The sequence below is a fragment of the Providencia alcalifaciens genome, from assembly GCF_915403165.1.
Classification (GTDB): Bacteria; Pseudomonadota; Gammaproteobacteria; order Enterobacterales; family Enterobacteriaceae; genus Providencia; species Providencia alcalifaciens_C.
Map to the genome: position 1 here is coordinate 230,687 of NZ_OU659204.1, position 57,671 is coordinate 288,357.

A 57,671-nucleotide genomic window follows, 5' to 3' on the forward strand; every position below is an offset into this window, starting at 1 on the left:
ATCTCGCTCTAAATTGAGCTGCTCATCAAGGGTGTTAATCGCAGCGCTATGAATGGCTTTTTTAATCAGCCCCAACCCATAAGTCGGTTGAGTCGCAAGGTGCTTCGCAAGGTTGTTGACGGTGGTGGCGAGTTGGTCATTTTCTGTGACTTGCCAAATCATGCCCCACTGTAATGCTTGCTCCGCACTGATTTTATCCCCAAGCATCGCCATACCCATGGCACGGGCACGACCGACTAATTGTGGTAAAAACCAGCTTCCACCAGAGTCAGGCACCAGCCCAAGGCGGCAAAATGATTGAATAAAACTGGCGCTTTTAGCCGCGATAACAATATCCCCCGCAAGGGCTATCGCCGCTCCCGCGCCTGCGGCAACACCGTTTACGGCACAAATAATCGGTTTGGGTAAGGCGACTAAACGGCGGATCAGCGGGTTGTAGTAAGTTTCAACAGAAAAGCCCAGATCAGGGGCTTCAGATCCGACAGCGACATTACGATCGTTAAGATCTTGCCCCGCACAGAATCCACGACCTGCACCGGTGATCACTAAGCAGCGGACGGTTTCGTCTTGTTCGGCGATTTTAAGGGCTGCGCTCAGCTGGCGATGCATTTCATCGTTAAAGCTATTTAGGCGGTCAGGGCGGTTTAAGGTAATCGTGAGCACCCCATTTTCCAGTGTTGTAAGGATCATCTCTTCGGTGATCTCGGTGTCATTTATCATGATTAGCGTCCTGTAAATTGGGGGGATCGTTTTTCGAAAAAGGCGGCGATCCCCTCTTGGCGATCGTCAGTACCCGCAAGGCTGACAAAATACTGGCGTTCCAGTTTTAAGCCTTCGGTTAGGTGTGTTTCTTGGGCGCTCACTAGCGCAGCTTTGGCGGCACTCACGGCTAAAGGCGCATGCCCTGCAATACGCTGGGCGATAGCTTGAGCCCGTTCAAGAGTAAGTGCGTCTACGCACACTTCGCTGACTAATCCGGCTTGTTTGGCTTGCTCAGCGCTGATGGTTTCTCCGGTAAGTACCATCTGCATTGCAAGGGATTTACCCACGGCACGAATAAGACGCTGGGTGCCACCTGCGCCGGGGATCAGCCCAAGGGTAATTTCCGGTAGACCAAAGCGAGCGGATTCCCCCGCAATAATGATGTCGCTGGCAAGCAGCAATTCGAACCCCGCGCCTAATGCGTAGCCATTGGCGGCACAAATAATCGGCTTGCTGATTTGCGCAAAGCGACGCCAAACTTGTGGACGTTTATCCGTGATAGCGTTGGCAATGGTTTGCTGCTGAAGCTCTTTAAGATCAGCTCCTGCGGCAAAGAAACGTGGGTTGCCCGTGATAACGATAGCGCCGATATTGTCGTCAGTTTGCGCATGTTCGAGATGCTTAACCAGTAATTCAAGGCACGGCGTACTCAGTGCGTTGCGCACATCGGGGCGATTAAGCGTCAGTGTCAGAACGCGGTGATGTTGTTGAGATAAAATCCAATTATTTTCCATTGCTCATCCCTACACATCAAAGTCCAATACCACGCCATCCCCTTTTGGCCATGCTTGGCAACTGAGGATATAACCGGCGGCAATTTGGTCAGGTTCAAGACTGTAGTTCACGCCCATTTCAACTTCCCCCGAGCGCAACTTACATTTGCAGGTGGCGCAAACACCGCCTTTACAGGCATAAGGTAGGTCAGCACCTTGGCGCAGTGCGGCATCAAGGATGCTGTCATCTTGCCCATCCATATTGATATTTAGGGTGCGCCCATCTAACTGAAGGGTAACTTGGCGGCTTTCGCTGGTGGCAATGGTCGGTTTGAATTTCGCGCCCGAGGTATTAAAGCGCTCGGTGTGTACGCGCTCTTGGGCCATGCCGTGATGAATTAAGGTTTCTTGAACCTCATCCATCATGGATTCTGGACCGCAAATGAAAGCGCGGTCGAATTGGCTAAAATTGAGCAGGGATTTTCCTAATGCGCTAAGTTGCTTGGCATCAATACGCCCACTGAGCAATGCGCTTTCTTGCGGCTCTTGGCTAAACAGATACAGCACTTGAAAACGGGTGGCAAAGCGGTTTTTTAAGTCAGCAATGGCTTCTTTGAACATCACTGAGCGGCTATTGCGATTACCGTAAATCAGCACAAAGCGGCTATTTGGCTCGGTTTGCAACGTGGCTTTAATGATGGATAACAGCGGGGTAATGCCGGAGCCTGCGGCCACAGCTAAATAGTGCCCTTGCTGCTGGCTATCGGGCTGGTAGCCAAATTGCCCTTGGGGGATCATCACTTCTAGGTTATCCCCAACATTCAGTTGTTGGTTGATAAAATTAGAAAATCGCCCTTCGTAGATAGCCTTGACGCCAATTTTTAGGCCGTTTTCATCGGGGGCGCTACAAATGGAGTAGCAGCGACGAAGACTTTCGCCATTAATTGCGGCTTTCAGGGTCAAATGTTGACCCGGACGGTAACGATACTGCGCTTGCAGCGATTCAGGAATATGAAAGGTGACCGCCACGGCATCAGGTGTGTCACGGTCAATCGCGGCAATACTTAAACGGTGAAAGACAGTCATGAGTGTGCCCTTAAATACATTTAAAGTAATCAAACGGTTCTAAGCATTCATTACAGCGATACAGCGCTTTGCAGGCGGTAGATCCAAACTCGCTAATTTTTTCCGTCTGTTCGCTGTCACAACGCGGGCAACAAATTGCCCCAGTATGTTCAGGATGCTCACAGGCGGTGCCTTGCGGGGGCGCAATGCCAAATTCACGTAAGCGCCTTTTGGCATCTTGGTTCATCCAGTCCGTAGTCCATGCGGGGGTTAATACCACTTCCACATCCACAGGCGAAAAACCGGCGCTATCGAGAACTGTTTTGATTTCATTGATTAAAAACTCAGTGGCGGGGCAGCCTGAATAGGTTGGGGTAAACCCAATTTGCCAGCCTTGTTCGGTCGGCTTCACATGGCGCACCATACCGAGATCAGTAATAGACAGAGCCGGCAATTCAGGGTCAGGGATCTGCTGAAGCTGCTGCCAGATCTGATGAATATCGGGGGATTGAAGTTGCATTCTCTGTTCCATCACTATCACCACTGGCTGTTGGGGTAAGCGCGTTGCACAAATTGCAGCTGCGTGAGAATTAAACCGAGGTGCTCAGTGTGGCTGCCTTGTTTGCCGCCTAATCGATAAGCCGCTTGCTCAGGTAGGCTGAGAGTGGCTTCTTCAAAGGTTTCGTTCACGGTTTGCAGCCAAACATCGCGCAGCGTACGCGGGTCAACGGCAATGCCTGCCTCGCTTAACGTAATTTCAATTTCATCGGCATGGAACAATTCACCGGTAAAGCGCCATAAGCGGTTAATAGATTGCTGAAGTTTTTGCTGGCTCAGTGGGTTGCCATCCCCTAAGCGGATCATCCAACCACGGCTGAAACGCAGGTGGTATAAGGCTTCTTTGAGGGATTTTTCGGCAATGGCGGCGAGCTGAGGATCACGGCTTTGAGTCAGTGCACTGTACAGCGGTACATGGTAGGCATCGATAAAAAACTGGCGTACGAGGGTATCGTTGAAGCCATCATTTGGTTGCTCAACAAGCAGCAAATTGCTGAATTCACGCTCATCACGCAGGTAAGCCAGCTTGTCTTCGTTGTAACCCGCGCCTTTGAGTTGTGCGGCGTAGCTGAGGAAATTGCGCGCTTGTCCCAGTAAGTCTAAGCCGATGTTGGACAGCGCAAGGTCAATTTCGATTTCAGGGGCGTGACCACACCACTCACACAGGCGCTGTGCCAGGATTAGTGGGGTGTCTCCGAGGCGTAAAACATAATGTTGGAGCTGCTGTTTTTCGGTCATTTTAAGCCCCTTACATGTTTTTGATGCCATCAGGGATGGTGTAAAAGGTCGGGTGGCGGTAAACCTTGCTATCCGCAGGGTCAAAAAATTGATCTTTTTCATCCGGTTGAGACGCGACCAAATGGGCGGCTTTGACGACCCAAATAGAGCAACCCTCGCTACGGCGAGTGTAGGCATCGCGAGCATTTTCCAGCGCCATTTGGTCATCGGCGGCGTGCAAACTTCCCACATGGCGATGCGCTAAACCTTGTTTACTGCGAACAAACACTTCATACAGTGGCCAATCTTGATTATTCATCGTCTTTTCCTTCTTGATGGCTAAGCCGCGGATTTAATGGCTTTTTGTTTTTGACTGTGAGCCATTGCACCTTCGCGCACCCAAGCTCCTTCTTCCCAACCTTTACGTTTCGCATCAAGGCGTTCTTGGTTGCAGATCCCTTGCCCTTTAATCACTTGGTAGAACTCTTCCCAGTCAATCTCTCCAAAGCGGTAGTGACCTAGCGCATCATCCCAGTACAGGTCAGGGTCGGGGATGGTCATGCCGAGGGCTTCCACCTGCGGCACGGTGTTATCCACAAATTTCTGGCGCAGCTCGTCATTACTGAAGCGCTTGATTTTCCACGCCATGCTTTGAGCGCTATGGGGGGAGTCAGAATCATTCGGGCCAAACATCATTAATACTGGCCACCAAAAGCGGTTGATAGAGTCTTGCAGCATGGCTTTTTGTTCGTTAGTGCCTTCAGCCAGTACCATGACGGCTTCATAGCCTTGGCGTTGGTGAAAACTCTCCTCTTTGCAGATTTTCACCATCGCACGGGCGTAAGGCCCATAAGAGGCGCGGCACAGCGCCACTTGGTTGACAATCGCAGCGCCATCAACCAGCCAGCCAATCACGCCCACATCTGCCCAATTGAGCGTCGGATAGTTGAAAATGGAGGAGTATTTCATCTTTTCGTCGAGCATCTTTTGGTAGATGTCTTGGCGAGTGCACCCCAAGGTTTCTGCGGCGCTGTAGAGGTATAAACCGTGTCCTGCTTCATCTTGAATTTTTGCCAGCAGAACAGCTTTACGGCGTAGGGTTGGGGCGCGAGTGAGCCAGTTGGCTTCCGGCAGCATTCCAATCACTTCTGAATGGGCGTGTTGCCCAATCTGGCGAATGAGATTTTGTCTGTAGGCATCGGGCATCCAATCTTTGGGCTCGATGGCGATGTCGGCTTCGATTTTGGCATCGAAGTGGATTTGATTTTGCTCGCTCATTGTTATTTCCCATTAAAGTGATTCATAAAAATTAAGTTAATGTAAAAACATGGAACACATTTATTTAACATTAATGCTAGGAATAGTTAACAATAAGATCAATGCTGTTTGTAGGGTTTTTGCGATTCACTTCACAAGTAATTAAATTATTATGATAAAAATCAATATGATAAAAACATCATTTTTTGTATGGTTCTTGCCTTAAATACTCAAATCAACCCTGTTTGTGTTTTGTTTGTTAAATTTTGATTGGCATCTATGATTGTTTATGTGATACATATTTAACATCTAAAGCTGGTTTATTGTCGTTTTTCTGGAGATGGAACATGCAATATTTAACAAGTTACATTATGGGGAAGTGGGCAACGGGAGCAGGGGAAGGTCGTCCGATTTTTCATGCGCTAACCAATGAAGCACTCTATGCCGTGACCTCTGAAGGACTGCCGTTAGCGCAAAGCTTGCAGTATGGGCGTGATGTAGGTGGTAATGCGCTAGGGAAATTAACGTTTCAACAGCGTGGAGAGATGCTCAAAGCGGTTGCGAGATATTTGCTTGCCCATAAAGAGGCGTTATATGCCATTTCTGCCCAGACAGGCGGCACTAAATCAGACAGTTGGGTAGATATCGAAGGGGGAATCGGCACCCTATTTTCCTATGCGGGGCTGGCAAGCCGTGAGCTGCCGGATGATACCGTGTGGTCAGAAGACGAGATGATCCCGCTATCAAAACAGGGGCAGTTTGTGGCCCGCCATATTTTAACGTCTCGCCGTGGCGTGGCTTTGCATATCAATGCGTTCAACTTTCCGTGCTGGGGCATGCTAGAAAAACTAGCGCCAACGTGGCTTGCGGGGATGCCTGCCATCATCAAACCCGCCACCGCATCTGCGCAACTGACTCACGCAATGGTGAAGTTGATGATGGAGAGCGGGTTAGTTCCCGAAGGGGCGATTCAATTAATTTGTGGCGGTGTTGGGGATATGTTCGACCACTTAGATTTCGAAGATGTGGTGACCTTTACAGGCTCAGCAGGAACCGGACAAAAACTCAAATCTCACCCGCGTATCAATCAAAAATCCGTGCCTTTTACCATGGAAGCAGACTCATTGAACTGCGCCATTTTAGGTTCAGACGTTCAGCCTGAACAACCTGAATTTGCGCTGTTTATCAAAGAAGTGGTTAATGAAATGACGACGAAGGCAGGGCAAAAATGTACTGCAATCCGCCGGATTATCGTCCCTAAAACTCAGTTGGAAAATGTGAAAAATGCCCTACTAAAACGCATCTCGAATGTCATGGTGGGCGACCCAGCCGCGGAAGGGGTTCGAATGGGCGCATTGATTAACCTTGAACAGCGCCAAGACGTGCAGGACAAAGTGAATTATCTGCTCGCCAATGGCTGTGAACGTCTGTGCGGTGGTAGTTTTACCAATATGCAGGTGGTGGGTGGCGATAGCGAAAAAGGGGCATTTTTCCCGCCGACATTGCTGTACTGTGCCGAGCCATTTGAGCATCAAGCGGTACATGAAACCGAAGCGTTTGGTCCCGTGGCGACATTAATGAGCTATGACGGGCTAGAGCAAGCGGTGCAATTGGCGGCGCTGGGGGGCGGAAGTTTAGTTGGCTCGCTGGTGACCGCCGATAGCCAAGTGGCGCAGACGGTGATCCGCGCAACAGCTCGGGCGCATGGGCGGATGTTTATTCTGGATGAAGCGGCATCGAAAGAGTCCACAGGGCACGGTTCACCTTTGCCAATGTTGGTACATGGTGGACCGGGGCGTGCTGGGGGCGGTGAAGAGCTGGGCGGCTTGCGAGCCGTAAAACATTATATGCAGCGCACGGCACTTCAAGGCAGCCCATCCATGTTGACTGCGATTAGTAAACAGTGGATGCGCGGCGCTGAGGCTATTGCCGATGTGGTGCACCCGTTCCGTAAATATTTCGAAGAGTTAGTGATTGGCGATACGTTACTGACCGCGAGGCGCACGGTGACTGAAGCAGATATTGTGAATTTTGCCTGTCTCAGCGGGGATAATTTCTATGTGCATGTGGATAAACTCGGCGCTGAGCAATCCATGTTTGGTGAGCGCATCGCCCACGGTTATTTTGTGGTATCGGCAGCAGCAGGGCTGTTTGTGGATGCGGGAGTCGGGCCTGTTATTGCTAACTATGGGATGGAAAACTTAAGGTTTATCGAGCCAGTAAAAATTGGCGATACCATCCAAGTGCGCTTAACGTGCAAGAAAAAAATCAAAAAAGCCCAGAAAAAAGCCGAAGATAAGCCAAATGGGGTTATCGAGTGGGATGTCCAAGTGTTTAATCAGCACAATGATATCGTGGCGCTGTACAGTATTTTAACGCTGGTGGAGCGTCGCCACGGGGATTTTTGATGTAGTGTTAGAGGGCGAGAGGGAAAATGCCCTCTCAGTTTTCGCTGGCTGGAAGCAATAGAAATTCATTGCTATAGTTGTATGACTGAGTAATACAATTCGATGGTAGGTGAGTTTATGGCGAGAGTAACAAGTGTGACATTGGGGGAGCACTTCAACCGTTTTATTGGCGATATGATCCAGTCTGGCCGTTATGGCAATACATCAGAAGTGATAAGGGACGCATTGCGCATGATGGAAGAGAGAGAACAACGGCTTGAATATGTGAGAAAAATGGTATTGGATGGACTGAATTCACCTGAGAGTGAAAGCAGTATGGATGACATTTTTGCCAGAGCGGAAAAGGATTTAAATGTATAAAATTTCTCGCGTTATTCATCAATCTGTGGATGTCGATGAATTGGATTTCACTGAGTAAATTTTAACAGGATAAGAGAAGGCAAAAATGCCCTCTCCATTAAAACTATTTTTGAATAAATTGAGCTTGGTTAAGCTGGCTGAGTGCGGTATTTACACTAAAAATTTGCCCGCTCACTTCAGGTACACCAAAGGATTTGAGTCGCGCACTGTGCATTTCGAGATACGCTTGTGCATCGGCTTGGTTAGCAAATAAATAAATGCCGCCCGCCCGTTGGGTTTGTTGGTTTTCAGTCCAAATCTTCCAAATAAACCCCGGTTCTTGGTTAATGGATTGTGCTAATCCTTCCATTGCCGCCGCCATCTCTTCACCCCATGGGCCTTGGTATGGGAAATCAACCTGTAAAATCACCTGCATTATTGCCTCCTATTGTTGTTTAACTATCATACCCAGTAAATAGTTTTAAACCGTGATCAATTTGGGGGAATGTAATAGAAAAACCGGCCTTGATGGGCCGGTTTTTCTATGAATAAAGTAATCAGCGATTACCAGTGATATGAATAGCTCAAACCTACATTGGCAGCATCATGCTGGTAGTCAGTTTGTTGCCAACCGACGTTTGCGCGTACCGTTGAGTTTTTGGTGACATTAACATTAATGCCAGCGGACACAAACGGACGGACAGTTCGCTCATCACCCGCGTCATAAGCATAGGCACCGATATACGGAATATAGCCAACAAACGCATCTCGCTCACTGTGCAGTTTTACGTTTGCTCCAATATTTCCGTCTAACTGAATGGTATTATTCAGCTGGTGAACTGTATTCACACCCACTTGCAGGTCTGTACGGGTATTGCCCATTTTCTCATAAGTTCCTGCAAATTCGGCATGGCGTGTTTCGGTGTAGCCGTCACGGGTTACTTTATGATGCGTTAATACCACTTCTGGGCTCACTAAAGTGCTCGGAGTAACATCAAAACCGTATCGTGCACTCAGGTTCGCTTGGTAACCTTTAATACGAGAGTCACCTTGCCCCGCTTCAGTGTTTACTAACTGGTCACGGGTAATAGTTAAACCTTGCTGTAAGAATGCACCGGATAATTCTGCATTAAACCCTGTATTATTGCGGTTTTGCTGATACCGGATAAACATTCCTACGCCCGGTTGATTGCTACCGCGGGTATCGTAGTTATCTATTAGGTCAGTGCTCGTCGCAAAGTTCATCGCTCCCCCAACAATCCAGTTTTCAGCTGGCAAGCGTAATGCTCCGAATAACCCCGCCGCAGTGCGGTGATTACTGCTGACAGAATCATACTGAGTGAATACACCGACGCAGTAGTCGCTCTCACCCAACTGGCAGCGGCTTTGGCTTAAGCTGTTTAAACTACTTTGATACAGGTCTAACACTTTAAAACCACGGCGACCGGTATCGCTCATCGCTTTACTTGAGTTAGTTGCATCAACAATAGTGATGGAGGACGGATCTTTGATTTTCCAAACGGTGGCGTGTTCTCTTCCGCTGTCAGTCATAGATGAACCCACTACGACGGTACCATCTGCAGAGACGCCATGAGCGTAAGAAGAGCCGCTATTATTACTGGTGAGGGTGCCTAACCCCGTCATGGCATTATCGTCTTCACGCCAGATAAAGGCATTGTGCATGCCGCTGTCGGTGCTAGCGCTACCGACCACGACCTTACCATCCGCTGATACCCCTTTGGCATAAGAGTCACCGCTGTTATTGCTTGCTAGGGTACCTAGTCCGGTCATTCCTTCACCATCACGCCAGATAAACGCATTTTGCTCACCATGGTTTGTGTTGGCTTGGCCGACGATAACTTTACCGTCTGCGGACACAGCATGGGCGGATGAAAATCCTTGGTTATTATCTTCTAGGGTACCTAATGAGGTCATTCCTTTATCTTCGCGCCAAATAAAGGCATTTTGCTTACCGTTGTCAGTGTCAGAAACGCCAACTACGACTGTACCGTCTGCAGATACCGCCTTAGCAGATGAATAGCCTTGGTCACCCGTTACCAGTGTGCCCAGTCCAGTCATACCCGTATTTTCACGCCAGATAAAAGCATTAACTTGACGATTATCATTGATAGAGGCATTACCAACCACAGTTGTGCCATCGGCTGATACGCCAATGGCCGATGATGTGCCGCTGTTGTTCGCCATCAGGGTACCTAATCCGATCATTCCTTGCCCTTCACGCCAAATAAAAGCTTGCTGGTGACTGAAGTCAGAGGTGGCATGACCAACGACCACTTTACCATCCGCTGACACACTATGGGCAGATGAAAATCCCTCATCATCTGCTGCCAGTGTGCCTAATGAGACCATGCCTTTACCATCACGCCAGATAAAAGCATGCTGATTTCCGTTTTCATTATTAGCTTGCCCAACGATGGTTTTACCATCTGTGGATATTCCATAGGTGACGGATGTATAGATACTACCCGTTTGCAGCCCACCGAGATCCACGATATCGATGATGGGTGCTTGTGTTGCATTAGCGTAACCACTCAGAGCCAAGCTTAAGGCTAGGGCGATATGGCTTTTTCTTAACGTACTCACTATTTCCTCCAAAATAGAACAACAAAAAATAGCGTTCCGCTGTGCTTATCATGGTGGCACAACGGAGAAATTGTTTTTGTATTGAGGAGGATTAGCCACATCTCGTCAGCATTTCCGTCCAGACAGTCGCTGACGGGGATTCAGAATAGCTATCACGGAATATGGATCATCAACCCCAAAACAACGTAATAAGCGTTTTGGTGGTATTTTATCGATATTTTTAAGGGAAAAAAAGATTATTGCGTTAAAAATACAACTTATATCACATTGATAATATTGAATATTATTGCTTTAATTATAGTAACTCTGAGTTATTTTTCGGAATGAGCGATATAAGCCTTTTATTATCAGAAAGGTTTATATCGGTGATGAAATCTGCAGGTGAGGAGTTATTGACGTAGGTGAAGGAAGCCAAAGATAAGTATCTGATTATATTTAAATTAACATCATTATCGTATGGTCATACTATTCCGCTTTCCTGCCTCAAATACCTCCAGCGTCATCAGCCGTGCCTGCTTATGGTCGATGATGGGAGTTGGATAGTTCAGAGAGACTTGGTGAGATTCAGCCCATGTATGCGGTTCGTGAATAAATTTCTCGGGAACATCGCGAAGTTCGGGAAGCCACTCGCGGATAAACGTCCCCTGTGGGTCGAATTTTTTCCCCTGAGTGGTTGGGTTAAAAATACGGAACCACGGCGAAGCATCTACGCCCGTTGAAGCCGACCATTGCCAGCCGCCATTATTCGCCGCCAAAGTGCCATCGATTAACTGGTTCATAAAGTAGTGTTCCCCTCTGCGCCAATCGACCAGCAAATCTTTGACTAAAAAACTCGCTACAATCATCCGTAGCCGGTTATGCATCCAGCCCGTTTGATTGAGTTGGCGCATGGCAGCATCCACTATCGGGTAGCCCGTTTGCCCATTTTCCCATGCGGTTAAGGCTGTTTCATCAGGGTTCCATTGAATATGCTGCGTCCATTCAATAAACGGTTGGTGACGACAAAGGCGTGGAAAAGCGACCAATAGATGACTGTAAAATTCTCGCCAAATTAATTCATTCAGCCAGCTAAAACCGCCACTTTCTTGTGAGTCAAAAACTTGCGGGTTCTCTGCCAATAAGCGATTCACACATTGGCGAGGCGAAAGCACCCCAAGGGCTAAATAGGGGGATAATTGGCTAGTACCATCAATGGCGGGGATATCTCGGACGCGTTGGTAATCTTGTACGCGCTCGCTGCAAAACTGCCGTAACTTCGCTAATGCAACTTGTTCTCCGGCAATAAATTGCGGTGAAATTTCAACGGATTGGTGAGCAAAAAGTGGATGTGTATTTTCAACGGCTAATGCGGTTCCCCGTGGTTTGGGGGCAGGAAATGAGCGAAAATCACTCATCATCAATTGGCTCAAAAAGGCGCGGCGAAACGGGGTATAGACTTGGTACATATCCCCTTTTTGCGTCGTCACTGAACCTGGCGGAAGTAATAGCGCATCATCATAGGTGAAAATATTCAGATGTTGCACCTGCTGGCGTAACTGTTCATCCCGCAAGCGCTCATTTAACTCGTACTGGTGATTGAAATATAACCCTGTGGCATTTTGCTGTTGGGCAAAATCCAGCAACCATTTAACGGAATCCGCAAAGGTCGCCGTGGTATGGCAAATGAGGGGAATGCCCCGTTTCGCTAAAGCGTGTTGTAGCGCCACTAGGTTTTGATGCAAAAAGGCAATTTGTCGTGGTGATACGTTGTGAGTTACCCACTGTTCTGGCGTCGCAATATAGACGCCAATGACAGTGGCAGTAGGATCCTCACAAGCAAAGGTAAGCGCTTTGTTATCGGTGACTCGTAGATCGTTACGAAACCAAACTAACTGACAAGCCGACATCGCTTTCCTCGCTGTTTTTTAAGGATTAATCTAATTTTGGATGCTGATTTATCAGCGATTGACGCTGTTTTTCCAGCTCAGCAATTTGTTGTTCGATATCTTCAACTTTCTGTTCGATATTGTCAAAATGCTCGCTCAAAATTTCTTTTGCTTCCGCTTTATCTGAGGCCGCAGGTGTTGCACCACGTAGTGGTTTATTAGCCGTTTCTGGCATTTTAATACCGGTATACAGACCAATTAATGCAATGACTATCAGATAATATGCAGGCATATACAAGTCATTAGTGGTTTCCACTAACCATGCCGCCGCTGTTGGTGTTGCACCCGCGATTAATACCGAAATATTAAAGGCGATGGCTAATGCACTATAACGAATATGGGTAGGGAAAATAGCGGGTAAAATTGATGCCATCACCCCTGTAAAGCAGTTGAGCAATACCGCAAGAATCAACAATCCGACAAAAATTAAGCCAACAGAGCCGCTATTAATCATCATAAATGCGGGGTAAGCCAACACAATTAACCCCACGCTGCCCATGATCACGAAAGGTCGGCGACCAATTTTGTCACTGGCTAAACCAATGATTGGCTGAACAAACAGCATACCAATCATAATGGCGATAATAATCAATACACCGTGGTCGGTTGAGTAGTTCAAATTATGGGACAAATAGCTCGGCATATAGGTCAGCAGCATATAGTACGTCACGTTAGTGGCGATAACTAAGCCGACACAAATCATCAAGCTTTTCCAATATTTAGATGCAACTTCACGGAAAGAGACTTTCGGTGGATTCTGGATATTGGCTTTGTCTTGCTGCTCTAAGCTTTCAATATGTTGCTGGAATGCAGGGGTCTCTTCTAATGAATGACGTAAATAGAGACCGATAATACCTAGCGGTAAGGCTAAGAAGAACGGAATTCTCCATCCCCAATCGTGGAAGTTAGCTTCACCCACAAGGCTTGAAATCAGCACGACGACACCCGCACCCATCACAAAACCTGCGATAGAACCGAAATCTAACCAACTGCCCATAAAGCCCCGTTTACGGTCTGGGGAATACTCAGCAACAAAGATAGCTGCACCGGAATATTCACCACCAACGGAGAAACCTTGAGCCAGTTTAGCAAGCAGTAATAAGATAGGTGCCCAAATACCAATTCTCTCGTATGATGGGATCAAACCGATACAGAAGGTACTGATTGCCATAATAATAATGGTCATGGACAACACTTTTTGTCGGCCGTATTTATCCCCGAGAACACCGAAGACAACGCCCCCAAGGGGTCTAACCAAGAAAGGCACGGAGAAGGTGGCCAACGCCGCAATCATCTGAACGCTCGGTGATGCGCCCGGAAAGAAGACTTGACCCAGTACATAGGCTAAGAAGCCGTAAACACCGAAATCAAACCATTCCATCGCATTACCCAGCGAAGCCGCTGTGATTGCTTTTTTCAATTTCCCATCATCAATGATTGTAATGTCATTGATATTTAATGGTTTTTCTTTTTTCTTTCTGATCTTCATGGAACCATCCTCTTATTTGAATTTTAAGATGTGGGTTTCCCAATCCGATTTGCTCGGACAATCTGCAAATAATGAAAATTAGTATGGATAATTAAATGCAGTATCTAAACTAATTGAATGGAGAGTAACGAATAAGCTATTTGAAGTTACAGTAAAATAGCTATATCAATAATGCTGGGGTAGATTGAGAATGCTGCTCTTTAATATTTAATGCCAAGTTCTGAAAATATATCAAAAATATCACCTTTAAATTGTCATTTATTGAATAATAATACCGCAAAAATGGTAATTTGTAAAATCGAGGGAAATATTAATACTTTTTTAACTGAAACTTTCCGGTGATTTTCTAATGGTATTTATTTGTTTTCATTGAAATTTACAGAGTCTGTTGTTCGGCAGTTTATAAAACGATTGATGGGTATGAAAAGTGAGCGCATAACGAAAAATAATTCCCACATTCAGAGGTCATTTCATATTGAAACGATACCCTCTTTTTGTGACTTTATATTTGTCCTGATATTGTTGTCTTCTTTCGATATTCGCGGATGAATATCTTGTTCTGTTTTTGAATGTACTGCATTGGTAGGAATGGGGAATCGATTTAGTTAGAATCGAATACATATTATTAAGCGTATTTGAAAACCAGCACTGCTTGTTAAATATGTCATTGTTAACAAGAATACATTGAATTTAATCCGACTTAAAAAGAGTGCCATTATGAAAAAACAGAGTATTGCATCCTATATTGCGAAAGTACTGGATAACGCAGGTGTTAAGCGCATCTGGGGAGTCACTGGGGACTCATTAAACGGTTTAACGGATAGTTTACGTAAACAAGGGGCTATTGAGTGGTTAGGTACCCGTCATGAAGAAGTGGCTGCATTTGCCGCGGGCGCAGAAGCGCAACTAACGGGTGAGTTAGCGGTGTGCGCGGGTTCTTGTGGGCCTGGAAACATGCACTTAATCAACGGATTGTATGATTGCCATCGTAACCGTGTACCTGTATTAGCCATTGCTGCGCATATCCCATCGAGTGAAATTGGTAGTAATTATTTCCAAGAAACCCACCCAACAGAGCTGTTCCGTGAATGTAGTCACTATTGTGAAATGGTGACTAACCCTGAGCAAATTCAACAAGTTCTGGGTATTGCGATGCGTAAAGCGATCCTGAATAAAGGCGTTTCCGTTGTCGTTATTCCGGGTGATATCGCCCTGAAAGATGCACCAGAATCGGCGAAAGAAGAGTGGTATCAGCCACAAGCACCTTTGATCATGCCTCAGCGTTCTGAAATTGAAAAATTAGCAGAAGCACTGAATCAGTCAGAAAATATTACATTGTTCTGTGGTAATGGTTGTGCTGGCGCTCATGATGAAGTGGTGAAACTGGCAGAAACCTTGAATGCGCCAGTGGTACATGCGCTGCGTGGTAAAGAGCATATTGAGTGGGATAACCCAAATAGCGTGGGAATGACGGGGTTAATCGGTTTTTCATCTGGCTACCACGCGATGATGAATGCGGATACCGTTGTGTTGCTAGGCACCCAATTCCCGTATCGTCCGTTCTATCCAACGGATGCGAAAATTATTCAGATTGACCTGAATGCCGGAAGCTTAGGCTCCCATTGCCATATTGATATGGGGCTTATCGGGGATATTAAAGCAACATTGACCGCTTTACAGCCACATTTAACGGCGAAACAGAATCGCAAACATTTGGATGGCGCACTGAAGCACTATGCTGAGGCACGTAAAGGGCTGGATGATTTGGCTAAGCCGGGTCATGAAGGGCTGATCCATCCACAATATTTAGCCACCAAGCTGAGCGAGCTGGCGAACGACGACACTATCTTTACCTGCGATGTAGGCACACCAACGGTGTGGGCTGCGCGTTACTTAAAAATGAACGGTAAACGTCGCCTGATCGGTTCGTTCAACCACGGTTCGATGGCAAACGCAATGCCACAAGCGATTGGTGCGCAAGCGGTTGATAAAAATCGCCAAGTGGTTGCAATGTGTGGCGATGGCGGTTTCAGTATGTTGATGGGTGACTTTATTTCACTGTCACAGATGAAATTACCAGTAAAAATTATCATTCATAACAACGGCGTGCTGGGCTTTGTGGCGATGGAAATGAAGGTTGCAGGCTTCATGACTGCGGGCACTGATTTACAAAATCCAAACTTTGCGGCAATTGCCAACGCGGCGGGCATCAAAGGTATTCGCGTTGAGAAAAGTGAAGATCTAGACGGTGCGCTGAAAGAAGCTTTTGCCCATGATGGTCCAGTTGTTGTGGATGTCTTGACGGCGAAACAAGAACTTTCAATGCCTCCAGAAATTGAAGCTCAAGAAGCCAAAGGCTTTAGCTTATATATGCTGAAGGCAATTATGAGCGGTCGTGGTGATGAAGTGGTGCAATTGGTGAAAACTAACTGGCTACGTTAATCACTATCTAATCGAGTACATGACTAGCTCTGATCTCGGTTGACTTTTGTCATACATAAAATGCCCGATGAATGTCATCGGGCATTTTATAATTAAAATCGGGATTATTTCTATTCTATATCTGGCCGAACAATAACATCCCATTGAATATATGGAATTAAATCCAAAGAGCTTGCCAGCATTAAGGATGCTTTATTGTCTAGCTGACAACGATATTGTGGCTGATATCCTTTTTCCCAAGCTATTTGGCAAATAGCTGATACGAGCTCACGAGCATAGCCTTTCCCTCGGTGTTCAGACAAAGTTAAAACGCCTAAATCCGCGATGGACAGCTGACTATCATCCCAAGGATACATACTCGCAACGGCTACTAGCTGCTCATTTGAGAATAAACCATAGATTAACCAATGGTTAAGTTCTACAGAAGCGCCATCTAAATCTTCTTCACTGCAAGCTTCACAGAAAGATTGAAATACGGCTGCATCATTGCTATTTAATGCACGAATATGACTGGAAATTTTTTGTTGCTGTAATTTAGATAATGCCTCTTGGCTAAAATAAAAAAACTGGTCGGCTCCATGCCATTGAGTGGCGAGGTTTTTGCACAGTGATTTTACAGTTTCGCGGGTTAATTCGGGGCGAATAGAGAGTTTTTCGCATAACTGCGGGTGTAATGAGAGCCAATATTTATTTTTTTCTTGAATCGCGATCGCTAAATAATCTTCATCCATATTAGGGTCTATATACACAGCAAAGTCACTTTGATTTAAATAACATTCACCTGCGGTTTTCTGTTTCAGCCAGTATCCAGTGATTTCATTATTAATCATGGTGGTCATGAAGTTCCTTAGAGTGAGCCAACATTATATCGGTAATATCATAAGCCATTTTCTGCGTGTCTAAATCTTCAGTATTTCCCAAAACAGCAACCGTTAAGCCTAAATCAGGGATACGCAAAAAATAGGTGGTACACCCAGCCCATCCACCCGAATGCTCAAAATGTGTGATACCGAAATGTTGTGAAATAATAACGCCGTAAGCATATGATTCGTGGTGTTCAATGGCATCACCCGCTATATTTTTAGGGGGCAGAGCTTGAAGCATCTTGGTGATGAGTGTTTTGCCCCCAACTTTACCGGTAGTGTAATTTTCACCCCATTTCATTAAATCGAGGACATTCGAATGAATGGCTCCATCCCCTGTTTGGGTCCACAAACTTTCGCTTAATTGATAGCCGCATTCAGGATTTGAGCGATAACCTCGAGCAATCACGGTATGTACAGGATATGAATCCACGATGAAGGTGCTATTCATTTGTAAGGGCTCAAAAATATATTGTTGAGCAAATTCACGATAACTTTGTCCACTGATGCGCTCAATCATAATGGAGAGTAAAAAATACCCCGTATTACAATAATCAAATTGTGTTCCGATAGGGTAAATGGGGTTAGGAAAAGCAATTAAATCTGCCAAACTCTCCTCTGGCCCCAGTGCGTCAAAATAACCTCTACCCTTATCTAGAGCCAGTTCAATATAATCCACCATTCCACTGATGTGATAAATCAAATCTTGGATCGTAATTCCATTCGTGTATTCAGGTAACTCAGGGATATATTTCGTAATTGGGTCATTCAAAGAAAGCTTGCCATTTTGCTCTAATAGTAGAATAGAAAACGCAGTGAATTGCTTCGATACCGAAGCTAAATTAAAAATAGTATCGACTGTTAGTGCTTCTTTTTTTTCAAGATCAGCGAATCCAAGGCTACCGGAATAAGATTTACCCTGATCAAATTTTGCCATGTAAGTAAAGCCAGGGCCATCCGTATTAAATTGCTGTTCCCATGCTAAAAGTTTTTGTTTCGTATTATTAAATATTATGTTCTCTCGGCTTGCAGAAATACCCACTTTTTACCTTCTTACTCGTTAGCTAAAAATATTAGACTCAGTACATGAAATTAAATGGCTGCCATGTATAGCAGTTACACGGCAGCTTAAGTTTTAAAGAATTTATTTATTCTCTTAGATAAATCGAAATAGTAATGCTACATCTTCAAGCTAACTTTAAGTCAACCTTAATTTTTGATATCTAAGGTAGGTGAAAACATGATTATTTGTTTAATAACCCGCAGCGGATTGGCTGCGCCAAAGATGAGCGGCAACCAGTGCTCGCCACGGTGCAAATTGGGCTAACCATTGTTGGGTTTCTTTCGCGGACGGTTGCGCATCTTGGGCTAATAAGGTTTGTAGATTGCGCCGCACGGCAACATCCCCATGTAGGGAGCCATCTAAGTAATTAAATCCGCGCAGCAATCCATAACTTACTGTCCAAGGTCCAATACCTTTGATAGCTAGCAATTTTTCGGTGACATCATGGACGTTTTCAGGGGTAACGGCGTTGTCTAGGTCTAATTCACCCGCTTGAATAGCGTCACAAAGCCCGCGTAAGGCGATGATTTTTCCAAGAGAAAAACCCGCTTGTCGTAAAATTTCATCGTTCACATTGATGACTGAGGCGACGGTGGGAAAGCACCAAATTCCTGATGAATGCTGCTGCCCGACAGCTTGAATAAAACGTCGGCGGATGGCAATGGCGGCAAGAACACTAATCTGCTGGCCGATAATTGCCCATACGAGCGCTTCAAAAGTAGTGGCTGATTGATACACTCGCACACCTCGCTGTGGTGTAATCAGTTTACCGAGTATTGGGTGGGTAAGGTATTTTTCTTCAAATTGCTCAACGGGTTGATTCAATCCGAGTAAATGAATCGCAAGCGTGTGTAGCTCATTTAAGGAAGGCGAGGTTTCTGTATTATCAACATCAAGCTGCAATATTGCTTGTTTATTGTCAGTGGCTTGGTCGTTAATGGATAGGCGAATTTGCGCAGCACGTTCCTGCCAGATAACCCCTTTGCGCAAGGTGTTTTTTTCAACAATCTCGGCGATATTTTGCGGATCCCGCAAGTGAAAGGCAAAAAAATCATCAATACGGTAATGAAGTGGCAGTGATATAGAAACGGATTGCGTTGATGCCATAGTTCGTCTTCTTCTGATTTATACTCATTTTTGGTTAAATTTTGACAAAAAACGTCAAGCGCTACATTTTTAGCCGTTAGAGTATGTTAGCTTAGCAAAAAGGTGATTCAGATAATCATGTGCTAATTTAACTTGCTCATACCTATTCAGCAAATTCTTGCGCAAGTCGGTGAGCAGATTAACTGCATAAATTAAATCAAGGATGTGAAGATGAGCGCAGAAAATAATGAAATGCACCCTGTACCAAAGCCTAAGCCTGAATTAAATGGCATCGGTGGATGGTTAATTCTTCCCTTACTTGGGGTGATTTTCTCGGCACTATTTATGCCGTTTAGACTTTGGCATCATAATCAAGAAGTGATTGAATACTGGAGCGAATTGACGTCACCGGGTTCAGACTATTTCGTACCGCTATTCAAAGAATTGATATATTTTGAAGTGGTTGGTAACGCGATTATTTACGGTACAATTCTGTATCTTTGTTATCTTTTTTTCACTAAGAAAAAATTAATTATTAAGGTGTATGCCTTTTTTCAAATTTTTTCATTGGCTGTGATGATTTTTGATTTGGTGCTCGCCAATCAATTGTTAGACCTCGAAATAGATTCCAATGATATTCGTGAATTGATACGAGGATTATTTGGTTGCTTCGTCTGGGTGCCTTACTTTTTTGTCTCTGTGCGTGTTCGCAATACGTTTATTAATTAGTGAACCCCAATGATCGTGGAGCCTGCTGATGATTTACTGTAAACGAGTCTATGACCCTTGTAGCCCTCAGGATGGTTATCGCATTTTGGTGGATAGGCTGTGGCCTCGAGGGATCAAAAAGGTGGATCTGCAGTGTGATGAATGGAATAAAGCGGTCGCGCCCTCCAATGAATTGCGCAAATGGTTTCACCAACATACTGACCAGTTTGAGCAGTTTGTGACGCAATATCAGCAAGAACTTCAGCAAAGTGATGAATGGCACGCCGTATTTGCGAAAGCGCAGCAAGGTGATATCACATTGTTATACAGCGCCAAAGATACGCAACATAATCAGGCATTGGTATTGAAAGCATTTATTGACGAAAAACTCAAAGAACATAAAGAATAAAAAAGGTTATCACTATGGATGTAAATTTATCATCTAACCCCGAATCATTACCCGCGGCTCAAATACCTGTGCAGAGTCATAGTAAACCTCAAAAATCCCTCCAAGGGATTGGTGGCTGGCTTATTTTACCTCTGCTAGGTCAGCTGTATATGCTGGGGAATTTGATCAAAATGATGGTGAATGATATTGCTGAGGTTCAAGGTGCTTGGTCATTGGCAACGAACCCAGCATCGGACTTTTATATGTCAGGATTTGCCTCTGGTTTTTATGCTGTGCAGCTCAGCCTTGGGGTAATTATCGCATTAATGGTGGGGTCATTTATTGCGGTATTTAAAAAGAAATCCATGGTTAAGTGGCTATTTATCATTACGATGATGCTCTATGTTGCGGTGATTGGTGCCTCACGCATCGCTTTTCCCGTCGCGTTTCACCTCGAAATCGACTATAGCTACATTACTAGCTTTTTTAATGGCAGCTTTTATTGCTTGATTTGGGTTCCCTATTTTCTGGTTTCTGCCCGCATTAAAAATACCTTTGTGAATTAAGAAAGGGCTGCGAAACACAGCCCGTACAGTTTATTTAATCTTTATTAACTGCCTAGTTGTAAATCATGGGTAATATTGCACTGCTCCACAAATGCTTCATCATGAGAAACCAGTAGCAGCGTCCCTTGGTAATCCCGTAATAGCCCTTCTAATAGCTGTTTTGAATCTAAATCTAAGTGATTGTCTGGCTCATCGAGCAGTAAAACGGCGGGAGGATGAGGGCTATGCGTCAGAGCTAGCAGCGTCGCTTTGAGTTGCTCACCACCGCTGAGCTGGCCCAACGGCAGTAACGATTTATCCCCTCGAATACGTAACATACCCAACTGAGTGCGCCACTGCTCTACGGAAATCGCTGGCTGATATTGATAGAGAGCCTCGGCAACCGGTAACGATTTATCCAAAAGATTCAGATGTTGATCTAAATAGCAAAAAGCACCGCTGATGCGAGATTCCCCAGAAAGTGCCTGCAACTTATTTGCCAACACTTTCAATAGGGTGGATTTCCCAGAGCCATTGCGTCCTTGAATATGCCAATGTTCACCGCTATAAGCGGTAAATGAGAGTGGCGCAGTTTGCCCATAAGGGAGTTTCAGTTGGGAGACAAAAATGCGCATTTTTCCGCCTTCGCTTTGGTAATTGAGTACCATTTTTTGAGGCTGAATATGGCTGACTTTGTCTTGATTCTGCTGATGTTGATGTTGTAATTCGCCTAATACTCGCTGATGACGCTCTGCCACATTGGATTGCCTTTTTTCGGCTCGGTTTTTCTGCATATCGAGCAACAGTAAGGATTGAGAACCACCATAGCGAATATTTTCACCTTGCTTGCGTCGTTGAGCGGCTTTTTGTAGGGTGGCTTGCTGCTGTTTTTTCTCTTGGCGGATCTGTTTTTCAAGTTGTTCGCCTTCGGCTTCAATAGCATTGATAGCAAAGGTTTTTTGCTCATCATACAGGGTGTAATTTCCGCCGTATTCCACTAAGCCTTTGTCGGTTAATTCAAAAATAGCATCCATTTTTTCAAGAAGATGCCGGTTATGGCTGATGACTAAACAGCCGGCTTTGTGCTGACTGAGTTTTTCACTTAGCCATTGGCGTCCTTGTTGGTCAAGGTGGTTGTCGGGTTCGTCGAGCAAAAGAAAATGGTCAGGATGTAAAAATGCACGACATAGCGCTAAGCGAGTGCGTTCACCGCCACTCAGTTGTTCAATAGGGATATCCATTGATGCCGTTAGCTGTGCAGACGCTAACAGCATTTCCCATGTTGCGGGCAGATGCCAATTATCTTCCGTTAGCTCGAAATCGGTCATGGTGCCGTGACCTTGTTCAATGCGCGAAAAGGCTTGCCAAAGTACATCAATACCTAGCGCTTGAGCAATAGTGTCGCCCGTTAAGCGGTTGAGTTGATCCACATGAATTATTGGCAAATGCCAATCAACTTTGCCGTGAGTGGGAGTGAGTTGCTGGGCAAGTAATCGCATTAACACGGATTTTCCACGACCATTGTGACCAATCAGCGCATTTTTTTGGCTAAATAAGCTACCACCCAATGGCGGAAAGAGTGCGGTTTGGTCGAACTCGATAGTTAATTGTGAAAAATGGCACGCGAGAGCTGGATTAGCTATTGTCATAGAGACCTCCAAATAGAGAGGGCAGACAACGTTACGCTATCTTTCGCACGATCATTTTTCGAAGCATGTTTTTTTCAAAAAAGCATATTTCAAAAAAGAAGCGATGAAAACTGTGTCTGCCAAGAACAGAAAAATAATGACCTTCAATAAGGCATTGTGGATATTTTCTGGCAGTACTTAGTTCATCGTCGGAAAGGCTCACTTTAGAAGGGGCAAAATTGCGGGTGAATTATAAACAGAATTGAGAGGTGGAAGCAAGGTAGATAAATTGAAAAGGGTCTGAAGGTAAAAGCGCCAGTCTGTGGGCACAGATAGGCGCTTTTGGTACAACAACGAGTTTTTTACGATTCTATCTTACTGCGTATCTCTTGCGAGATTATGCTGTCACAGCCACTTTAGTATGCTCTGCAAGCCATTGTGCAATGTGCTGTTTCTCAGCGTCGTTCAGCCACATGCCCAATTTGGTACGACGCCAAATCGCATCGTCTAATTCTACAACCCACTCATTTTCGACTAAGTAGCGTAATTCGGCTTCATAGACGTTTGCGCCGAATGCTTCACCTAAATCAGACAGTGAGTTTGCGCCTGCTAAAATCAACTTACTGTTGCTGCCGTAAGTTCTTGCGTAACGCAGTGCTAAGCCTTCTGGGAGCCATGGGTAATGCTGGGTTAATACGCGTGCGTAACCATCGCGGTCACAACCTTCGATGTCGCCACCAGGTAATTGACCATTTTTAGTCCAAGGTCCGCTAGCGTGAGGGTAGTATGCCGCTAATTTACCCACAGCAGCTTCAGCCAGTTTACGGTAAGTGGTTAATTTACCACCGAATACTGACAGTAATGGCGCTTTACCCTCTTCATCGTGAATATCTAAAGTGTAGTCACGAGTGATAGCTTGCGGAGAGTCAGATTCGTCATCACACAGAGGGCGAACACCTGAGTAATCCCACACAACATCTTGCTTAGTAAGCTGTTTTTTGAAGTGGTCGTTATACACTTTTAGCAGATAATTGACTTCGTTTTCGTCAATTTTCACATCTTTAGGGTCCCCTTTGTACTCAACATCGGTGGTACCGATAATTGAGAATTCATCCATCCAAGGGATCACAAAGACAATTCGGTTATCTTCGTTTTGCAGGATATACGCTTGTGGTTCATTGTGAGCGCGTGGAACCACGATATGGCTGCCTTTGATCAGACGAATGCCATAAGGAGATTTCAGTTTTAAGCCGTCATCGAAGAACTCTTTAACCCAAGGCCCCGTAGCGTTGACCAGACCTTTGGCTTTCCAAGTATGAGTTTCGCCAGTACGTAAGTCTTGAGCTTCAACCACCCAAAGACCATCTTCACGGTATGCGCGAGTTACTTTTGTACGAGTGCGCACTTCACCGTTTTTACGTACCACTTCTTGAGCGTTCAATACCACTAAACGCGCATCATCAACCCAACAATCTGAGTATTCGAAACCTTTGGTTAGTTCAGGTTTTAACACAGAGTTTTGGTTGAATTTTAAGCTCTTGCTGCTTGGCAGACTAACGCGTTTACCTAAATGATCGTACAGGAACAGACCGATACGGATCATCCAAGCTGGGCGTAAGTGAGGCTGATGAGGTAGACGGAAGCGCATTGGGAATGCAATGTGCGGAGCCAGTCGTAATAAGACTTCACGCTCTGCAAGTGCTTCACTCACCAGTCTAAATTCATAATGTTCGAGGTAGCGTAAACCACCGTGGATTAGTTTCGAACTGGCAGATGAAGTTGCACTCGCTAAGTCTTGAGATTCAAGCAGCAGTACAGATAATCCACGCCCAGCAGCATCAGCCGCAATACCAGCGCCGTTGATTCCGCCGCCAATTACAATCAAGTCTTTCGTTTCCATGCATCCCCCTGAGATGTTCGAACCATTTTCTATAATGTTCGTTTTCGCTCATTTGATTGTAATCAAATTTTGTACGTCTGCCAACCTGTAATCCATAAAAATAACAAGCGCGTGATGCTAATAACATTTTGTGTATAAATTTAATCTGTTTAATAAATTGGCAATATGACAAAGGGATGACAACAGAATGAAAAGAAAGGAAAAAATAAGAATTGATGGTAGGCAAGCTACCATCATTGGGAAAGTTAAAGCTGGGGGCTAGCAGAGCTCTAATTGAACGTTATGCTGTTCGATAACCTTTAGGATACTGGCTGGAGGTGCTTGGGTGGTAAACAACGTATTGATTAGGTTCATATTACCTAAATTAACCATCGCATTTCGACCAAATTTGGAGTGGTCGGTAACCAACATGACATGGCGAGAGTTTTCAATAATTGCGCGCTTGGTGCGGACTTCATGATAATCAAACTCAAGCAATGAGCCGTCCATATCAATCCCGCTGATCCCCAGGATGCCGTAATCGAGTCTAAATTGAGAGATAAAGTCGAGGGTGGCTTCACCGACAATCCCGCCATCACGAGAACGAACTTCACCGCCTGCGAGGATCAAACGAAAATCTTCTTTTCCCATGAGCAATGTGGCGACGTTCAGGTTGTTGGTCACGACGCGCAGGTTTTTATGATTAACCAATGCGTGAGCGACAGCCTCAGGGGTTGTGCCAATATCAATAAATAGGGTTGCGCCGTCAGGAATTTGGCTTGCCACACGTTGAGCAATACGCGCTTTTTCCTCAGACCACATGGTTTTGCGGTCATTGTAGGCGGTATTGACGGAACTCGAAGGCAAGGCTGCGCCACCATGGTGTCGTAGGATTTTATTTTGTTCAGCAAGATCATTGAGGTCTCGGCGAATGGTCTGAGGGCTAACCTCAAACTGTTCGACAAGTTCTTCAGTACTGACATATCCCTGAAGACGCACAAGTTCAACAATTGCATCATGTCTCTGGGTTTGTTTCACAGCATTAGCCTCTAATTATAAAATGTTCTATTTGGAACCTTGGTGTTTAAAACTGAGCCTATTATCCCATATTCCCATCAATAATCCGATAATTAACCCTGAAGTATGTGCGGCATTAGCAATGTCCATACCAAGCAGGTCAAAGTAACCGAAGAATAACCAGATAATCGAGAATACCATGAGTCCGCGAGGGATACCGATACCGATTTCTGGGCGACGTTCGCCAGTGATCCAAACATAGCTAACCAGTGCATAAACGACACCCGATAAACCGCCAAAATTGTTTTCACTGAATAGGGATTGACCCCAGTTACTGAATAATGCGGAGACTAATAAAATGGTGAACAGTTTTCCTGTGCCCATTTTTTTCTCAACTTGCCCGGCAAGGAACCACCAGAGCGCAAGGTTGAAACCGATGTGCGAAATAGAAAAGTGAACGAACGCCGGGCTTATCCAACGCCACAATTCGCTTTGCTGATCACCAATAGGCCAGCCTAGATAGTATAGAACGATACGGGGATCTGTCAGTGTGACCCAAAGATAAACCGCGATAGACAGCAAAATAACGGCGATAGTTAATGGGCCTGATTGCTGTTTTAAATAGCTGAATGTCAGATAATTTCGATACTGAAATTGGGCATCTGTGCGGCCCGTTTGCCAGCTAGCTTCGAGATAACGGGGATCATTAGGGTTACGCAAAAAGGTTTCTAACTCTTGGCGTACTTGCTCAGTGTGCTGCTCATCGGCGAGCCAAAGTTCATAATGTTGTTGGTCGTTGGAAGGATGGAGTTGTAGTTGGATATTTTGTCCTGCCATATAATCGACAAACGCTTGAGCCATCCGTGGGTTTTCAAAAGAGATAATGTGGATCATAAATACGTTGTCTCGTTTAGAGCGCCGTAATGGCTTGTGGGTATTCTCGTGACCATGCCTCAAATCCGCCATTAATGCTATATACAGATTCAAAACCAATATTAATTAAGTATTGCGCCGCGCCTTGGCTGCTGTGACCGTGGTAGCACATCACCATAATCGTTTGTTCATAATCAGTTTTTTCGACAAACGGGTGTAGGGACTCATTGGTTAAGTGATAAGCGCCTGTCGCGTGACCAGCACGAAAACTTTGGGGATCGCGAACATCGACAAGGATAGCAGTGCCATCTAACCAGTGCTGATAGGCTTGTTCAGGTGTTAGTGTCTCAAAATGGTCCATAAAATACCGGGAAGTTAGGGGAAATATCATGAAAGAGCATCCGCAGGTGCGCTGAGGATGCTCCGATACTCAGTAGAAAATGCGTGTGAGCAGAATCTATTAGTAGAAAGAGTGCTCGCCGCGTTGGTGTTCAGTCAGGTCTTTAACACCTTTTAATTCACCTTCGAACATTTTCAGTAATTCTTTTTCGATACCTTCTTTCAGCGTCACATCGACCATGGAACAACCGTTACAGCCGCCGCCGAATTGCAGGATAGCAAAACCATCTTCGGTGATTTCCATTAAGGAAACACGACCGCCATGGCTCGCTAATTGCGGGTTAATTTGTGATTGTAAAACGTATTCAACACGCTCAATTAATGACGCATCTTCAGACACTTTGCGCATTTTCGCGTTCGGTGCTTTTAACGTTAATTGAGAGCCTAATTGGTCAGTGACGAAATCAATCTCAGCATCTTCTAAGAATGGTGCGCTAATTTCATCAACATAAGCAGAGAGTTTTTCAAACTTCAGCTCTTTATCGGTGGCCTCTACGGCACCAGGAGGGCAATAAGAAACACCACACTCAGCGGTTGGTGTGCCTGGGTTAATGACAAATACTCGAATTTGGGTTCCTGACTCTTGGCTTTCCAATAACTTGGAGAAGTGAGTCTGTGCTGCTTCTGTAATATTAATCATAATCTCTTGCTCAATAATAGTTGACTGCTTTAGTTGGTTATAATACGCCCATTTACACCCATCCTACAAGGTGCGACAGAGTGACCACGCGTCAACAGTATGCGCGCCCGCACAAATCAACAATTGAGCGGCTGCATGCATGGTTGAGCCAGTTGTAATCACATCATCAATAATAGCTATGTGTAGACCTGAAACCGAAGTTTCAAGGGTAAATGCCTCTTTTAGGTTATTGCGGCGCTGTTTACGTGTTAATGAAACTTGCGTCAGTGTATCACGAGAGCGCAATAATGAATTTTGCGAATAGGCAATATTTAACCATGTGGTTAAATTACCACCAATTAATGCCATGTGGTCAAATCCCCGACGCCAACATCGCCGAGGATGGGGAGGAATGGTTATCAATAAGTCGGGTTTTTTCCATTGCTGTTGACGATATCCATTCAACCAATAATGTAAAAATACTCGCGTCAGGGGAATGGCTAACTGAGGTTGATAACGAAATTTATATTGATGGATAAGCTGGCGTAATGGCGCTTGATACGGCGTTACGGTAATTAGCCTCTGCCAAGGTGGTGGCTGCACAAGGCAGCGTCCGCAAGGAAATTGGTGATATTCACACGGGAGAGCGCATTGTAGACAAACTTTCGGCATTGGCGGTAAGCTTTTGATACAAAAGCTGCATATTCCTTGCTGAGGAATTTTTAATAACTGCCGGCATAGCCAACAGACCCCTTCCATTGCTAGCATAGGTGAGTCCTAGATTGAAAAATCAGAATGAAAATAACATTGAAGAGAGTGTAATCATGGCGACGTTATATTGGCAGACAGTGGGTGAAGGAAAACAAGATATTGTGTTACTGCACGGATGGGGATTGAATGCCGAAGTCTGGCAAACAATTATTCCTCGAGTGGCTTCGCAATTTCGCATCCATTTAGTTGATTTACCGGGTTATGGGCGTAGTCACGATTTCACTCCGATGACCATTCAATCAATGGCCAATGTTGTGTGGGAGCAAGCGCCTAAAAATGCGATTTGGCTGGGATGGTCTTTAGGTGGGCTAGTGGCAAGCCGCATCGTGCTTGATCACCCAAATGAGGTAAAAGCCTTAATCACCGTGGCATCCTCCCCTTGCTTTGGGGCTCATGATGAGTGGCAAGGTATCAAGCCTGAAGTCTTACTTAATTTTGAGCAGATGCTGGCTGAAAATTTCCAGCGTACCGTCGAGCGTTTTCTGGCACTGCAAACATTGGGAACTGAAAGCGCCCGCGAAGATGCGCGTACATTGAAATCTGTGGTATTGGCGCTGCCAATGCCATCGGTTGAAGCCTTGAATATGGGGCTGGAATCTTTACGTACTGAAGATTTACGTGAGGAACTCACCCATTTACAGGTTCCTTTCTTACGTATTTATGGTTATTTAGATGGCTTAGTCCCGCGTAAAATTGCAGGTAAATTAGACGAGTTGTATCCCAATTCATTATCCGTTGTGATGCGCAATAGTGCCCATGCGCCGTTTATTTCTCATCCCGATGAGTTTTGTGAAACATTGGTTCAGTTTGCGAAATCATTGAACTAAATCAGTGCATTAGAAGCTAATTCGCTGAAATGGAAACAACTATTTAATCTTATAGACAAAATGTGAGCAATCGTGACTCTCGGGGCATCCCTTACAACTGGTACCCGTAAGGCACGCGCTCACATCGACTTTCTCAATTTTCTCCATGCTGACCAGCTTTTCAGCCATCGCGTTCACCAGTGCAGCAGGGGCGTTTAATTGAGAACTCAGAAGCGCAATGTCAGCTTGCCCATATAATGCAATCAAATCTCGGACTTGCAGCAAGCTGACCATCGTATTTTCCTTAGTGGCAACTGTTGTTTGAACAACCAGAACACTGTTGCGCTGTTTTGGATTTAATATTGAACGTCACACGACTGCGCATACGGCGTAGGAAGGTGATGAGTGCAATATTAAACAGCAGCACAGCACCAATAGTGATCAAGCTGCTTTGTGGATGTTCGCTAAATGTGGCTGTTTGATAGAACAGCGCTGCAAGGCTATAAGCAACGTTTAATCCCCACAGAATAGAGAATGTCATCCAGCTTTTGTTGGTTTCACGGGCGATTGCTCCCATCACTGACACACAAGGCACATACAGCAGCACAAAGATTAAGTAACTATAAGCTGCGATATCTGAACCAAATTTCGCCGCCATGGTACCCATGGAACCTGTTGCCATCTCAGCATCACCCATACTCGCTTCGATTGGGTTAGATAATGCACTGATGGAGAATGTCTGTTTTAAGCTATCCCATGTATCTGTGACTGCCGCGCCTAACTCATCGAGCAGGTCAAAAGAGTCGGCATCGAAAGGTTCGCTGGTGATCGCCTCGGCGGTGTACAGGGTATTTAATGTCCCAACTACCACTTCTTTAGCCATCGCACCCGTGATCAAACCGACAGTCGCTTGCCAGTTATCATTGTGCACGCCGATAGGCTGTAATACTGGGGTGATCACTTTACTGACGGAGGCCAGCGCAGAGTCATTGATGTTGTCCACAGGTTTGCCGGAGAACGAAAAGCTGTTTAGCGCGCCGATAAAAATACTCGCGACAACAATCACTTTACCAGCACGGATCACGAAGCCTTTTAAACGCTGCCAAGTTTGGATGAGCAATGTTTTTGCATGAGGTACATGGTAGACCGGCAGTTCCATCACAAACGGAGAAGCTTCACCACGCATCAAGGTATGTTTCAGTAGCAGGCCTGTTAGGATTGCCACGACAATACCGAGAATGTAGAGAGAGAATACGACGCTTGCGCCATTTTTACCAAAAAACGCTGCTGCGAATACTGCGAAGATAGCTAAGCGAGCACCGCAGGACATAAACGGTGCCATAAGCACTGTGATCAAGCGCTCACGAGGTGCATCTAAGGTGCGTGCGCCCATGATGGAAGGCACGTTACAACCGAAGCCAACAATCAAAGGAACAAAGGATTTACCCGGTAAACCAAGCGCTTGCATGAGTCTATCCATAACGAAAGCCGCTCGAGCCATATAGCCAGAGTCTTCCAAGATAGATAAAAACAGGTACATCATACCGATTTGTGGCACCAGCGGTAGGACAGTATTGATACCGCCACCGACACCTTGAGCAAGGAAAACGGTCAACCAATCAGGGAAGTTTGCAGTTGCGCCAATCCATTGAATACCATGAATAAAGATAGCCTCAGACGCCCCTTCAAAGAACGGTTGTAAAGCACCACCGATATTGATAGCAAGGACGAACATTAGATACATCACGAACAAGAAAATTGGCACGCCAAGCCAGCGGTTCAAGATAAATTTATCCAGCGCTTGAGTGAGTTTATTCGGCTCAGCGGCACTGTTATTAATCGCGGCGTCACAAATTGAGGCAATGGATTGATAGCGAGCATCTGCAATGAGCAACTCAGGTTCTTCTTGCAAGGTCTCTTTGAGTTTAAGGCGAGTTTCAGCAAATACTTGCTCAGAGATATCAGCCCGCTGGCGGCTATAAATATCGCCTTCTAAAATTTGGAGAGCTAACCAACGGCGCTGCTGCTGACTAAATTGCTGAGCAGAAATTTGTTCTGAAAGCATATCCACGGTTTGTAACAGTTGTGGCGGATATTGCACTAGGGCTTGTTGGTTGTTTTGAGGATGGCTATCAATCGCTTGCTTGAGCTGTTCAAGGCCTGTTGCTCGGGTAGAGACCATTGGAATAACAGGGCAGCCGAGCTGCTTTTCGAGCTGTTTAACATCGATATCGATATGTTGGCTTTTGGCAATATCCAACATGTTCAGTGCGACGATGCAGGGAACACCTAGCTCAACAAGCTGCAATGTCAGATATAAATTGCGCTCGAGGTTTGAAGCATCCACCACGTTGATCAACATGTCGGCTTCACCACTTAAAATAAAGTAGCAGGCGATTTGCTCATCGAGGGAGGTTTGCTCTGAGATAGTCGTAAGGGAATAAGTACCTGGTAAATCAACAAGTTCAATCTTGTGTTCAGGTGTGTGGAAGCGCCCAACTTTACGTTCGACGGTCACTCCTGCCCAGTTACCGACGCGCTGACGTGACCCTGTTAACTGGTTAAACAAGGTTGTTTTACCTGCGTTAGGGTTGCCAATAAGGCCGATAGTTAATGGTTTCATAGTGTATGCCAGTCGTGAAAATGAAAATCTTTATTGGAATTAATCCAAAAATAATTAGTTCGCTTGAGCTTCATCTAAGTTAATGAGAGCTAAATCTTTTTTGCGTAATACTAAGCTGACGCGATGAGTTTCAATTTGCACGGGATCACCAAACGGCGCTACGCGCACAACTTTGAACACTGAGCCTGGAAGCAGACCAAGGGAAAGCAGTTTTTGGCGATAGGCCGGGCTTATCTCTGGTGAAAAGCCAAGTATTTTATAACTGCATTGAGGAAGTATGGACATAGTACCTTCCAATCATGGTTTATTCTGTTGATTTAACATGAAAATAACGATGTTAAATTACAGAGAGTGTTATTAAGAATAATATTGATAATTATTATTATAAAAGTGGTTATCTTTAAAAGAAATAGGATGGCAGATAAAATTAAATCTAATTAACAATGAGAATCATAATCATCTACCATGGTTATATTTAGCCTCTTTTTCGGGCAATATTAAATGATGTGGATCAAAAAGGGATTTAGTTGGTGGAGTTTTTTAAAACTAAAATGCAGATGTTAGTATTGTTAATTAATATAATTAAATAAGACAATATGCGGATAATAAATTGAATTAGTTATTTAATTTATTTTTATAAGAAAAATGGAAGATGTTTAAATTAAATACTGAGAGATGATTAAATGCATTTTAATAAATGCCCTTACCGATGAAACGGCAAGGGCATCATGTCTTAGCGCTTTTTACCAAAAGCAGCAGCCAGTGCATCACTCATCGCACTGTTGCTAGATGCCGCAGAGTTAGATGATGAATTACCTCGCGCATTCCCTCGTGAAGCAGGGGCTTTGCGGGTATTTCTATCTTGCGCTGGAGCCGCACTGCGAGGTGCGCTGCTACCTTCACCCGCTTGTTCATCTAAACGCATAGTGAGCGCAATACGCTTACGAGCAATATCCACATCCAGCACTTTGACTTTCACAATGTCGCCAGTTTTGACGACTTTGTGAGGATCTTCAACGTAGCTGTTTGAAAGGGAAGAAATATGCACCAAACCATCTTGATGAACACCGATATCCACAAATGCCCCGAAGTTAGTGACGTTAGTCACTGCACCTTCTAAGATCATGCCGGTCGTTAAGTCATTCATCGTTTCAATACCGTCAGCAAAGGTTGCCGTTTTAAACTCAGGGCGTGGGTCACGACCCGGTTTTTCCAGCTCTTTGATGATGTCTGTGACGGTAGGAACCCCAAACTGTTCGGTGGTAAATTCACGCGGACTCAAACCGTTCAATATCTGTGAATTGCCCATAATTTCTTTGAGTGGCTGGCGCACGGCTTCAAGGATTTTTTCAACAATTGGGTAGGCTTCTGGGTGAACCGTTGAGGCATCCAGTGGGTTATCCCCATTGGTGATACGCAAGAAACCCGCGCACTGTTCAAAGGCTTTTGGTCCTAAGCGAGCGACTTTAAGTAACTGTTTTCTGTCATTGAATTGACCATTCGAATCACGCCAATCGACAACGTTCTGCGCGATCATTTTGCTCAACCCTGCAACACGGGTGAGTAGCGCAACAGAGGCAGTGTTCAAGTCTACGCCGACGGAGTTTACGCAATCTTCAACGACCGCATCTAACTTACGGGCTAGCTGAGTTTGGCTGACATCATGTTGATACTGGCCAACACCGATAGATTTCGGGTCGATTTTCACCAGTTCAGCCAGCGGGTCTTGTAAGCGGCGAGCAATAGAAACTGCACCACGCAAAGAGACGTCTAAGTCAGGAAATTCTAATGCTGCCAGCTCAGAAGCAGAATAAACAGAGGCACCAGCTTCACTGACAATCACTTTCTGTGCTGTGACTGCTGGGAACTGTTTTTGCACTTCAGCAAAGAAGCGCTCCGTTTCTCGTGATGCGGTTCCATTACCAATCGCGACCAGCTCGACGTGGTATTTTTGACATAATGCGGCAACGATAGTGGCAGCTTTGGCTGCCTGACCTGTGTGTGGGTAAATAGTATCTGTTGCCATTACTTTACCCGTCGCATCAACGACCGCTACTTTTACTCCAGTACGTAAACCTGGGTCGAGGCCCATAGTGGTACGCATACCCGCAGGAGCCGCCATCAATAAATCACTGAGATTACGGGCGAATACGTTAATCGCTTCTTCTTCCGCTTTCTCGCGCAGGGCGCTCATGATTTCGGTTTCTAAGTGCAGTAACACTTTGACTCGCCAAGTCCAGCTGATGACGGCTTTACGCCATTGGTCAGCGGGAGCATTGTTTAAACGCACATCTAAATGGCGAGTAATAATTTCTTCGCAATAGCTCTCTTTTGGCGGCTCTTCAAACTGAGGGTCACAGTTGAGGGATAACTGCAAAATACCTTCATTGCGACCACGAAACATGGCCAAAGCGCGGTGCGAAGGAACTTGAGCAACCGGTTCATGGTGATCAAAATAGTCGCTAAATTTTACGCCTTCAGTCTGTTTACCATCAGCAACAACAGAAACAATGTGCGCATTCTTCCAAATATAGTCGCGAACTTTCGCTAATAAGGAAGCATCTTCGGCGAAACGCTCCATTAAAATGTAGCGAGCACCATCTAAAGCAGCTTTGGTATCGGCTACACCTTTATCCGCGTCAACATAGCGTTGTGCAAGTGTATCCGGTGATTGGCTTGGATCGTTCCACAGCGTATCAGCTAAGGGTTCTAAGCCCGCTTCGATTGCAATTTGCCCACGAGTACGGCGCTTTGGTTTGTAGGGGAGGTAAAGGTCTTCGAGTTCGGTTTTATTCAGCGTTGTATTGATGGCAGAAGCGAGTTCTGGAGTAAGCTTACCTTGTTCGTCAATGGATTTTAGAATGGTTTGCTTACGGTCGTTTAACTCTCTCAAATACCCTAAACGGCTCTCTAGCTGACGCAGCTGAGTGTCATCCAATCCCCCCGTAACCTCTTTACGGTAGCGGGCGATAAATGGGACGGTATTGCCTTCATCCAATAATGTAATGGCTGAAAACACCTGTTTCGGTTGGGCTTGTAGTTCGGCCGCAATAATTTGGCTTAGAGTTTCATTCATGTCGTGTTTAAATACCTACTCAAAGAACAGTGAAAATAGACTGCACAGTTATACTTGCTGGTAGACAGAATTGCCAGACAGAATTTTTGCCTAGTGGTAGGCAAGTCGCAGATTATATTTTATAAAATATTATAATTATCCGATTTATATACCTTTAATGAGATGAATAAGAGCCTTTTAATTACCCGTGAAGGATGGGACGCTTTAGACAAAGAACTTAAATATCTTTGGAGAGAAGAGCGCCCACGAGTGACACAGTCCGTCTCTGAAGCCGCAGCCCAGGGGGATCGTTCCGAAAACGCAGAATATATCTACGGTAAAAAACGGCTACGGGAAATAGACCGCCGTATTCGTTTTTTATCCAAAAGGTTGGATCAGCTTAGAATTGTTGAACCCGACCCTCGACAAGAGGGGCGTGTGTTTTTTGGCGCATGGGTTAAGCTTGAAGATGATAATGAAAATATCAGAATTTTCCGGTTAGTGGGGGCGGATGAATTTGATCCTGCTAAGCAGTGGATTTCTATCGATTCACCAGTGGCTCGCGCATTAATTGGCAAGCAGGTTGATGATGAAGTGGTCGTCACAACGCCGGGCGGAAAAGTCACGTACGTTGTGCTAGAAATTAGCTATAAGCCATTAATCAGTTAACGAGTAAAATGATTCATTAAAGTTAGTGTTAATGGTAAATTACTGGCATGAATATTATTTTTGTTACTTTCATCAGCAGAATAATTCTAAAATTCCACACTTTGGGGGCTATAAATGCAGGAAAGTTATAAAGTTCTTGTCGTCGATGATGATATGCGTTTACGTGCTCTGCTTGAACGTTACCTCACCGAGCAGGGTTTTCAGGTAAGAAGTGCAGCGAATGCTGAACAGATGGACAGGATCCTAACGCGGGAATCTATTCATTTAATCGTATTGGACTTAATGCTTCCTGGGGAAGATGGCTTATCCATTTGCCGTCGTTTACGTAGTCAAAACAACCCAATTCCAATCATTATGGTCACCGCGAAAGGCGAAGAAGTTGACCGTATTGTGGGCTTAGAAATTGGTGCGGATGACTATATCCCTAAACCGTTTAACCCTCGTGAACTGTTAGCGCGTATTCGTGCGGTGCTGCGTCGCCAAGCGAATGAGTTACCAGGTGCACCATCGCAAGATGATGCCGTCATCACTTTTGGTAAATTTAAACTTAACCTCGGAACCCGTGAAATGTTCCAAGGCGAAGAAAATATGCCATTAACCAGTGGTGAGTTTGCGGTGTTGAAAGTATTAGTTTCTTATCCACGCGAACCATTATCTCGTGACAAGCTGATGAGTTTGGCTCGAGGTCGTGAATACAGTGCGATGGAACGTTCTATCGACGTTCAAATCTCACGCTTACGCCGTATGATTGAAGAAGATCCTGCGCACCCACGTTACATTCAAACCGTTTGGGGCTTAGGTTACGTATTTGTTCCAGATGGAAGCAAAGCATGAAGCGACTGAGGTTCTCACGACGTAGTACATTTTCTCGCTCGTTATTTTTGTTTGTCGCGCTCCTGTTCGCAAGCCTTGTGACCAGCTACATGGTTGTATTGAATTTTGTTGTGATGCCAAGCTTACAGCAGTTCAATAAAGTGCTTGCCTATGAAGTGCGTACATTGATGACAGAGAAAATGGTTCTACAAGATGGAACCTCAGTGCGAGTCTCTCCCGCATTACGTAAAAAAATCTACAATGAGCTCGGTATTACCTTTTACGCCCATTCAGCGGCGATGGAAGAGGGATTAAACTGGGCAAAAGAGTATGATTTTCTAAGTGAAAACATGTCGGAATACTTAGGTGGCAAGGCCAGCGTGCATCTGGAACTTGGGCGTGAGTATCCGATATTGTGGTTAACATCCTACCTAGCACCAGATATTTGGGTGCGCGTTCCACTCACCGAAATCGGTCAAAATCAGTTTTCTCAAGTTTTCCGCTATACACTCACGGTCTTCCTCACTATCTTTGCGGGGGTTTGGCTCTATATTCGCTATCAAAACAAGCCATTATTAGAGCTGGAATATCACGCGGGTGAGGTCGGTAAGGGGCATGTTATGCCACCGATGCAAGAGAAAGGTGCCACAGAGGTTCGCGCGGCTATTCGCTCGTTCAACCATATGGCGGCAGGGATAAAATCCCTCGAAAATGACCGTACAGTATTAATGGCAGGGGTCAGTCATGACCTTCGAACGCCACTAACCCGCATTCGTCTCGCGACGGAAATGATGGGGCCTGAAGATGGCTATCTCGCTGAATCTATCAACAAAGATATTGAAGAGTGCGACGCAATCATCGGTCAATTCATGTCTTACCTGAAAACAGGGCAAGAGATGGATATGGAGTTCTGCGACCTTAACGCTATTCTCAACGAAGCTGTTGTTGCTGAAACCAACGTCGTGGGTGAAATTGAAACCAATTTAGTCCCAGGGCCGGTGATGTTCAACGGTAACCATCTTGCTATCAAACGCGCAATTACCAACATGATAGTCAACGCTTATCGCTACGGAAATGGCTGGATCAAAGTCAGCAGTGGTAAAAACGAAGATTACGTTTGGTTTCAAGTTGAGGATGACGGCGCAGGGATCAAAGAAGAAGACATTCAACGCCTATTCCAGCCATTCGTACAGGGTGAAAAAGCCCGTAGCAACAAAGGTACAGGGCTGGGACTCGCGATAATTCGCAGAATTATTGATGCCCATGAAGGGAACATTGAGATCCATAAAAGCGAGCGCGGCGGGTTTGCTATACGGGCTCTTCTCCCCCTAAAAGAACGTGAAGACTGATATCTCGTCGTATTTCAACTTGTAGGGGTGTTGACTACGCTCAGCTACTCAGGTCACATACTTGTGTATGCTCCCTGAGATATCTTCTCTTGTCGCCTACCTACAAGCTGAAATACTTAGAGATATACTGTGTAGATAGAAAGATAGAAAGATAGAAAGATAGAAAGATAGAAAGATAGAAAGATAGAAAGATAGAAAGATAGAAAGATAGAAAGATAGAAAGAATAAAAGAGAAAGAAATTTTTTCATTTATGACAACATGTCATATTCCAAACGCTAAGCTGTCATATTCATTAATCTTATTTAGTTGATTGAAAAATAAGAAAATAATCATTTTTGTACCCTTCTGCTACACTTAATCATGTCGATAAAATCCGCAAATGTCATAAAACTGTCATAAAGATGACATATTGCCGTAACTCAATTGTCCTATTTTCCCTACCGTGACATACACCCAATAATTTAATACTTGATTATTTCTTACATCCCCGGAGGGATTATGAAAATGATGCGTACCACACTAGCAAGCGTAATGGCAGCAACCTTATCTCTGACTGCAATGTCTTCTTTTGCTGCTACCAGCCTGACCGGAGCTGGCGCGACATTCCCTGCTCCTGTTTATGCGAAGTGGGCAGATACTTATCAGAAAGAAACAGGTAATAAAATTAACTATCAGGGGATCGGTTCTTCTGGTGGTGTAAAACAAATTAATGCGAAAACAGTTGATTTCGGTGCGTCTGATGCGCCATTGACTGATGAAAAACTCAAAGAAGACGGCTTATTCCAATTCCCAACCGTGATTGGTGGCGTGGTTTTAGCGGTAAACGTTAAAGGCATCGAGTCTAATCAACTGGTTCTTGATGGTAAAACTCTGGGCGACATCTACTTAGGCAAAATTGCTAAATGGAATGACCCAGCCATCGCAAAACTGAATCCAAACGTAAAATTACCTGACCAAAACATCGCTGTGGTTCGCCGCTCTGATGGTTCTGGTACCACATTCGTCTTCACAAGCTACTTAGCAAAAGTTAGCTCAAACTGGAAAGATGAAGTGGGTGCAGGTTCAACGGTTAACTGGCCGAAAAACAGCGTAGGTGGTAAAGGTAATGATGGCGTTGCAGCCTTTGTTCAACGTCTGCCAGGCTCTATCGGCTATGTAGAATATGCTTACGCAAAACAGAATAATCTTGCGTATACTAAGCTGATTTCTGCAGATGGTCAGCCAGTTTCACCAACAGGTGAAAGCTTCAGCGCAGCAGCGAAAAAAGTGGATTGGTCCAAATCATTTGCACAAGACCTGACTAACCGTGAAGGCGCTAACGCATGGCCAATTACCTCCACCACATTCATCTTAGTTCACAAGCAACAAGCGGATGCTGAGAAAGGTAAAGCGGTTCTTGATTTCTTCAACTGGGCTTACGACAAAGGCGGTAAACAAGCAGAAGCATTAGATTATGCTGTATTACCTCAAGAAGTTGTGACCGCAGTACGTGCAGCATGGAAAACAGAAGTAAAAGATAGCCAAGGTAAAGCACTGTTCTAAGTGCCCCTCGGGTTGGAAAAGGGTAAGCGGGTGCTGAGGAATAGCTCCCGCTTATTCACCGTAGTAACGTAAGTCCTACTGAAAAGTAGGCATGGAATGAGAACAAAGCGCATGGCCGAAAAAATAACGGCATTCAAAGCCCCTAGTAAATCGGGCGACGTGATTTTTAGTGCATTAGTCAAAATAGCAGCGCTAATCACTCTCCTCATGCTTGGTGGCATTATTATTTCCCTGATTTTCGCATCTTGGCCAAGTATGCAGAAATTCGGGTTTTCGTTTTTGTGGAATAAAGAATGGGATGCGCCAGCAGAACAGTTTGGTGCATTAGTGCCTATCTACGGCACCATCGTCACATCATTAATCGCTCTGATTATCGCCGTACCTGTGAGTTTTGGTATCGCATTATTCTTAACAGAGCTAGCGCCTAACTGGTTAAAACGCCCATTAGGTATTGCGATTGAGCTTCTCGCTGCGATCCCAAGTATTGTTTATGGTATGTGGGGACTGTTTGTCTTCGCACCGTTATTTGCAGAATACTTCCAAGAACCAGTTGGTAATGTCATGTCGAGCATTCCAATTGTTGGCGAGTTATTCACCGGTCCTGCGTTTGGTATCGGTATTCTTGCGGCGGGTATTATCCTCGCCATTATGATCATTCCTTACATCGCCTCAGTAATGCGCGATGTATTTGAACAAACTCCTGTGATGATGAAAGAGTCAGCCTATGGAATTGGCTGTACTACATGGGAAGTAATTTGGAATATCGTTCTGCCTTATACCCGTAATGGGGTGATTGGTGGAGTGATGCTGGGGCTAGGTCGTGCACTGGGAGAAACCATGGCGGTCACCTTCGTCATCGGTAACACATACCAACTCGATAGCCCTTCACTGTTTATGCCGGGTAACAGTATTACCTCCGCGCTGGCGAACGAATTTGCTGAAGCGGAAAGTGGTTTACACACGGCGGCATTGATGGAACTTGGTTTAATTCTGTTTGTGATTACCTTCATCGTTCTGGCGATTTCCAAGCTGATGGTAATGCGCCTTGCTAAGAATGAGGGACGCTAATATGTCGACTTATGAGCCTGTTGTAGTGAATCAAAAAGAGCGCGCACGCCGTCAAGCATGGCGTCGTCAAGTCAACAGAATGGCATTATTAGTCTCCATGCTGACGATGGCATTTGGTCTGTTTTGGTTAGTGTGGATTTTATTCTCCACGGTAACGAAAGGGATTGATGGTATGTCCCTCAATCTGTTTACCGAAATGACACCGCCGCCAAATACAGAAGGCGGTGGTTTGGCGAACGCCATTGTGGGAAGTGGATTGCTTATCTTGTGGGCGACCGTTATCGGAACACCATTAGGGATTTTAGCGGGCATCTACTTAGCGGAATATGGTCGCAAATCGTGGTTAGCTTCGGTGACGCGTTTTATTAACGACATTCTGTTATCTGCGCCTTCAATTGTCGTTGGTCTGTTTGTTTACACCATTGTGGTGGCTCAAGTACAGCATTTCTCAGGTTGGGCTGGCGTGATTGCACTTGCATTACTGCAAATCCCAATTGTTATCCGTACCACTGAGAATATGTTGAAGCTCGTGCCAGATAGCCTGCGTGAAGCGGCATATGCACTGGGCACCCCAAAATGGAAAATGATTTTATCCATTACATTAAAAGCATCTGTATCTGGGATTATTACCGGTATTTTGCTGGCTATCGCGCGTATTGCGGGGGAAACCGCACCGCTGCTGTTCACGTCACTGTCGAACCAATTCTGGAGTACCGACATGAATGAGCCAATTGCTAACTTACCAGTGACTATCTTCAAATTTGCAATGAGTCCGTTCTCTGAATGGCAGCAATTAGCATGGGCAGGGGTTCTCCTTATCACCTTATGTGTCCTGTTAATCAATATCATTGCCCGTGTTGTGTTTGCACAGAAAAAACACTAATCCCAGACGAATAAAAGAATTGATAGAGAGAAGTCACCATGATTAATGCAAACGATATTGCAAACAGTAAAATTAAAGTTCGCGACCTTAACTTCTACTATGGAAAATTCCACGCGCTGAAGAATATCTCTTTAGACATTGAAAAGAACAAAGTGACTGCGTTTATCGGCCCATCAGGTTGTGGTAAATCTACGCTGCTGCGTACATTCAACAAAATGTACGAACTGTATGGTGAGCAACGCGCTGAGGGCGAAATTTTACTTGATGGTCAAAACATTCTGACGGACAAACAAGACATCGCGTTATTACGTGCGAAAGTCGGTATGGTGTTCCAAAAACCAACGCCATTCCCGATGTCTATCTACGACAATATCGCGTTCGGTGTGCGTTTGTTTGAAAAGCTGTCCCGCGTCGAAATGGACGAGCGTGTACAGTGGGCACTGACAAAAGCGGCACTGTGGAATGAAACCAAAGATAAACTTCACCAAAGTGGCTACAGCCTCTCTGGTGGACAGCAACAGCGTCTGTGTATTGCGCGAGGTATCGCCATTCGCCCAGAAGTTCTGTTACTCGATGAGCCATGTTCTGCTCTGGACCCAATCTCAACGGGGCGTATTGAAGAGCTGATCACGGAATTGAAATCAGAATATACCGTAGTGATAGTGACCCACAACATGCAACAAGCGGCACGCTGTTCTGATTACACGGCATTTATGTACTTGGGTGAGTTAGTGGAATTTAACAACACTGACAAGATGTTCACCACCCCAGAAATGAAACAAACTGAAGATTATATTACTGGCCGCTACGGTTGATATGGAGCCGACGATGGATACGCTGAACCACAACAAACATATATCAGGGCAGTTCAATGCTGAACTGGAACATATCCATACTGAGTTGATGACCATGGGAGGGCTAGTTGAAGAACAGCTCACCAAGGCTATCACTGCGATGCATAATCAGGATGAAGCCCTAGCGCGAGAAGTGATTGCCAACGACCACAAAGTTAACATGATGGAAGTGGCAATCGATGAAGAGTGCGTCAAAATCATCGCCAAGCGCCAGCCAACAGCAAGCGACTTGCGTTTGATTATGGCAATCTCAAAAACCATCGCTGAACTGGAAAGAATCGGTGACGTCGCGGATAAAATCTGCCAAACCGCACTGGAAAAATTCTCTCAGCAGCACCAGCCATTATTGGTGAGCTTGGAGTCATTAGGTCGCCATACCGTGCAAATGCTGCATGACGTGCTGGATGCTTTTGCGCGCATGGACTTGGAAGAAGCTATCCGTATTTATCGTGAAGACGAAAAGGTAGACCAAGAGTACGAAGGGATTGTTCGTCAGTTAATGACGTACATGATGGAAGACCCGCGTACCATTCCAAGCGTCTTAACTGCGCTGTTCTGTGCTCGCTCCATTGAGCGTATCGGTGACCGTTGCCAGAATATTTGTGAATTTATTTTCTACTATGTTAAAGGGCAAGATTTCCGCCATGTAGGTGGAGATAGCCTTGAAAAAATGCTGACTAGCTCGAAAGACAGCAACAAAGAGTAATCGCTAAACCACTGAGGTGTTCGCACCTCAGTGTTCATCTTCTTCATTTTCTTCTTGCTCGATAAGAGTCTTAATCTGCAACATTTTAGGGGTCGCTCCGATGGATTTTCACCCCTTTTTTTATGTCTACCCATATTCCAAATTGATATAAATATATTATTTAATATTATTTCAAGTGCTAAGAAATAGTTGATAGCTTGTGATGGTCAATTTACGCAAATTTACCGTTAGGGGCATTCAATGAAAGCACGTTTTCTTACTTCCGCACTTTTAGTTGCAGGTCTGGCGCTAACAGCGAATGTCGCTAGCGCAGATAAATTAGATGATATTAAACAAGCGGGAGTGATCCGCATTTCTGTTTTTGACAGTAATCCCCCATTCGGATTTATTGATCCTAAAACCAAAAAACTTGCTGGCTATGATATCGATATCGCCCAAGCGATTGCTGATGATCTTGGCGTGAAATTAGAGCTGCGTCCAACCAACCCAGCTAACCGCATTCCATTGCTCACATCCGGTAAAGTTGACCTGATTGGTGCCAACTTCACAATTACAGACGAGCGTGCAAAACAGGTGGATTTCTCCATTCCTGATTTTGCGACCGGGCAGAAGTTCATTGCTCGTAAAGGTGTCTTGAAAACCCCTGAAGATATCGCGCCGCTGCGTATTGGTGCAGATAAAGGCACGGTGCAGGAAGTGACTCTGCGTGAACGTTTCCCAAATACCAAAGTGATTTCTTATGATGACACTCCCCAAGCCTTTGCCGCGCTGCGTAATGGCAACGTTCAAGCGATTACCCAAGATGATGCGAAGCTGGTGGGCTTGCTAGGTAATTTGCCAGAAAAAGTGAAAGCAGACTTTGAAATCTCACCGTTTAGCTTAACTAAAGAATATCAAGCGTTAGGCGCGAGCAAAGGGGAAACGCGTTTAATTGAGAACGTGAATGCCACCTTGCTGAAACTGGAGAAAGAAGGCAAAGCGAACGAGATTTATAACCGTTGGTTTGGTCCAGACACCAAAGCGGCACAACCTCGTGGTGAATTCAAATTTGCCCCATTGAGCGAACAGCCTAAATCTTAAGTTAGTCATGTAGTTTAGTGAGAATAAACGCCCCTGCCATGTTGCAGGGGTTGTCAGTTATAGCGAGGCGAAATATGTTCGACAAATTTTTCAGCGGTGACTTCTGGTCTGCGCATTTACTAGCACCACAATACCTTGAGTGGTTTGGCTATGGTTTTTTGCTCACAGTCTGGATCTCGATTTGTACGATCATCGCTGCCACGCTATTAGGGTTTATTGCCGCCTCGGCAAGAGACAGCCAAATCGCGCCGCTACGCTGGTTTGTGACCGTTTATATTTCGATTTTCCGTAATACACCGCTACTAGTGCAACTGTTTTTTTGGTACTTCGCCTCGGGAGAAATTCTCCCTCAATCAGCCATGGAATGGCTGAATACTCCCCATGAAATTGAAATTTTAGGGGTTACATTGGGTTGGCCGTCCTTTGAATTTTTAGCCGGATTTGTCGGTTTAACGTTATACACCGTGCCTTTCATTGCGGAAGAAGTGCGCTCGGGTATCCGAGGAGTGCGGCAAGGACAGAAACAAGCGGCTCTCGCTTTGGGGCTTACCTCATGGCAGTCCATGCGCTTAGTGATTTTACCGCAAGCCGTAAAAATCGCGTTACCGCCGCTGTTAGGGCAATACATGAACGTCGTCAAAAACTCGTCATTAACGATGGCGATCGGGGTGGCAGAGCTCTCTTATGTATCACGTCAAGTAGATAGCCAATCATTACAAACATTTGCTGCATTTGGTTTAGCAACGGTACTGTACATCGCAATCATCGCCTTTATGGAAGGCTGGGGTCAATGGCGACAACAGCGTCAGTTGGCTCAGGGGGTATAAGATGGATTTTTCAGTCATTACAGATAACTGGCAATATTTGCTATTTGGGGCTTACCCTGATGGACCACTGGAAGGAGCCGCTCTAACGCTAATTATGAGCATATTGGCTGGTGCCGCGTCTATTGTCCTCGGCACATTGGGCGGTATTGCGCTGGCGATGCTACGTGGCTTCTGGGTGAATCTATTTGCCGCCGTTTTAGGCTTTTTCCGCGCGATTCCCGTTATCATGTTGATTTTTTGGACTTACTTTCTATTGCCTATTGTCTTCGGAACGGAAATTCCGGGCGTGACGGCAGTGGTGTGTGCATTAGCGCTGATCACCTCAGCCTATTTAGCCCACGGCGTGAAAGCAGGAATTTTAGCTATCAGCCAAGGGCAATGGAACGCCGGGCTTTCTCTCGGATTTAACCGCTGGCAAGTGCTGTGGAATGTGGTGTTACCTCAAGCTTTACGCATGATGGTACCTTCCTTTATTAACCAATGGGTTGCGTTAATTAAAGATACCTCCCTGGCGTATATTGTAGGGGTGGCGGAGCTGTCATTCCTAGCAACACAGGTGAATAACCGTGAAATGATCTACCCGCTGGAAGTATTCCTGTTTGTGGCATTTATCTACTTTGTGATGTGCCTGTCAGTCGAAATTATTGCCAATCAAGTGGCGAAAAAACTCAGTGATAAAAGTGCAGCGCGCAGCCGTTCAGCAAAACGCGGTTGGCTGTTTTGGCGACGTCAAAAGCTGATTGCGCTTTCTTAATCGCACAAAGGCGGCGAAAGCCCCAATGGCGGTGTGACAACCGCCATGTCTCCCTCGATATTCATTTACAGTATCAGTCAGTTAGGAAATGCGACTTATTTAAAATGACGCAATCGTTTTCTTTTGCATCGTTTAGTTGTACCATGAGCCGAAAAAAACTTTTTTTCGTGCCCACCACGCATCCATTGGCAATCTAGGGCATGACATTTCGACAAGGCGCATTTTAATGACTAATCAATCATCTGGCTCCTCGCAATCGCAGGGTCTGTTTCAGCGTGTGTTTAAATTACAAGAACACGGTACCACCGCAAGAACAGAGGTCGTTGCAGGGTTCACCACCTTCCTGACGATGGTATATATCGTTTTTGTTAACCCACAAATTTTGTCTGTAGCTGGTATGGATATCAAAGCGGTATTCGTAACCACCTGTTTAATCGCCGCCCTCGGCAGTATTTTAATGGGCTTACTGGCTAACTTACCTATTGCCGTTGCACCTGCGATGGGGCTAAACGCCTTCTTTGCCTTTGTGGTTGTTGGGGCGATGGGCTATTCATGGCAAGTCGCTATGGGCGCTGTATTCTGGGGCGCAGTTGGATTATTTATTCTGACGTTATTCCGTATTCGTTACTGGATCATCGCCAATATTCCCCTGAGTTTACGAGTGGGGATCACCAGCGGTATCGGTCTGTTTATCGCCATGATGGGACTGAAAAACTCCGGTATTATCGTTGCAAACCCAGATACCTTAGTGTCGATTGGTAACCTAACTCACCATAATGTGTGGCTAGGGGCATTAGGCTTTTTCATTATTGCCATTTTAGCGGCGCGTAATATCCATGCGGCAGTATTGGTGTCTATCGCCGTGACTACGCTGATTGGCTTAGCACTGGGTGATGTGAAATATACGGGCATTTTCTCAATGCCACCAAGCATTAGCAGTGTTGTTGGACAAGTGGACTTTGCTGGTTCACTGGATCTCGCACTTTCTGGGGTTATCTTTGCCTTTATGTTGGTGAACCTGTTTGACTCCTCAGGCACCATGATTGGGGTAACAGACAAAGCAGGTATTACCAACGAGCGCGGGACTTTCCCTCGCATGAAGCAAGCGCTGTATGTAGATAGCTTAAGTTCGGTAGCCGGTTCTGCAATGGGGACTTCGTCCGTAACAGCGTATATCGAAAGTTCTTCAGGGGTATCCGTAGGCGGCCGTACGGGCTTAACCGCGATTGTCGTCGGTGTGTTATTCCTGCTGACTATGTTTATCTCTCCGCTGGCAGGAATGGTTCCAGCCTATGCAACCGCAGGTGCGCTGATTTATGTTGGCGTTCTGATGACTTCAAGCTTAACGCGTGTGAAATGGGATGACTTAACGGAATCCGTTCCAGCGTTTATAACTGCGGTAATGATGCCATTTAGTTTCTCGATTACAGAAGGTATTGCGCTAGGCTTTATCGCGTACTGTGCGATGAAGATTGGTACAGGGCGCTGGCGTGATCTGGGTCTGTGTGTGATCCTTGTAGCAGCGATGTTCTTGTTAAAAATGGTTCTCGTCGACGCCTAATATGCTCGAATGCTCGTCATATTTTGCACTGTAGCAGCGTTGGCTTCGGTTGCTAACCCTAGTCACATACTTATGTATGCTCCTAGGGATTAGCAACTCTTGCCGCCTTGCTACAGCACAAACTATTTAGAGCATTGGAATGCTTAGGCAACTTGAATTATTTAGAATATTACTCAAGATGGTTTTCTGTTTTCTGGCGATACAGCTATTTAGAGCATTGGACAACATAAGCAACTTGAATTATTTAGAATATTGCTCAAGGTGACTCTCTATTTTTAGTACAAGACCCTTCAACGAGCTTCCCTTTTGTTGCTTGCATGCAACTCAAATTATTTAAGGTATAATCATTAAAGTATTGCTGCGAATGCAAAGTGAGATAAAATTCACCTACAATTGCAAAGTAGTGCTTTCACCGCTAAAAGGATCCTGCTAGATTCCGCAGCAGAAACTGATTTTATCAAGGTAGCAAACCATGAATTCACCAAAAAAACCGACCAGCAATCCAAAGAAAAAATACCGTAAGACGAAAGAAGAAATTAACGCGGAAGGTCGTGAGCGTAAGCGCGAGAAAAAACATCGCGGGCATAAGTCTGGTAGCCGTAATCAAGACGAGTCTTCAAATGGTCAAAAAAATGGACAAAATGTTCAGGCTGACCCACGTATTGGCAGTAAAAAACCCATTCCATTAATTGTGGAAGATAACAAGCCAACAGCACGTCCAGTTGTGAAAGAGAAGCCAGTTGCTAAAGAAAAACTGACCCCAGAAAAAGAACTGGAAATGTTGGAAAGTGACGATCGTTTAGATGCGTTATTAGCGCGCTTGGAAGAAGGTGAAACGATTACGGCGCAAGAGCAAAAATATGTTGAAACATGCTTAGACCGTATTGATGAGCTGATGAACACTCTTGGCATTGAATATGCTGAAGAAGAGGGTGATGAAGAGGAAGAAGAGAAATTTGATGACATTATGCGCATCTTAAAAAGTAAATAATTGCCTCTCTATTTGTTCCTCCCGCGGCAGGCGGGAGGAATGCTGCTTAATTTCTCGCCTACCTTCCTTTTCTTTGATGTTGCATCAGATCTGTTTTTCCTAACATCGCTATAATCTTTGCGGTATAGACTCTTTACATAAATAGCTAAAAAATAATCTAAAGAGATATAATTAACAGTGATGCTTTCGAGCTTGTGGTCAATTAAGGAATATCAATGTCAGAGCAAAATATTGTTTGGGATCTCTCTCTCATCCAGAAATATAACTATTCAGGCCCACGTTATACCTCTTATCCAACAGCCTTAGAGTTCAATCAAGACTACAACGAACAGGCTTTTGTTGAGGCAACCCAACGTTATCCTGACCGCCCTTTGTCTCTGTACGTCCATATCCCGTTTTGCCATAAACTGTGCTATTTCTGCGGCTGCAATAAGCTGGTCACTCGCCAAAAACATAAAGCGGATGAGTATTTACAAGTCATTGAAAAAGAAATTATCCAGCGTGCTGCGTTACTTAAAAACCGCACAGTGACTCAAATGCACTGGGGCGGCGGTACACCAACGTATCTAGACAAGGCACAAGTGAGCCATTTAGTTGGCTTGCTGAAAAAACATTTTCATTTTGCACCAGATGCCGAGATGTCCATCGAGGTAGATCCCCGTGAAATAGAACTCGACATGATTGACCATCTGCGCAGCGAAGGCTTTAACCGTCTAAGCATGGGTGTTCAAGATTTTAATAAAGAAGTGCAAGTTCTGGTTAACCGCGAGCAAGATGAAGAGTTTATTTTTGCGCTCATTAAACGTGCCAAAGAGACTGGCTTCACTTCAACCAGTATCGACCTAATTTACGGTTTGCCAAAACAGACCCCCGAAAGCTTCGCGTTTACGTTGAAAAAAGTGGCGGAGCTAGCACCTGATCGTCTAAGCGTTTTCAACTACGCTCATTTGCCGAATTTATTTGCAGCGCAGCGTAAAATCAAAGATGAAGACCTACCAACGGCGGAGCAAAAGCTGGATATCCTGCAAGATACTATCGCAACGCTAACATCCGGCGGTTATCAATTTATTGGTATGGATCATTTTGCTCGCCCAGAAGATGAACTGGCAGTGGCGCAGCGAGAAGGGATTTTACATCGTAATTTCCAAGGCTATACCACCCAAGGGGATTGTGATTTATTAGGATTAGGGGTATCGGCGATTAGCATGCTCGGCGATAACTATGCCCAAAATCAGAAAGATTTAAAAACCTACTACGCGCAAGTGGAAGAAAAAGGCCATGCTCTATGGCGTGGATTAGTGCTAACAGATGACGACTGCCTACGCCGCGATGTAATCAAAACGTTGATCTGTAACTTCCAATTGAGCTTTGCCCAAATTGAAGCGCTCTACCCAATCGATTTCAAAAGCTACTTCAAAGAAGACCTAGAACTGCTCAAACCAATGGCAGAAGATGGGCTGGTGGAAGTCAGTGAGAAGGGAATTAAAGTGACGCCTCAAGGGCGTTTGCTGATCCGCAATGTGTGTATGTGTTTTGATGTTTATCTTAGAAGTCAGATGAGGCAGCGCCAATTCTCCCGCGTCATCTGAATACTCTTCATATTTCGTGCTGTAGCGTTGTTGGCTACGTTCGCTAACCCTAGTCACATACTTGTGTATGCTCCTAGGGCTTAGCTTCTCTTGCCGCCTAGCTACAACACGAACTATTTTGAGTATTAAATTTTCTTTATATTTCGTGCGATAGCTGCGTTGGCTTTATTCGGCTACTCGGGTCACATACTTTTGTATGCTCCCCGAGATATCCGAATTTTGCCGCCTTGCTCTAGCGCGAACTATTTAGAACATTGGATGTTTATTAGATAGTTATCTAAAACACTCCACATCCCACATCCCACACTCTGCATATTCCGCAGGGCTAGTGCTTCACTTTTTCGATCAGCTGGTAGGCGGTGTTGATGCGCTCCGGGATTGGGTACCATTGGTTGGAGAGCAGAACGACGGCGATTTTTTCTTCGGGAATAAATACCGCGTAAGTGGCGAATCCGCCGGTGGAGCCAGTTTTGTTATACAGTGCGCGGGATTCTGGTGGCATTGGTGGCTGAATGGCATCCACTTTTTGCGGTTTAAGCGCCATATCATCACGGTTACCTTGTTGTAACTGGGCGAGTGAAACCGGCCACGGGTAACTTTCCCACATCAAATCTTGCACAAACGAATCCGTCATATATACGCCAGCATGTGTATCTTCCACCGCCTCTTGCCACGGTTTTGCCACGTCGGCCACTTGCAGATTAATATCTAAAAAGTGGATCAAATCCTTCGCATTAGACTTCAAACCATACGCTTCATTATCTAAAATTTGCGGCGTCACACGCACAGGCTGATGCTGCTTGTTATACCCTTGAGCATAATTTTTTTGCTGATTGTGCGGTACCTGTAAATAGGTATGCTTCATGCCCAAAGCCGGTAACATCATCTTTTCCATCGCATCTGGGAATGACTGATTAAGCTGCTTAGCCGTGACCATGCCTAATAAACCTACACCAAGATTGGAGTAAGAACGGTATTCACCGATAGGTTTTACAGGGGACCACTGCTGATAATAATGGATGAGCTCCGCACGGTTAGTCACTGCATCCGGCACAAATAGGGATAAGCCAGAAGTGTGAGTGGCTAAATTCATCACGGTCACTTTATCAAATACGCTGTTTTTTAATTCAGGTAAATAATGGCTGACGGTTTGCGCAAAATCTAACTTACCTTGCCCTTGAGCATAGGCGGCAAGCGTAGCCGTAAAAGTTTTTGATAAAGAACCAATTTCATACAGCGTATTGTTGCTTACTGGCACCTGAGTTTGTTTGGACTGTACGCCATAATGATAAATGAAGTGTTCGCCATCCACTGAAATGGCAACGGACATTCCCGGAATTTGTTGCTGCTTCATCAACGGCTTAATAATGCTGTCCACATCCGATTGCGTTAATGCTGCGCTAGATAATGAGGTAAATGCCAAACTCAGGGCGACAAGCAGCCGTCCGCGACGAAAAAGATTTTTCATACAGATGTCCATTTAAATAAAAGTTTTAGTTATGATGAGTGACAAGTAAAATTGGTCACATACCAAAGGGTGAATGATTCTGGTATCGGAGTATGCGGCTTTTTGGGCATGAGTTAAAACGATATAAAATTCGATGAGGTAAAAGAAAATCTTATGGCTGAAAATGCTCGCTACCGTTTACCCCTCAATGCACTCAGAGCTTTTGAGGCATCTGCGCGCCATCTAAGCTTTACTCGAGCAGGTATGGAGTTAAACGTCACTCAGGCAGCGGTAAGCCAGCAAGTTCGCGCGCTGGAAGAACAATTAGGCTTAGAGCTATTTATTCGTTTGCCAAGAGGATTGGCGCTAACCGATGAAGGGCTGGCATTATTGCCTGTCGTTAGCCGATCTTTCGACCAAATTGAATCATTATTGCAGCAATTCGAAGATGGTCATTATCATGAAGTCCTGAATGTTTCCGTGGTAGGAACCTTTGCAGCGGGCTGGCTATTACCGCGTTTATCGCGTTTTTCCGATCTCTACCCCTATATTGATTTGCGTATTATGACCCACAATAACGTGGTGAACTTAGCTGGGGAAGGGGTTGATTTTGCGATCCGTTTTGGGGAAGGGCTTTGGCCATTAGTGGAAAATACCCCGCTGTTTTCTGCACCGCATACAGTGCTTTGTGCCGAAAAGGTAGCCCATAAAGTTAAGCATCCAAATGATCTACAAAGATTTCCTTTGATGCGTTCTTATCGAAAGGATGAATGGGAAAAATGGTTTTTAGCAGCGAATGTGGAACCGTGGCGTGTGAAAGGACCTGTTTTTGACTCTTCTCGTTTAATGGTGGAAGCCGCTTTACTCATGAACGGTGTCGCCATTGCTCCAAGTTGTATGTTTGAACGGGAGTTAAGTGCAGGGGATTTGGTGCAGCCGTTTGATATTTCCGTGACCCTCGGCGGTTATTGGCTAAGCCGTTTGAAATCCAAGCCGATGACGCCAGCTATGGCGATTTTCCAGCAATGGTTACTTGAAGAGTCTAAAAGTAGAGGGCATTTATAGAGCGATAAATCGGTGCTTAAATCCTGAAGCACCGATTGTGAAATTGGATAAAATATGTGTAATCGGTAATTAGAAAACTATTGATTCGGCGGCATAGTAACTTTTCTTGCCGTCTTGTCTATCTTGCTTATCATTAGTCTTGTTAAATTCAGTAAAAAAATAAATTGGGTCTACTGAGAAAATCAATGAGAATTGGTAAAGTGTATCTACATGTATATTGACTTCACCATTTTCATAGCGTGATAAGTGCTGCTGACTGATCCCCATTAGCTCACTGAGCTTTTTACCACTCATTCCATGAATATCTCTCAGCGCTCTTATTTTTAGACCGACAGATTTTGATATTATTTTCTCCATATCTTTAACTCCTAGATATATTTATTATGAGAGTTACTTATAGGTTATATTTAGATATATAAAATGTATCGAAAGAATTATTTATGATTGATGTCTAATAAGGATTGAATATCAATATTAAAATAATTCGCATATTGGCCTAATCTATCTAAATTAATTCTATTTATCCCCCTTTCGTAGCGTGATTGTTGTTGTTCACTAACACCTATAGTGTTAGCAAGTTCCTTTAATGTAACTCCGTTCATTTTTCGATAATAAATAATTTTACTACCAACCATTGTAGATATGGGATAGTTTTTATTCATATTGAGCCTTCTGGTGAGTAAATTTATAAACTAAAATAAATAAACCTTAATTTAAATGGTTGAAAAAATAGGATAATATCAATGTAGATAACAACCTAGCACTAATTCGTACATGAAACTAGAGTATTAGACTAATAAATAAAGTCTATTTTTCTAAATATTTTGTGGTTTACTGATATTTTGGTTATCATTATTTGATTATTTAAATAGGGTCTTTTTTCATGTTGTTTATTTCCTGCTCACTAATATTAAAAAAATCGATTAAATCGACTCTAAATATTTCAGCATACTGATTAAGGCGATCCAAATTAATGCGATTAATTCCACGTTCATAGCGAGATTGTTGCTGTTCACTAACATTGATTATTTTGGCTATATCATAGAGTGACATACCACTCATTTTTCTATAATAGGTAATTTTCCCACCAATAATTCGGGAGATAGTATAATATTTAGGCATTGTTAACTCCTTTTTTCATCCCCTAATTCGAATCTCACTTTATAGATATATTAATGTAAATTCTAAATGACTTTGAAAATCTCCTGGTGTAAACATTGTTTGAAGAGTAACCATTCTCGCAGATAATGGAATTTCGGCACTTTTTGTGGCGCTATTGATAATAATATCTACAGTACTGCCATTTTTTAGAGTGGCTTTATTGTTTTTTTGTGCCAAATGAAGCAGGCTGCCAGTAGAACTGCCTGTATTCACAAAATAGTTATTATCAGTACTATCTGGCGTTCCACTAACACTGAATTTGGCACTTTTAGTTGATACGGGACAATCAATGAGTTTGATAGAGAAATCGACCCATGGGCTTTGGGCTGGGTTACGATAATTCCAGCGATTTATCTTACCTAATGCCACGTTATAACTGGTATTCTCAATTTTGCAGGGCATAACTACCACATTGCCATGCACGTAGATATTGACGCTTTGAGCCATCACTGGTAGAGCCAATAATCCCAGAAAAATGAATAAAATTTTTTTCATAATCAGTCTCTTATAAATAAGTGATAGTGGCTGTAATATTGGCTGATAAGGTGCCTGCTGTACCATTACCGAGGGAAGAAAATGCCCGTGTGCGTAGGGGTACACTCACTAAGGGCTTCCCGTTGGTGGGAACCGTTAGCACCTTGGCATTACCCAGCGGTGTTGCTCCATCGCCGCTTTGCAATTGAATGGCAATATTGGTCGCTGTGCCACTATTTTTATACAGGCTTGCGACATCGGCATTATCGGCGGTACCAGTAAAAGAGAGCTTTACGTTATTAATAAATGAGGAGCAATCTTTTAATTCAATGGTAAAAGGTTTCCAATCCGAGGCTTTCGTCCCACTATAAAAGGTATCTAGCGGAATTGTGGTCAAATCGACATCTAAATTATTACCCGTTGATAAATTACAGGTTGCTGCTTTTATATTTCCCGTAAATTTTAAATACACAGTATCTGCCGCATAAGCCGTTATCGAGATATTTAAGAATAGTAAGGTAAGCAGTAATTTTTTCATTTTAAACCTCTATTCATAGCGAATATTAACAGTAGCATTGGCATTGGCTGTACCCGGTGTAATTGCTGCTGCAGTTTTAATATAACGGGCTTTCCAACCAAAAATATAATCTGTTTGGGTCACACCACCTTGCTGAGTAAATTCTTGATTTAACACAATAGGCGTTCCGGCATTATTTAATAATTGAATTGCAACTCCAGTCGCCTTATTTGCACCAGTTAAACCTAATCGGCCATTTGCCGCATTATCGATCGTATCTGAGGTTACGGTAACTTTAATATTGGAGCCAGAGAGGCAACTTAAAGCAATAGGAATATTAACCATACCTTGTGTATCATTAATATTTTTAAATTGAGTGTCATACCAATCTCCCATATTAATATTGTATGTGTTTTGATTATTTTTTAATGAACAGCTAAGAACATTAATTTTTATTGTGTTAGCTGGCATATTTAATGTTGTTAAATACCAAGTGCCACTTGGTGTTGTATTAGTTTGAGTTAATTGTGCAATCGCACCAGAGCGTATGGAGCCTGTTGATGTGACTTGGCCTGTTTTCTTTATAGTTATAAACCATACCGTATCAAATATTTGCCAAGGCATTTTGCCAGGAGTACCTGGACCAAAAGTCGCATTAAAATTACCAATTGCGGCGGTGGTAACCACAAGACCTATTCCTGAAATATTGCTAGGCGCTATTTGGGCTGAGTTTGGTGCCCAACCATTCATATAATTACCTTTTAGGTATGAAGTACCACATTCACCATCTTGGTTGGCATATGTATTAGCGCCATTTAAATATCTAATGGATATTGTTTCAAGATCTCGTTGCCCTAAGTCATCATATTGTATGTTGTAGGTTCTTGGAGGAACACCGATTTGAATATTGCTAAAGCTTGAATTTTGAATACATGCGGCACTCAGATATCCTGAATATAAATATCCTAGTATTAATATGGATTTAATTATTAATTTTTTCATTTTACTTCCTTTATTATTGGCAAACGGCAGTCGCTTTATATAAGCCAATATAATTCGGTAAGCCTGCCAAGTTATAACTCACTTGGCACTGCTGTTTATCGTTATATTGAATGGTAAATGAACCACTTTCAGGCATTCCCGACAGGTAAATTTCACCGTCATTGCCTACCAAGGCATTGAGCTGATTATTATTGGGGAAAATTGCCTGTGCCCCAAATGGCACCGGTTTGCCATCTTTGAAATGCAAAATCATGATGGCGCGATAGCCCACATTGGCATTAAAGCTGGCTTTGGCAATCGCTCCACGGCTGGGTGCCACATTTTGGGTGGTTAACTCCATTTCGGTATCACTTGGTAGTTTGCTGGTATCAATTTGAATCCCATTACTGCGATACGCGGTGACGTAAGGCACTAATGCATAGCCTTGCCCGTTGGTTTGGATACCCGTTTGGTTCAGTATCGGGACATTAGGCGCATCGGGAATTTCCACCAAAGCGGCTGTTTCACCCAGTTGCTGACCGAGAACTATCCCTTTGGAATGGGCGACTACACTACCGCTGGCACCGTAATACAGGTTGTAATTGTTGGTGCTGTAACCCGTACCACCTGAAACTTCCCCATACTGCCCACGGTAGCTGGCATTTAAGTTACCGGAAGTTCCTGAATTTCGTGTTGAAAAATTCTGCTGAACACTCCAATTTAAGCGGTTATCCAATTGCGTTGCCGAAATTCCCATGCTGCCCGAAGACCCATTGCTACTACTGTTTGTAGCGTTGAGGTTGTAATAGAAGGTGCTATCAAACACACTAAATGGCACGCTCACGGTAAAGGCAAATTGGTGATCATCATCCTTATTGCGCCCGCTGTTGTTCTGGCTCGGGTTGGTGTTTTTATTGTAGTTATAGTTCAGCCCATAACTGATATTGTTCCAGCTATTGTTATAGCCAATGGTCGTAGATTGCGTTTTACGATCGCTGTTCCAATAATCTTCACTCACAAAGCCCACTGACAACGAACCCCATCGGTCACCTAAACTTTGGCTGAGCGTAATTTCACCACGATTACGGCGGCGCTCATACAGTGGGTCAATTCCATTTTTACGGTATCCATCAAAGACTTCCGATAAGCTGTAGAAGCCTTGCGTAGAGTAGCGATATCCTGCGAGGGCGATGTTGGTACCAATATCATTCAGGTTTTTGTTATAGCGAAAACGGTAGGATTGCCCACTTTCGGTGGTGCCATTATTTAAGGTGGAATTGGCGTGGGTGACATCCACAGACAATGCCCCAAAGCGCCCTAAGTTTTGCCCCGCTCCCACAGAATAGGCTTGGTATTTATCACTCAGTTGGCTACCTCCAAAGGCGGTGAGCCCCCATGGCAAGCCATAGATCAAGGTGAATTGGGTGAATGGTTTTTTATCTACGCTGCTGTCATAACTGCGGTATTGCCCACCTGTTACACTATAGGAAACATAGCCTTCACGTTGTAAAACCGGTAAAGAGGCATACGGAATAATTTGATATTGCTCGCTACCATTGGCTTCTTTGATGGTGACGTGCAGATCCCCGCTACCGCCAGTGGGGTAGAGGTCGTTAATTTCAAACGGGCCTGCTGCCACATCTGTTTGGTAAATGGTGTAACCGTTTTGGCGAATGGTGATCTGTGCATTACTGCGGGCGATACCGCGTACCACTGGCGCATATCCACGTAAGCTCTCTGGGTTCATATCATCATCGGTCGCCAGTTGCACCCCACGAAATGGCACACTATCAAAAATATCCGATGGCGAAGTGCTATCCCCAAGGAATAACTGGCTTTTTATCGAATTGATATTGCGGCTTAAATAGGTATAGACCGTATCCCATTTATTACGCTGTCCGTCACTGCTTTGCCACGTGGTGTAGTTACGCAGACGCCAAGGACCGATATTGAGCCCCGGACGTAAGTTCACGTAGTTGGCATTGCTGCTGTTTTTATCGTTTTTACGGTCAGTATTACGAGAGCCGTTATAACTGTAATTAAGTAACAGGGCATTCACACCATTATCGATTGCAGCCAGATCCACATAACCACGCGGGTTCATGTTTAACGCAATCTGCGGAATGCTTAAATAGAGGCGCTGAGAGCCAAATTCAAACTCACTTTTCGCGTCAGGGATCGCAGATAAGTTAATACATTGGCTCGTTGACATATGTAATTCAGGGTAGTCACCCACTTTGACCCCCACATCTTTTAGATCTGAGAGGGTTAAGCAAGGTTCTAGTTCATTACTTTTATTGGTAGAAAAGCTGACACTTTTTGCGCCAATCAAGCTCTTATTAATGTAGATATCCACATAATATTGCCCCGGTAATTGTTCATTACGCTCAAACTGCTCTAAGTTCACCGATTCTTTATTGGGAAGCTCAAGGAACTCCGGGTCAAAATAGATTTCTGGTTCCGCTGGGGTCGTTGCAATATAGCCTAAGGCGACAAATAGGCTAAGGCATATTTTATTTATTTTCATAGATAAACCTAATTGTCATTAAGATTATATTTTTGCTTCAGCTGAATCATTGGCTGAGCCATAATCATTAATCACTTCCCAATTAATAGTACCGTGTAATTCAGGGCTATTAATGGTGAAGGACTTGCTTGAAAATGGGGCGACATACGAAATGTCATCTACTTTCTTGCCATTAAAGCTGACACTTTGAAAATTCATATAGTAGGGTGT

56 protein-coding genes (2 of these 56 running past the window's edge) are annotated in these 57,671 nt (G+C 44.5%); 22 read left to right on the forward strand and 34 right to left on the reverse strand.

The features are described from left to right. The 7 genes in view from paaG to paaA are tightly spaced (at most 20 nt apart) and all read right to left on the reverse strand, a layout consistent with a single transcriptional unit that may run on beyond the window. Positions 1-720, reverse strand: the 5' portion of a protein-coding gene (paaG, locus tag LDO73_RS00990) for a 2-(1,2-epoxy-1,2-dihydrophenyl)acetyl-CoA isomerase PaaG (RefSeq protein WP_224059802.1). It extends 90 nt beyond the left edge of the window; the window shows 720 of its 810 coding nt (coding positions 1-720); its start codon is at positions 718-720; the stop codon falls past the left edge of the window. A gap of 2 nt (positions 721-722) precedes the next feature. Beyond that, positions 723-1,496 carry a 2,3-dehydroadipyl-CoA hydratase PaaF gene (gene paaF, locus LDO73_RS00995; RefSeq protein WP_224059803.1) on the reverse strand — a complete coding sequence of 258 codons (774 nt, stop codon included), beginning with the start codon at positions 1,494-1,496 and terminating at the stop codon, positions 723-725. A gap of 9 nt (positions 1,497-1,505) precedes the next feature. Further along, positions 1,506-2,561 carry a 1,2-phenylacetyl-CoA epoxidase subunit PaaE gene (gene paaE / locus LDO73_RS01000; protein ID WP_224059804.1) on the reverse strand — a complete coding sequence of 352 codons (1,056 nt, stop codon included), beginning with the start codon at positions 2,559-2,561 and terminating at the stop codon, positions 1,506-1,508. Between the two features lie 10 nt (positions 2,562-2,571). After that, positions 2,572-3,072, reverse strand: coding sequence for a 1,2-phenylacetyl-CoA epoxidase subunit PaaD (gene paaD / locus LDO73_RS01005; protein ID WP_132496866.1), 501 nt, complete (start codon positions 3,070-3,072; stop codon positions 2,572-2,574). Positions 3,073-3,077: 5 nt separating this feature from the next. After that, positions 3,078-3,836 carry a 1,2-phenylacetyl-CoA epoxidase subunit PaaC gene (gene paaC, locus LDO73_RS01010; protein WP_224059805.1) on the reverse strand — a complete coding sequence of 253 codons (759 nt, stop codon included), beginning with the start codon at positions 3,834-3,836 and terminating at the stop codon, positions 3,078-3,080. 10 nt (positions 3,837-3,846) lie between these two features. Then, a complete protein-coding gene (gene paaB, locus LDO73_RS01015; RefSeq protein WP_036948387.1) occupies positions 3,847-4,134 on the reverse strand; it encodes a 1,2-phenylacetyl-CoA epoxidase subunit PaaB in 288 nt (95 codons plus the stop codon). A gap of 20 nt (positions 4,135-4,154) precedes the next feature. Next, positions 4,155-5,093 (reverse strand): 1,2-phenylacetyl-CoA epoxidase subunit PaaA, encoded by a 939-nt coding sequence (paaA, locus tag LDO73_RS01020; RefSeq protein ID WP_224059806.1) that lies wholly within the window; start codon positions 5,091-5,093, stop codon positions 4,155-4,157. A gap of 326 nt (positions 5,094-5,419) precedes the next feature. Here paaA and paaZ point away from each other — a divergent pair, with 326 nt between their 5' ends. Together paaZ and LDO73_RS01030 are read left to right on the forward strand one after the other, a co-directional pair. Further along, complete coding sequence (gene paaZ, locus LDO73_RS01025; RefSeq protein WP_224059807.1) at positions 5,420-7,480, forward strand: phenylacetic acid degradation bifunctional protein PaaZ; 2,061 nt, start codon at positions 5,420-5,422, stop codon at positions 7,478-7,480. A gap of 117 nt (positions 7,481-7,597) precedes the next feature. After that, positions 7,598-7,840: a type II toxin-antitoxin system ParD family antitoxin gene (locus tag LDO73_RS01030; protein ID WP_006663118.1), complete on the forward strand. Its 243-nt coding sequence runs from the start codon at positions 7,598-7,600 to the stop codon at positions 7,838-7,840. Between the two features lie 103 nt (positions 7,841-7,943). Here LDO73_RS01030 and LDO73_RS01035 read toward each other — a convergent pair whose 3' ends face one another. The 4 genes from LDO73_RS01035 to proP form a co-directional block, all read right to left on the reverse strand. Beyond that, a complete protein-coding gene (locus LDO73_RS01035; protein WP_154602233.1) occupies positions 7,944-8,255 on the reverse strand; it encodes a monooxygenase in 312 nt (103 codons plus the stop codon). Positions 8,256-8,383: 128 nt separating this feature from the next. Next, positions 8,384-10,423 carry an autotransporter domain-containing protein gene (locus LDO73_RS01040; protein WP_224059808.1) on the reverse strand — a complete coding sequence of 680 codons (2,040 nt, stop codon included), beginning with the start codon at positions 10,421-10,423 and terminating at the stop codon, positions 8,384-8,386. A 449-nt stretch (positions 10,424-10,872) separates the two neighbouring features. Continuing rightward, positions 10,873-12,309: a deoxyribodipyrimidine photo-lyase gene (gene phrB / locus LDO73_RS01045; RefSeq protein WP_224059809.1), complete on the reverse strand. Its 1,437-nt coding sequence runs from the start codon at positions 12,307-12,309 to the stop codon at positions 10,873-10,875. Positions 12,310-12,334: 25 nt separating this feature from the next. Then, positions 12,335-13,837, reverse strand: coding sequence for a glycine betaine/L-proline transporter ProP (gene proP / locus LDO73_RS01050; RefSeq protein WP_224059810.1), 1,503 nt, complete (start codon positions 13,835-13,837; stop codon positions 12,335-12,337). Between the two features lie 717 nt (positions 13,838-14,554). On the opposite strand from proP, the gene poxB reads away from it, so the two are divergent. Beyond that, positions 14,555-16,279, forward strand: a complete 1,725-nt coding sequence (gene poxB, locus LDO73_RS01055) for a ubiquinone-dependent pyruvate dehydrogenase (RefSeq protein ID WP_224059811.1) — start codon at positions 14,555-14,557, stop codon at positions 16,277-16,279. 110 nt (positions 16,280-16,389) lie between these two features. On the opposite strand, the gene LDO73_RS01060 is transcribed toward poxB, so the two are convergent. The 3 genes from LDO73_RS01060 to LDO73_RS01070 form a co-directional block, all read right to left on the reverse strand. Next, positions 16,390-17,118 (reverse strand): GNAT family N-acetyltransferase, encoded by a 729-nt coding sequence (locus LDO73_RS01060; RefSeq protein WP_224059812.1) that lies wholly within the window; start codon positions 17,116-17,118, stop codon positions 16,390-16,392. Then, positions 17,102-18,184, reverse strand: coding sequence for a serine hydrolase domain-containing protein (locus LDO73_RS01065; RefSeq protein ID WP_224059813.1), 1,083 nt, complete (start codon positions 18,182-18,184; stop codon positions 17,102-17,104). The genes LDO73_RS01060 and LDO73_RS01065 overlap by 17 nt, the downstream gene beginning before the upstream one ends. 210 nt (positions 18,185-18,394) lie before the next feature. Continuing rightward, positions 18,395-19,312 (reverse strand): DNA-3-methyladenine glycosylase family protein, encoded by a 918-nt coding sequence (locus LDO73_RS01070; protein WP_224059814.1) that lies wholly within the window; start codon positions 19,310-19,312, stop codon positions 18,395-18,397. 210 nt (positions 19,313-19,522) lie between these two features. Here LDO73_RS01070 and LDO73_RS01075 point away from each other — a divergent pair, with 210 nt between their 5' ends. The 3 genes from LDO73_RS01075 to LDO73_RS01085 are packed head-to-tail and all read left to right on the forward strand — an operon-like array spanning position 19,523 to position 20,953. Then, on the forward strand, positions 19,523-20,020 hold the full coding sequence (locus LDO73_RS01075) for a DUF2569 domain-containing protein (RefSeq protein WP_224059815.1): 498 nt from the start codon (positions 19,523-19,525) through the stop codon (positions 20,018-20,020). A 28-nt stretch (positions 20,021-20,048) separates the two neighbouring features. Next, positions 20,049-20,408 (forward strand): DUF488 domain-containing protein, encoded by a 360-nt coding sequence (locus LDO73_RS01080; RefSeq protein ID WP_224059816.1) that lies wholly within the window; start codon positions 20,049-20,051, stop codon positions 20,406-20,408. Positions 20,409-20,422: 14 nt separating this feature from the next. Then, on the forward strand, positions 20,423-20,953 hold the full coding sequence (locus tag LDO73_RS01085) for a DUF2569 family protein (protein WP_224059817.1): 531 nt from the start codon (positions 20,423-20,425) through the stop codon (positions 20,951-20,953). Between the two features lie 44 nt (positions 20,954-20,997). Here the strand turns inward: LDO73_RS01085 and LDO73_RS01090 are convergent, their stop codons facing one another. The 7 genes from LDO73_RS01090 to LDO73_RS01120 form a co-directional block, all read right to left on the reverse strand. Next, entirely contained in the window at positions 20,998-22,581 is a 1,584-nt protein-coding gene (locus LDO73_RS01090; RefSeq protein WP_224059818.1) for an ATP-binding cassette domain-containing protein, read from the reverse strand. A gap of 376 nt (positions 22,582-22,957) precedes the next feature. Next, on the reverse strand, positions 22,958-24,460 hold the full coding sequence (gene glpD, locus LDO73_RS01095) for a glycerol-3-phosphate dehydrogenase (protein WP_224059819.1): 1,503 nt from the start codon (positions 24,458-24,460) through the stop codon (positions 22,958-22,960). A 258-nt stretch (positions 24,461-24,718) separates the two neighbouring features. After that, positions 24,719-25,477 carry a DeoR/GlpR family transcriptional regulator gene (locus LDO73_RS01100; RefSeq protein WP_224059820.1) on the reverse strand — a complete coding sequence of 253 codons (759 nt, stop codon included), beginning with the start codon at positions 25,475-25,477 and terminating at the stop codon, positions 24,719-24,721. 27 nt (positions 25,478-25,504) lie between these two features. Beyond that, positions 25,505-26,350 carry a rhomboid family intramembrane serine protease GlpG gene (glpG, locus tag LDO73_RS01105; RefSeq protein WP_224059821.1) on the reverse strand — a complete coding sequence of 282 codons (846 nt, stop codon included), beginning with the start codon at positions 26,348-26,350 and terminating at the stop codon, positions 25,505-25,507. 16 nt (positions 26,351-26,366) lie between these two features. Further along, positions 26,367-26,690, reverse strand: a complete 324-nt coding sequence (gene glpE / locus LDO73_RS01110; RefSeq protein WP_036948430.1) for a thiosulfate sulfurtransferase GlpE — start codon at positions 26,688-26,690, stop codon at positions 26,367-26,369. 99 nt (positions 26,691-26,789) lie between these two features. Continuing rightward, positions 26,790-27,368 (reverse strand): Fe-S biogenesis protein NfuA, encoded by a 579-nt coding sequence (nfuA, locus tag LDO73_RS01115; protein ID WP_224059822.1) that lies wholly within the window; start codon positions 27,366-27,368, stop codon positions 26,790-26,792. Between the two features lie 63 nt (positions 27,369-27,431). Then, on the reverse strand, positions 27,432-28,115 hold the full coding sequence (locus LDO73_RS01120; RefSeq protein ID WP_224059823.1) for a phosphoribosyltransferase family protein: 684 nt from the start codon (positions 28,113-28,115) through the stop codon (positions 27,432-27,434). A gap of 56 nt (positions 28,116-28,171) precedes the next feature. On the opposite strand from LDO73_RS01120, the gene bioH reads away from it, so the two are divergent. Next, positions 28,172-28,945 carry a pimeloyl-ACP methyl ester esterase BioH gene (gene bioH, locus LDO73_RS01125; protein ID WP_224061116.1) on the forward strand — a complete coding sequence of 258 codons (774 nt, stop codon included), beginning with the start codon at positions 28,172-28,174 and terminating at the stop codon, positions 28,943-28,945. Positions 28,946-28,984: 39 nt separating this feature from the next. Here bioH and LDO73_RS01130 read toward each other — a convergent pair whose 3' ends face one another. The 4 genes from LDO73_RS01130 to LDO73_RS01145 form a co-directional block, all read right to left on the reverse strand. Then, on the reverse strand, positions 28,985-29,218 hold the full coding sequence (locus LDO73_RS01130) for a FeoC-like transcriptional regulator (RefSeq protein WP_224059824.1): 234 nt from the start codon (positions 29,216-29,218) through the stop codon (positions 28,985-28,987). A 10-nt stretch (positions 29,219-29,228) separates the two neighbouring features. Then, positions 29,229-31,547, reverse strand: coding sequence for a Fe(2+) transporter permease subunit FeoB (feoB, locus tag LDO73_RS01135; RefSeq protein ID WP_224059825.1), 2,319 nt, complete (start codon positions 31,545-31,547; stop codon positions 29,229-29,231). Between the two features lie 54 nt (positions 31,548-31,601). Continuing rightward, positions 31,602-31,832 (reverse strand): ferrous iron transporter A, encoded by a 231-nt coding sequence (feoA, locus tag LDO73_RS01140; protein WP_036948447.1) that lies wholly within the window; start codon positions 31,830-31,832, stop codon positions 31,602-31,604. A 448-nt stretch (positions 31,833-32,280) separates the two neighbouring features. Continuing rightward, positions 32,281-34,623 (reverse strand): Tex family protein, encoded by a 2,343-nt coding sequence (locus tag LDO73_RS01145; protein WP_224059826.1) that lies wholly within the window; start codon positions 34,621-34,623, stop codon positions 32,281-32,283. A 162-nt stretch (positions 34,624-34,785) separates the two neighbouring features. On the opposite strand from LDO73_RS01145, the gene greB reads away from it, so the two are divergent. The 14 genes from greB (at position 34,786) to hemN (ending at position 49,289) form a co-directional block, all read left to right on the forward strand. Then, positions 34,786-35,271 (forward strand): transcription elongation factor GreB, encoded by a 486-nt coding sequence (greB, locus tag LDO73_RS01150; protein ID WP_224059827.1) that lies wholly within the window; start codon positions 34,786-34,788, stop codon positions 35,269-35,271. Between the two features lie 114 nt (positions 35,272-35,385). After that, a complete protein-coding gene (ompR, locus tag LDO73_RS01155; protein ID WP_036948456.1) occupies positions 35,386-36,105 on the forward strand; it encodes a two-component system response regulator OmpR in 720 nt (239 codons plus the stop codon). Then, a complete protein-coding gene (gene envZ, locus LDO73_RS01160; RefSeq protein WP_036948459.1) occupies positions 36,102-37,433 on the forward strand; it encodes a two-component system sensor histidine kinase EnvZ in 1,332 nt (443 codons plus the stop codon). Before ompR ends, envZ begins: the two co-directional genes overlap by 4 nt. Positions 37,434-37,932: 499 nt before the next feature. Beyond that, a complete protein-coding gene (gene pstS, locus LDO73_RS01165) occupies positions 37,933-38,976 on the forward strand; it encodes a phosphate ABC transporter substrate-binding protein PstS (protein ID WP_224059828.1) in 1,044 nt (347 codons plus the stop codon). 111 nt (positions 38,977-39,087) lie between these two features. Further along, positions 39,088-40,044: a phosphate ABC transporter permease PstC gene (gene pstC / locus LDO73_RS01170; RefSeq protein ID WP_036948465.1), complete on the forward strand. Its 957-nt coding sequence runs from the start codon at positions 39,088-39,090 to the stop codon at positions 40,042-40,044. Between the two features lies 1 nt (position 40,045). After that, entirely contained in the window at positions 40,046-40,927 is an 882-nt protein-coding gene (gene pstA / locus LDO73_RS01175; RefSeq protein ID WP_224059829.1) for a phosphate ABC transporter permease PstA, read from the forward strand. Positions 40,928-40,965: 38 nt separating this feature from the next. Continuing rightward, on the forward strand, positions 40,966-41,742 hold the full coding sequence (gene pstB / locus LDO73_RS01180; RefSeq protein WP_154602252.1) for a phosphate ABC transporter ATP-binding protein PstB: 777 nt from the start codon (positions 40,966-40,968) through the stop codon (positions 41,740-41,742). A 13-nt stretch (positions 41,743-41,755) separates the two neighbouring features. Next, positions 41,756-42,487: a phosphate signaling complex protein PhoU gene (gene phoU, locus LDO73_RS01185; protein ID WP_006663093.1), complete on the forward strand. Its 732-nt coding sequence runs from the start codon at positions 41,756-41,758 to the stop codon at positions 42,485-42,487. A gap of 240 nt (positions 42,488-42,727) precedes the next feature. Continuing rightward, positions 42,728-43,567, forward strand: a complete 840-nt coding sequence (locus LDO73_RS01190; protein ID WP_036948477.1) for an ABC transporter substrate-binding protein — start codon at positions 42,728-42,730, stop codon at positions 43,565-43,567. 74 nt (positions 43,568-43,641) lie between these two features. Then, positions 43,642-44,394, forward strand: coding sequence for an amino acid ABC transporter permease (locus tag LDO73_RS01195; protein WP_224059830.1), 753 nt, complete (start codon positions 43,642-43,644; stop codon positions 44,392-44,394). Between the two features lies 1 nt (position 44,395). Then, positions 44,396-45,148 carry an amino acid ABC transporter permease gene (locus tag LDO73_RS01200; RefSeq protein ID WP_224059831.1) on the forward strand — a complete coding sequence of 251 codons (753 nt, stop codon included), beginning with the start codon at positions 44,396-44,398 and terminating at the stop codon, positions 45,146-45,148. Between the two features lie 226 nt (positions 45,149-45,374). Beyond that, positions 45,375-46,709 (forward strand): NCS2 family permease, encoded by a 1,335-nt coding sequence (locus LDO73_RS01205; RefSeq protein ID WP_224059832.1) that lies wholly within the window; start codon positions 45,375-45,377, stop codon positions 46,707-46,709. A 472-nt stretch (positions 46,710-47,181) separates the two neighbouring features. Beyond that, a complete protein-coding gene (yihI, locus tag LDO73_RS01210) occupies positions 47,182-47,700 on the forward strand; it encodes a Der GTPase-activating protein YihI (protein ID WP_224059833.1) in 519 nt (172 codons plus the stop codon). A 215-nt stretch (positions 47,701-47,915) separates the two neighbouring features. Next, a complete protein-coding gene (gene hemN / locus LDO73_RS01215) occupies positions 47,916-49,289 on the forward strand; it encodes an oxygen-independent coproporphyrinogen III oxidase (RefSeq protein ID WP_224059834.1) in 1,374 nt (457 codons plus the stop codon). Between the two features lie 325 nt (positions 49,290-49,614). Here the strand turns inward: hemN and ampC are convergent, their stop codons facing one another. After that, on the reverse strand, positions 49,615-50,757 hold the full coding sequence (gene ampC, locus LDO73_RS01220; protein ID WP_224059835.1) for a class C beta-lactamase: 1,143 nt from the start codon (positions 50,755-50,757) through the stop codon (positions 49,615-49,617). A 153-nt stretch (positions 50,758-50,910) separates the two neighbouring features. Between ampC and LDO73_RS01225 the strand changes: the two genes are divergently transcribed. Then, complete coding sequence (locus tag LDO73_RS01225; protein WP_224059836.1) at positions 50,911-51,801, forward strand: LysR family transcriptional regulator; 891 nt, start codon at positions 50,911-50,913, stop codon at positions 51,799-51,801. 69 nt (positions 51,802-51,870) lie between these two features. Here LDO73_RS01225 and LDO73_RS01230 read toward each other — a convergent pair whose 3' ends face one another. The 8 genes from LDO73_RS01230 to LDO73_RS01265 form a co-directional block, all read right to left on the reverse strand. Continuing rightward, complete coding sequence (locus LDO73_RS01230) at positions 51,871-52,158, reverse strand: helix-turn-helix domain-containing protein (protein ID WP_224059837.1); 288 nt, start codon at positions 52,156-52,158, stop codon at positions 51,871-51,873. Between the two features lie 77 nt (positions 52,159-52,235). Beyond that, positions 52,236-52,463 carry a helix-turn-helix domain-containing protein gene (locus LDO73_RS01235; RefSeq protein ID WP_112835936.1) on the reverse strand — a complete coding sequence of 76 codons (228 nt, stop codon included), beginning with the start codon at positions 52,461-52,463 and terminating at the stop codon, positions 52,236-52,238. Positions 52,464-52,665: 202 nt separating this feature from the next. Further along, positions 52,666-52,923, reverse strand: a complete 258-nt coding sequence (locus LDO73_RS01240; protein WP_224059838.1) for a helix-turn-helix domain-containing protein — start codon at positions 52,921-52,923, stop codon at positions 52,666-52,668. Between the two features lie 39 nt (positions 52,924-52,962). Then, entirely contained in the window at positions 52,963-53,457 is a 495-nt protein-coding gene (locus tag LDO73_RS01245) for a fimbrial protein (RefSeq protein WP_224059839.1), read from the reverse strand. 10 nt (positions 53,458-53,467) lie between these two features. Continuing rightward, entirely contained in the window at positions 53,468-53,974 is a 507-nt protein-coding gene (locus LDO73_RS01250) for a fimbrial protein (RefSeq protein ID WP_224059840.1), read from the reverse strand. A 9-nt stretch (positions 53,975-53,983) separates the two neighbouring features. Beyond that, positions 53,984-54,955, reverse strand: coding sequence for a fimbrial protein (locus LDO73_RS01255; RefSeq protein ID WP_224059841.1), 972 nt, complete (start codon positions 54,953-54,955; stop codon positions 53,984-53,986). Between the two features lie 13 nt (positions 54,956-54,968). Continuing rightward, positions 54,969-57,461 (reverse strand): fimbria/pilus outer membrane usher protein, encoded by a 2,493-nt coding sequence (locus LDO73_RS01260; RefSeq protein WP_224059842.1) that lies wholly within the window; start codon positions 57,459-57,461, stop codon positions 54,969-54,971. 24 nt (positions 57,462-57,485) lie between these two features. Then, positions 57,486-57,671: the end of a fimbrial biogenesis chaperone gene (locus LDO73_RS01265; RefSeq protein ID WP_224059843.1), read on the reverse strand. It continues 486 nt past the right edge of the window; the window shows 186 of its 672 coding nt (coding positions 487-672); its start codon lies off the right edge, out of view; the stop codon is at positions 57,486-57,488.

Bases quoted from the DNA above. Each gene is read 5' to 3' on its own strand.
- paaF (WP_224059803.1), bottom strand. From the start codon at position 1,496: ATGGAAAATAATTGGATTTTATCTCAACAACATCACCGCGTTCTGACA.
- paaE (WP_224059804.1), bottom strand. From the start codon at position 2,561: ATGACTGTCTTTCACCGTTTAAGTATTGCCGCGATTGACCGTGACACA.
- paaD (WP_132496866.1), bottom strand. From the start codon at position 3,072: ATGGAACAGAGAATGCAACTTCAATCCCCCGATATTCATCAGATCTGG.
- paaC (WP_224059805.1), bottom strand. From the start codon at position 3,836: ATGACCGAAAAACAGCAGCTCCAACATTATGTTTTACGCCTCGGAGAC.
- paaB (WP_036948387.1), bottom strand. From the start codon at position 4,134: ATGAATAATCAAGATTGGCCACTGTATGAAGTGTTTGTTCGCAGTAAA.
- paaA (WP_224059806.1), bottom strand. From the start codon at position 5,093: ATGAGCGAGCAAAATCAAATCCACTTCGATGCCAAAATCGAAGCCGAC.
- paaZ (WP_224059807.1), top strand. From the start codon at position 5,420: ATGCAATATTTAACAAGTTACATTATGGGGAAGTGGGCAACGGGAGCA.
- LDO73_RS01030 (WP_006663118.1), top strand. From the start codon at position 7,598: ATGGCGAGAGTAACAAGTGTGACATTGGGGGAGCACTTCAACCGTTTT.
- LDO73_RS01035 (WP_154602233.1), bottom strand. From the start codon at position 8,255: ATGCAGGTGATTTTACAGGTTGATTTCCCATACCAAGGCCCATGGGGT.
- phrB (WP_224059809.1), bottom strand. From the start codon at position 12,309: ATGTCGGCTTGTCAGTTAGTTTGGTTTCGTAACGATCTACGAGTCACC.
- proP (WP_224059810.1), bottom strand. From the start codon at position 13,837: ATGAAGATCAGAAAGAAAAAAGAAAAACCATTAAATATCAATGACATT.
- poxB (WP_224059811.1), top strand. From the start codon at position 14,555: ATGAAAAAACAGAGTATTGCATCCTATATTGCGAAAGTACTGGATAAC.
- LDO73_RS01060 (WP_224059812.1), bottom strand. From the start codon at position 17,118: ATGACCACCATGATTAATAATGAAATCACTGGATACTGGCTGAAACAG.
- LDO73_RS01070 (WP_224059814.1), bottom strand. From the start codon at position 19,312: ATGGCATCAACGCAATCCGTTTCTATATCACTGCCACTTCATTACCGT.
- LDO73_RS01075 (WP_224059815.1), top strand. From the start codon at position 19,523: ATGAGCGCAGAAAATAATGAAATGCACCCTGTACCAAAGCCTAAGCCT.
- LDO73_RS01080 (WP_224059816.1), top strand. From the start codon at position 20,049: ATGATTTACTGTAAACGAGTCTATGACCCTTGTAGCCCTCAGGATGGT.
- LDO73_RS01085 (WP_224059817.1), top strand. From the start codon at position 20,423: ATGGATGTAAATTTATCATCTAACCCCGAATCATTACCCGCGGCTCAA.
- LDO73_RS01090 (WP_224059818.1), bottom strand. From the start codon at position 22,581: ATGACAATAGCTAATCCAGCTCTCGCGTGCCATTTTTCACAATTAACT.
- glpD (WP_224059819.1), bottom strand. From the start codon at position 24,460: ATGGAAACGAAAGACTTGATTGTAATTGGCGGCGGAATCAACGGCGCT.
- glpG (WP_224059821.1), bottom strand. From the start codon at position 26,350: ATGATCCACATTATCTCTTTTGAAAACCCACGGATGGCTCAAGCGTTT.
- glpE (WP_036948430.1), bottom strand. From the start codon at position 26,690: ATGGACCATTTTGAGACACTAACACCTGAACAAGCCTATCAGCACTGG.
- nfuA (WP_224059822.1), bottom strand. From the start codon at position 27,368: ATGATTAATATTACAGAAGCAGCACAGACTCACTTCTCCAAGTTATTG.
- LDO73_RS01120 (WP_224059823.1), bottom strand. From the start codon at position 28,115: ATGCTAGCAATGGAAGGGGTCTGTTGGCTATGCCGGCAGTTATTAAAA.
- bioH (WP_224061116.1), top strand. From the start codon at position 28,172: ATGGCGACGTTATATTGGCAGACAGTGGGTGAAGGAAAACAAGATATT.
- LDO73_RS01130 (WP_224059824.1), bottom strand. From the start codon at position 29,218: ATGGTCAGCTTGCTGCAAGTCCGAGATTTGATTGCATTATATGGGCAA.
- feoB (WP_224059825.1), bottom strand. From the start codon at position 31,547: ATGAAACCATTAACTATCGGCCTTATTGGCAACCCTAACGCAGGTAAA.
- feoA (WP_036948447.1), bottom strand. From the start codon at position 31,832: ATGTCCATACTTCCTCAATGCAGTTATAAAATACTTGGCTTTTCACCA.
- LDO73_RS01145 (WP_224059826.1), bottom strand. From the start codon at position 34,623: ATGAATGAAACTCTAAGCCAAATTATTGCGGCCGAACTACAAGCCCAA.
- greB (WP_224059827.1), top strand. From the start codon at position 34,786: ATGAATAAGAGCCTTTTAATTACCCGTGAAGGATGGGACGCTTTAGAC.
- ompR (WP_036948456.1), top strand. From the start codon at position 35,386: ATGCAGGAAAGTTATAAAGTTCTTGTCGTCGATGATGATATGCGTTTA.
- envZ (WP_036948459.1), top strand. From the start codon at position 36,102: ATGAAGCGACTGAGGTTCTCACGACGTAGTACATTTTCTCGCTCGTTA.
- pstS (WP_224059828.1), top strand. From the start codon at position 37,933: ATGAAAATGATGCGTACCACACTAGCAAGCGTAATGGCAGCAACCTTA.
- pstC (WP_036948465.1), top strand. From the start codon at position 39,088: ATGGCCGAAAAAATAACGGCATTCAAAGCCCCTAGTAAATCGGGCGAC.
- pstA (WP_224059829.1), top strand. From the start codon at position 40,046: ATGTCGACTTATGAGCCTGTTGTAGTGAATCAAAAAGAGCGCGCACGC.
- pstB (WP_154602252.1), top strand. From the start codon at position 40,966: ATGATTAATGCAAACGATATTGCAAACAGTAAAATTAAAGTTCGCGAC.
- phoU (WP_006663093.1), top strand. From the start codon at position 41,756: ATGGATACGCTGAACCACAACAAACATATATCAGGGCAGTTCAATGCT.
- LDO73_RS01190 (WP_036948477.1), top strand. From the start codon at position 42,728: ATGAAAGCACGTTTTCTTACTTCCGCACTTTTAGTTGCAGGTCTGGCG.
- LDO73_RS01195 (WP_224059830.1), top strand. From the start codon at position 43,642: ATGTTCGACAAATTTTTCAGCGGTGACTTCTGGTCTGCGCATTTACTA.
- LDO73_RS01200 (WP_224059831.1), top strand. From the start codon at position 44,396: ATGGATTTTTCAGTCATTACAGATAACTGGCAATATTTGCTATTTGGG.
- LDO73_RS01205 (WP_224059832.1), top strand. From the start codon at position 45,375: ATGACTAATCAATCATCTGGCTCCTCGCAATCGCAGGGTCTGTTTCAG.
- yihI (WP_224059833.1), top strand. From the start codon at position 47,182: ATGAATTCACCAAAAAAACCGACCAGCAATCCAAAGAAAAAATACCGT.
- hemN (WP_224059834.1), top strand. From the start codon at position 47,916: ATGTCAGAGCAAAATATTGTTTGGGATCTCTCTCTCATCCAGAAATAT.
- ampC (WP_224059835.1), bottom strand. From the start codon at position 50,757: ATGAAAAATCTTTTTCGTCGCGGACGGCTGCTTGTCGCCCTGAGTTTG.
- LDO73_RS01225 (WP_224059836.1), top strand. From the start codon at position 50,911: ATGGCTGAAAATGCTCGCTACCGTTTACCCCTCAATGCACTCAGAGCT.
- LDO73_RS01230 (WP_224059837.1), bottom strand. From the start codon at position 52,158: ATGGAGAAAATAATATCAAAATCTGTCGGTCTAAAAATAAGAGCGCTG.
- LDO73_RS01235 (WP_112835936.1), bottom strand. From the start codon at position 52,463: ATGAATAAAAACTATCCCATATCTACAATGGTTGGTAGTAAAATTATT.
- LDO73_RS01240 (WP_224059838.1), bottom strand. From the start codon at position 52,923: ATGCCTAAATATTATACTATCTCCCGAATTATTGGTGGGAAAATTACC.
- LDO73_RS01245 (WP_224059839.1), bottom strand. From the start codon at position 53,457: ATGAAAAAAATTTTATTCATTTTTCTGGGATTATTGGCTCTACCAGTG.
- LDO73_RS01250 (WP_224059840.1), bottom strand. From the start codon at position 53,974: ATGAAAAAATTACTGCTTACCTTACTATTCTTAAATATCTCGATAACG.
- LDO73_RS01255 (WP_224059841.1), bottom strand. From the start codon at position 54,955: ATGAAAAAATTAATAATTAAATCCATATTAATACTAGGATATTTATAT.
- LDO73_RS01260 (WP_224059842.1), bottom strand. From the start codon at position 57,461: ATGAAAATAAATAAAATATGCCTTAGCCTATTTGTCGCCTTAGGCTAT.